This window comes from Pseudaeromonas sp. HNCC25DJ180 (genome assembly GCF_055413345.1).
This window is the reverse complement of the sequence record NZ_JBVAYF010000005.1, coordinates 1-56,355: the sequence shown is the minus strand read 5'-3', so window position 1 is coordinate 56,355 and position 56,355 is coordinate 1. Positions and strand designations below refer to the sequence as shown.

Genomic DNA, 56,355 nt, shown 5'->3' with positions numbered 1-56,355 from the left:
GTAGAGATCCTCAACACGGATGCGGAGGGGCGCCTGGTGTTGGCCGATGGTCTGCTCTGCGCCAGCGAGACGGGGGCCCAGCACATTCTGGATGCGGCCACCCTCACAGGGGCGGCCAAAGTGGCCTTGGGTCGGGACTATCATGCTATCCTGAGCCCGGATGAAAACCTCTCTTTGCAGCTATGTCGTTGGGCGCGCGAGGTCAATGAGAAGGCGTGGCCACTGCCCCTGGAGCCCTGGCATCTGGGCCTACTCAGCTCCAGCTTCGCCGAGCTGGGTAACGTGGCCTCGGCCGAGGGGTCGGCTGGGGCGACCACGGCGGCGGCTTTCCTCTCCCGCTTTGTTACCCCTGGGGTAAATTGGGTGCATATGGATTTGTCTGCCTCCTATCAGAAGAGCGGCAACGATCTCTGGGCGGCCGGCGCCAAGGGACATGGGGTGCGCACCATAGCCCACTGGCTACACGGCGTGGCCCGCTGATATGGCCACTACCTAGATGACCACATAGTCGGTCAGGCATGAAAAAGGGATGCATTAGCATCCCTTTGTTGTTTCTGTACGGCTAGGTTAGCGGGCGGTAAAGGAGGGGAGGTCATCCTCCGGATCCTCTTCATCCTTGACGCTCATCCTTGGCAGCAGCGGGCTCTTCCCTGCCTGCAGACCCGCCTCATGTTCACGGGCGATGAGGCTGGAGGGCGAGAGCTCCGGGATCAGCATCTCCTGCTCCGGGCTGCTCTCATCTTGGGCGCGGAAGGCGGGCTCTGGCTTAGCTGCACTGCCTGGCTGAAATTGGGCGCTGCGACCATAGGAGCTCAAGGGGGAGCGGCTTGCCGGTGGTGATGTGATGACCGGGGCTGCTGGCTGCGCGGCTAGCGGCATTTTCTGCTGCGCGTTGTAGGGCGCTGACCCCGGCTGGTGCGGGTGGGTTGGTGTCGGTCGGCTTGGCTCTGGTTGAGACTTGGCGGCGCTAAAGGCTGAGGAAGTTGGGCTCACTCCTCTGGGTTTATCGGTACGAATAAATCCGGTGCTGCTCTGGGTGATGCTCGCCTGGCTCGGTATGGGTTCGGGCCGTCCCTGGCGGCTGGCGGCGGCCAGGGGTTCGCTGGCTAGCGGGGCGCGCGCGCCCAATTCGGCCGGATGGGCAGATAGGGGACGCTGGCGCGGGTGTTCCTGTGGGCGTACCGGTTGTGACGCGGGCTCACTGGGGCGCAGGCTGGCTCGGGTGGGGTGGGTGCCCGGTATGGCCTTGGGTAGGGGGGCGCGCTGTACTTGAGGCGAGCGGGCAACCGGAGCGCGTTCATGGCTGAAGGCGCTCGAAGGCGTATTGCTAATGGGTTGAGATGGGCGTGCCTGAGGCGTGCTGGGTGCGTGATAGTTGCTACGGGGTGCTGGTGTCGACTGGGGCTGTGTTGATGCTGCCAGAGCGGGGGGGGGCAGCGGTGTGCTCTTGAGTGAGTCGGGTGTCGCCGGGAGTGGTTTACCCAGCGTCAGGCGTTGCCCAAGCCGGGCACTTTGCACTCCCAGCTCAATCAACTCCATTACCAGCGCCGCCTCTTCGGCTTTGACCGGAACCGGCGTACCGCGCTGGATAGCTTGCTGCATGCCGCGATAGAACTCCAGATAACAGCCCGGCTGATTGGTAATAGTCTGGATGCGTCGTTCCTCGCCTGCGACAGTGACCAGCTGACCTGGCTGCGGGTCTATGCCAAACCCTTCGTCAGTCGGTAGCCGCCCCTGCTTGAGCTGCTCTTCCTGGGTATCGAGACCGTACTTGTGATAGCTGCCCAGACGACCATGGAGAGTGAAACGGGGAGTATGGTGGGGAACCTGGGTACTGGCATGGAGGATCACCCGGCGTTCACCATATTGCAGCACGGCATGGAAGTAGTCGTCGGTCTGAGCTCCCGGCCGCTGCTGGGCCAGATCCAGCCAGAGGGTATCCGGTTTGCCAAACAGTTGCAGACTCTGATCCAACAGGTGAGCGCCTAAATCGTACCAAAGACCGCTACCGGCTACGGCCTGCTCACGCCAGCGATCACGGACCTCAGGTCGAAAGCGATCAAAATGGGATTCAAAGTGCAGAACTTCCCCCAATTCGCCTTTGGCCAGCAGTCGGCGCAGGGTCAAGAAGTCGGCGTCCCAACGGCGATTGTGAAAGATGCTCAGTTGCAGATCCTGGGCATGAGCCAGCGCGATAAGCTCCTTGGCTTCCTGGTGGCTTAGGGTGAAGGGTTTATCTACCACAACATGTTTGCCGGCTAACAGGGCTGCCTTGGCCAGGGAAAAGTGGGTGTCGTTAGGCGTGGCTATCACCACCAGATCGATATCTGGGGCGGCCAGCATGGCTTCTGGCGTGGGGTAGTGGCTGACGGCCGGCCAATCACGCTTGACCTTGTTGGCATCACGCGACGTGATGGCGTGGAGACGAATTCCCGGAGTGCTGTTGAGCAGGGGGGCGTGCAAGGTTTTGCCGGCATAGCCATAACCAATCAAGCCAGCATTGATAAATTCGAGCATGAATTCCTCCAGGGAACCGGAATTAAAAAGTACGCAAGATGAACACTTGGCAGGCGGCTACAGGGTAGCAAACTGGGGATGGGGACGAAAGTCGGCAAGCGGCTTTGCCTGAAGGTGAGCAGAGTGGCAACCACGGCGCGCCAGGCTTGCTTATTAAGTGAGAGAGAGGTAAAAGTTTTAACAAAAAATAAACCTGGTTCAGGTTCTAGGCCAAGCTTGCCATATACTCTGGCCTGACTGTTGATACTCATTTTCGTCTGAAGGATCTCTCATGGCTATAGAACGCACCTTTTCCATCATTAAACCCGATGCGGTAGGCCGTAATCTGATCGGCGACATTTATCACCGTTTTGAAAATGCAGGCTTGTGCATTCTCGCCGCCAAGATGCTGCACCTGACCCGTGAACAGGCCGAAGGCTTCTACGCCGAGCATCAGGGCAAGCCCTTTTTCGACCCCTTGATCAAGTTCATGACCTCAGGACCCATCATGGTTCAGGTACTGGAAGGCGAAGAGGCCATCCGCCGTCATCGTGAGGTCATTGGCGCCACCGATCCGAAAAAAGCTCAGGCCGGAACCATTCGTGCCGACTATGCGGCCTCTGTGCAGCAAAACGCGGTACATGGCTCTGACAGCATCCCCTCTTCAGAACGTGAAATCGCCTATTTCTTCACCGATGGTGAAATCTGCCCGCGTACCCGCTGAATTCGTTCGCGTGTGAATCTTATCCTCTGACAAGGGAGCCTAGGCTCCCTTTTTCATGGCCGTTGCGCCATGAAATAGCCGGATAAAGCGTAAGTGGAAAGCATCAGGTAATATTTGTACAATGCGCCCCCTTTCCCATGGTTTCCCCATGTGGCGTCGGGCCTTGCCCCCTTGCTCTGCTTCGGCAGCAAGCTGAGGCTGTGTCGATTGTTCAACCTGGTCATCCTGGAGCTTTATATGAGCGAGACTAAAATCAACCTGCTGGATCTGGATCGTAAGGCCATGCGCGCCTTGTTTGCCGATATGGGTGAGAAACCCTTTCGTGCCGATCAGATCATGAAGTGGATCTATCACTTCGGCTGTGATGATTTTTCCCAGATGACCAATGTGAACAAGGTGCTTAGAGAAAAACTCGGCCGTATCGCCGAAATCCGCGCGCCGGCGATCAGCCGCGAGCAACGTTCGACCGATGGCACCATCAAGTGGGCCATGCTGGTGGGCGATCAGGAAGTGGAAACTGTCTACATACCCGAAGAGGACAGGGCCACCCTGTGTATCTCATCCCAGGTGGGATGTGCTCTGGAGTGTAAGTTTTGCTCGACGGCACAGCAGGGCTTTAATCGTAATTTGCGAGTGTCTGAAATTATCGGCCAGGTCTGGCGGGCGGCCAGTGTCATCGGTTTTTGCAAAGAGACAGGCAAGCGCCCCATTACCAACGTGGTGCTGATGGGGATGGGCGAGCCGCTACTCAATCTGGCCAATGTGGTGCCAGCCATGGAGCTGATGCTCGATGATCTGGGCTTTGGCCTCTCCAAGCGTCGGGTGACCATCTCTACTTCAGGGGTCGTTCCGGCCCTGGACAAGCTGGGGGACCTCATCGATGTGGCGCTGGCCATCTCGTTGCATGCCCCCAATGACCAGTTGCGCTCGGAGATCATGCCGATCAACGATAAATACAATATTCAAGAGTTCCTGGCCGGGGTGCGCCGTTATCTGACCAAGTCCAATGCTAACCAGGGCAAGGTGACGGTGGAGTATGTGCTGCTGGATCATATCAATGATGATATGCAGCAGGCTCACGAGTTAGCGGAGCTGTTGAAAGATACCCCCAGCAAGATCAATCTTATTCCTTTTAACCCCTTTCCGGGCAATCCCTATGGCAAACCAAGCAATAGCCGGATCGATCGTTTCGCCAAGGTGCTGATGGAATACGGTTATGTGGTCATAGTGCGTAAGACCCGTGGCGATGACATTGATGCCGCCTGTGGTCAGTTGGTGGGTGATGTCATCGACAGAACCAAGCGAACCATGAAAAAACGGATGCAAGATGAGGCGATTTCCGTCAAAATGCTTTGAAATCCAGTCCGTTATTGCTGATTAAAATGAAAAAAAGCATCTTGATTGCATGGGCGCTGCTGATGGCTCTGCCCGGCTGTGTAACGGAAACGACCCTCGTTGGTAAGAATAGTGATCGCACCGAAGGGAAAATAGACACCCAGACGGCGGCGAAGACCCGACTGAATCTTGCTATGGGCTACCTGCGTAAGGGGGATATGGCTCAGGCCAAGTTTAATCTGGATAAAGCCTCCGAGTTTGATCCGACCAACCCTGATATATTGCTCACCAAGGCTTATTACTTCCAGACGGTGGGAGATAATGTTGATGCCGAACGTAGCTACAAAGAGGCGCTCTCCCAGTATCCTAACAACGCTGATGCCATGAACAATTTTGGGGTTTTCCTCTGTGCCAACAAGCGTTATGCCGAGGCCGATAGCCAGTTCATGAGGGCGGTGGAACAACCCGATTACATCCGCATGGAAGATACCTATGAAAATGCGGCTTCATGCGCAGCTCAGTCTGGAGATAAAGCCAAAGCGGCGCGTTACTTCGACGTTGCTTTGGGGTACAGTCCACTCAATGCCAAGTTATTGTTAGAAGCCGCCGAGTTGGCGCTCTCGACCAATAACCATACCAAGGCTGCCGAGTATATGCAGCGTTTTAGCCAGGGCGGCCATGATAGTGCCCAAAGTCTTTGGTTAAAATTGCAACTAGCACAGGCTCAGGGCGAGCTAGCGCAGCTGCATAAATATGGTAACGACCTGGTACAACAATTCCCCCAATCCGCGCAAGCCAAAAGATATTTGAATAATGACTATTGAACAACAAGACACGCCACGCAACGATCTTCCGAAGCTAGACGGTCCGGGTAGTTTATTGCGAGCAGGGCGTGAAGCTCGCGGCTTGAGTCAACAAGAGGTTGCCTCACGTCTTAATTTACGCCTCTCCTTGGTGCGCGACATAGAGCAGGATCGTTTCGATCAACGTACGGCCAGTACCTTCACTCGGGGTTATCTTAAGACTTACGCCAAGTTGGTTGGAATACCCGAGGAGCTGGTGGTTGCAGCTTATGAACGGCTGGGCTTTACCGAGGTCAAGTATGCTGAAATGCATAGTTTTTCGGGCCGGACTCGACTAGAGGCCAATGAAAATCGCTTTCGACTCTTCTCCTGGCTGCTATTTATCGGCTTGGGTGTCGGTATCCTCTACTTCATCTGGGCACAACCGGCGGAGAAACCAACGGTTGTGACCATGAGTGAACAGGGGGCGGTAGAACAAGAGGGGATAGCGCCCGAACAGGGCGATCCTCAGGTCGCGATCCAATCCACTCTCTCTATCGCCGATCCTAATCCAGCTGGTGCGGACGAGGATAGTAACGTTGACGAGGCGGGTGTAACGGCCTCCTCGGCTCAGAGCGTGGCACCTGTGGCAACAGCGGCTCAAGCCTCAGCTGCTGTTAGCAGCAGCCCGATAGCGGCTGTTTCTGCTGCCGAGAGTGTGGCAACTCCGGCGACGACCACAGAGACCACTGCTGCGGCGACTATCGCAGCACTGACCGGAGATCTGGTCCTCAATTTCACTGATGACTGTTGGCTGAAAGTGGCCGATGCGACCGGTAAGGTGTTGCTCGAAGGTGTGCGTAAACCGGGCCAGCAACAGGCTTTGAGTGGTAAAGCACCGTTTAAATTGACAGTGGGAGCGCCTAAGGCTGTTTCCATCACATTTCAGGGGCAACCGGTTAATATGCAAAATTTTCCGGTTGGCCGCGTAGCCCGTTTCGAGTTGCCGTTAAAGAATTGAGTCATTGAGTCTATGAGTCAGCACACCTCTCCTATCAAGCGTCGTCTCTCCAAACAAATCATGGTCGGTAATGTTCCTGTTGGCGGCAATGCGCCCATCACGGTGCAAACCATGACCAATACCCGGACTACCGATGTTGCCGCTACGGTTGCGCAAATCCAGGCGGTCGCGCGGGCTGGGGCCGACATAGTGCGGGTTTCGGTGCCGACTATGGAGGCAGCAGAAGCCTTCAAGCTCATCAAACAGCAAGTCTCTATTCCGGTTGTGGCCGACATTCACTTCGATTTTCGCATTGCCCTCAAAGTGGCGGAATATGGTGCCGATTGTTTGCGCATCAATCCGGGCAACATTGGCAAAGAAGATCGTGTGCGCTCCGTAGTGGATTGTGCTCGGGATCTGGGTATTCCGATCCGTATCGGTGTCAATGGCGGCTCTTTGGAAAAAGAGCTGATGGATAAGTATGGTGAGCCGACGGCTGAGGCGCTGGTCGAGTCAGCTATGCGCCATGTGGATATTCTGGATCGTCTCAACTTTGATCAGTTCAAGGTCAGCGTTAAGGCCTCGGATCTGTTTCTGGCAGTGGGCGCGTATCGCCTGCTGGCTCAGCAGATCGAGCAGCCCCTGCATCTGGGGATCACCGAGGCGGGTGGTTTTCGTGCTGGTGCAGTCAAGTCGTCGATTGGCTTGGGTATGCTGCTGATGGACGGTATTGGCGATACCTTGCGCATCTCTTTGGCCGCAGATCCGGTCGAAGAGGTCAAGGTGGGTTTTGATATTCTCAAGTCGTTACGTATCCGGGCGCGAGGTATCAACTTCATTGCATGTCCCTCCTGCTCCCGTCAGGAGTTCGATGTTATCGGTACCGTCAATGAGCTGGAGCAGCGCCTCGAGGACATAACCACACCCATGGATGTCTCCATCATAGGTTGTGTGGTCAATGGTCCGGGTGAGGCACTGATTTCCGATCTGGGTCTGGCGGGCGCTAACAAGAAGAGTGCATTCTACGAGCAGGGCGAACGGGTTGATCGCCTGGATAATGATACCCTGATTGATTCGCTGGAAGCGCGGATCCGGGCACGTGCTGCGCGCCTGGATGAACGAAATCGCATCCAGATCGATGAGGCGTGAGTTGAGGGCGACCCTAGGGTCGCCTTTTCGCCCTTTATTTTACCTGGCTGAGGAAAGTTCCTATAATGCGGCCAGTTTTCCCCTAGCATCCTAACGCATTCGAGATTAGACGTGGCTAAACAGATCCAAGCAATTCGCGGTATGAATGACTGCTTGCCGGAGCAGAGTCCCCTTTGGCAACTGGTTGAGTCCACCTTGCGCCAGGTTGTTGCGTCCTATGGTTACGCCGAGATGCGTATGCCTATCGTCGAGATGACCAACCTGTTTCAGCGCGCCATAGGTGAGGTGACTGATGTGGTTGAGAAGGAGATGTATACCTTCGACGACCGCAATGGTGATAGCCTGACTCTGCGCCCGGAAGGGACGGCCGGTTGCGTTCGTGCTTGTGTGGAGCATGGTCTGGTCTATAACCAGGAGCGCCGGGTATGGTATATCGGCCCCATGTTCCGTCATGAACGTCCCCAGAAGGGTCGTTATCGTCAGTTTCATCAATTCGGTGTCGAAGTCTTCGGCCTGCATGGCCCGGATGTCGATGCTGAACTCATCATGATGACCGCCAGATTGTGGAAGACCTTTGGCATCAGCGAACATCTGACCCTGCAGCTCAACACCTTGGGTTCGTCTGAGGAGCGTGTCTGCTACCGTGATGCGTTAGTCGCATTTTTGGAGCAGCACAAGGAGAAGCTGGATGAGGATTGCCAGCGGCGCATGTACACTAACCCGCTGCGTGTGCTCGACACCAAAGATCAGACCATCCAGGCTTTGTTGGCCGATGCGCCACGCATTGCCGACTACTTTGGCGAAGAGACCCGCCAGCACTTTGTCGGGTTACAGCAGATGTTGGATCAGGCTGGCATAGCGTACGAGGTGAATGATCGTCTGGTGCGTGGGCTTGATTACTACAACTACACGGTATTTGAGTGGGTCACCAGCAGCCTGGGCTCTCAGGGCACTGTCTGTGGTGGTGGTCGGTACGATGGCCTGGTGGAACAGTTGGGTGGTCAGGCGACGCCTGCCGTTGGTTTTGCCATGGGTCTGGAACGTCTGGTGTTGCTGCTGGAAACCCTGGGCTGTACCAACGGGGTTGCCCGTCAGGTTGATGTCTACCTCTGCATGGTAGGTGAAGGAACTCAGAGTGCCGGTATGCTGTTGGCAGAGCAGTTGCGCGATGCCTTGCCTACACTGCGTCTGATGACACACAGTGGCGGTGGCAATTTTAAGAAACAGATTAAACGTGCCGACAAGGTCGGGGCGGAAATAGCGCTGATTTTAGGGGAAGCCGAGCTGGCCAATGGCGAGATAGGCATCAAGTATTTGCGAGAACAAGGCGAGCAGCAGGCACTGAAGTTGGACCAAGTGATCCAGCGCCTGGCCGGCAAAGGAGAATAATAAATGGAAATCTATAACAGCGATGAACAGCAGGCCGAGGCGATCAAGGCTTGGTGGAAAGAGAATGGTAAGGCCATCTTGGTCGGAGCAACCCTGGGTCTGGTGGGGATGTTCGGCTGGCGTTACTACAACGAGTATCGCCAGGGGCAGATGGAGCAAGGTGCCATTGCCTATCAACAGGTGATCAAGCAGCTGACTGAGGGTAAGGATAAAGCCTTCCCAACGGTAGCAACTTTTGCCAAGGAGCATGCTGGTTCCAGCTATGGTGACCTGGCTGCACTGCAGTTGGCTGCTGCTGCGGTCAAGGCCGGCAAGCTGGATCTGGCCGCCGAGCAGTTACAACAGGTCGCTGAAAAGGGCAACAGCGATGCGGTTAAGCCGGTTGCCGCGGTACGCCTGGCACGAGTGCTGGGTGAACAGGGCAAATTTGCTGATGCGCAGAAGCGTCTGGATGGGGTGACTCTCGCTGCTTACAAGGCTACTGTGGCCGAAGTGCGCGGGGATCTTTACCTCAAGCAGGGGGATAAGGCCAAGGCCATGGCGGCCTATCAACAAGCTGCCGCGGCAGGGGGCGAGAAGAGCAGCCCTGAGTTGCGCATCAAGCTTGATGATATGGCGGTCCCCAAGTCTCCCGTAACAGAAGAGAAAACCAATGCATAACTGGTTAAAACATCTGGCGATGACGTTGGCTGCGGGAGCCGTATTGCAGGGCTGCTCGCTGTTCAACTCGGAGACGGATGTGGTGAAGATGGCGCCTGTACCCCAGGTGTCATCCCGCTTCGAGCCGGAGGTGTTGTGGAGTCGTTCGGTCGGCAGTGGTGTCGGCAAGTTCTACTCCCAGCTTAGCCCGGTCGTGGCCGATGAGAGCGTCTTCGCGGCCGCCCGGGATGGTGATGTCGAGGCCTTCGACAAGAAGAGTGGCGACCGTCTCTGGTCTATCGATTTGGGTGACCAACCGGAAAACGCCGAAAAACGGAGTGCTCGCCTCTCCGGTGGGCTCACGGCTTTCTATGGCAAGCTCTATCTGGGATCGGAAAATGGTTATGTGTATGCCATTGACCAGAAGGATGGCAAGCTGCTGTGGAGTCGGCGGGTGCCGGGTGAAGTCATCGCCGCGCCTGCTGCGGATGCCGGGCGTGTGGTGGTGGTTACCAGTTCAGGTAAGCTGCTAGCACTGGATGCCGAGAAGGGCGATATCCTGTGGAATACCGGTGATGACCAACCCAACCTGACATTGCGTGGGCAATCCGCCCCCATTATGGCGGCGGGCGGGGTTATCTACGGTCGCGCCGATGGCCGGGTGGGTGTCGTACTGCTGGAAAACGGTATGCTGGCCAATGTGTCGCGTGTCGCCTCTCCTCGTGGCTCCACCGAGTTGGAGCGGATGGTCGATGTCGATGCCCAGCCTGTGGTGCTTGGCGATGAGCTCTATGCCGTCGCTTACAACGGTCAGTTGGTCGCTCGTAAGCTGATGACGGGTGAAGAGATCTGGAAACGGAAGTACTCCTCCTATGAGAACATGGGAGTTGGCGTTCTGGAATTGGTGCTGACTGACGCCAAGAGTCATGTCTATGCCGTCGACCGAAGTAACGGCTCCGAGAAGTGGGTCAATACACTCCTCTCTTATCGCAATCTGACGGCTCCCTTAAGCTTTGGTGATTATGTGCTGGTGGGGGATAGCGAGGGCTATCTCTATTGGCTGGATGATGCCGATGGCAAGATAGTGGCCATGCAAGAGTTAGACAGCAAGGGGTTATATACGGCGCCAGTTGCCGATGGTGATGTGGTCTATGTCCAGACCCGCAGCGGTGATTTGGTGGCGCTCAAACGCCCCTGAGTCCAGTTCAACATGTTAGTTTATGGCTCCTGATCCAGGATCAGGGGCCTTTGTCATTTAAAAAACGAGGTCGTTTATGACTCCAGTTGTAGCCCTGGTGGGTCGCCCGAATGTGGGTAAGTCCACTCTGTTTAACCGCCTGACCCGTAGCCGGGACGCCTTGGTGGCCGATTTTCCCGGGCTGACCCGCGACCGTAAGTATGGTCAGGCCAAAGTGGGCGAAATGGAATTTATCGTCGTCGATACCGGTGGTATCGATGGCACCGAAGAGGGAATTGAGCTGAAGATGGCCGAGCAATCGTTGCTGGCCATTGAAGAAGCCGATGTGGTGTTGTTCATGGTGGATGCCCGTGCTGGCGTGACACCGGGCGATATCGTCATCGCCGGGCATCTGCGTCGTCAGCAGAAAAAGGTATTTCTGGTTGCCAACAAAACCGATGGCATAGATGCCGACCTGGTGGTGGGTGATTTCTATGAGCTGGGTTTTGGCGGTGAAATCCATCAAATTGCCGCGGCCCATGGCCGTGGCGTACATAGCCTGCTGGAAAATGCCCTGACCCCCTATCTGGAAGTGTTGCAACACAAGGACGGGGAAGAGGAAGAAGACGAGTGGGACGATGCGTGGGATGAGCCCGAGGTACTGGAGCTCGGCGCAGAAGATGATGAAGAAGAGGCGCAACCGTTTGCCGATCTGCCCATCAAGTTTGCCATTGTTGGTCGTCCCAACGTGGGCAAATCTACCCTGACCAACCGTCTGCTGGGTGAAGATCGGGTCATTGTATTCGACTTGCCGGGCACCACCCGTGACTCCATCTACATTCCCATGGAACGTGATGAGCAGCAGTACATCATCATAGACACGGCGGGTGTGCGGAAGAAGAAGAAGATCTACGAGACGGTAGAGAAGTTCTCCGTGGTCAAGACCCTGCAGGCCATCGAAGATGCCAACGTGGTGATCCTGGTGGTGGATGCGCGGGAAGGGATCTCGGATCAGGATCTGAGTCTACTGGGTTTTACCCTGCACTCAGGGCGTTCGATCGTGCTGGCCGTCAACAAGTGGGATGGTCTGGATCAGGATGTGAAGGAGGAGATCAAGGCTGAGCTGGATCGCCGTCTTGGCTTCATCGACTTTGCTCGTATCCACTTCATCTCGGCACTGCATGGCAGTGGCGTAGGCCACCTGTTTGAATCCATCCAGGAAGCCTATAAATCGGCTACTCGCCGCATCGGCACCTCCATGTTGACGCGTATCATGCACATGGCCCAGGATGATCACCAACCGCCTCTGGTGCGTGGTCGTCGGGTCAAGCTCAAGTATGCCCATGCCGGTGGTTATAACCCGCCTCGCATCATCATCCATGGTAACCAGGTCAAGGATCTGCCGGATTCCTACAAGCGTTACCTGATGAACTACTACCGCAAGTCACTGAAGATCATGGGTACACCTATCCATATCGAGTTCCAGGAGGGTGAAAACCCCTTCGAAGGTAAGAAAAATGTGCTGACCCAGAGCCAGGTTCGCAAGCGTCGTCGTCTGATGAAGCATGTGAAGAAGTAAGGCTAGCCGCAGCGGAGGATCAAGATGGCATTTATGCTCAAGTGCCCTGCGTGTGAGCAGGAGGGGGTGGATCCTCGACGCCAGGCAACCAGTTGCACCGCATGCGGTGCGGCTTTTACTCTGCACTCCTTTTGTCCTCAGTGTGACGCTGAGCTTGAACGGGTGCAGGCGTGCGGTGCGGTAGATTTTTTCTGCAACCACTGTAACAACCTGGTTTCCAAACGCAGCGCCCGCTTTGTGATCACTGCGGCTGGCTAAATAGGTCGCCACTCATGATCAAAAAAGCCCAGACAAAGTGTCTGGGCTTTTTTCTTGGTTTATATGGTGAAAACCGTAGGAGGAAGCGCTAACCCGGATAGTTACCAACATGAGGACGTCGGCTTGGACCGACTAGCAGGATATCGACCGGATTGAACGCTTTGATGGCCTCGAAGCAAAAATCGCCAACGGCTTGGTGTAAAGAGGCTGGCGCATGGTTGGTGATCAGAATGACACTCTTGGATAGATTGCGTCGACGCCTCAGTAGATGGCCTAGAAAACTGGATTGGCTCTCCAACAGTTTAGCTTTATTCGAACCAATCTCATCGAGGATTAACAGATCTACCTCTTCCAAGGCTCGACGATACCGATTGCGCTCTTCGGGATCCTCAATGACGCCAAAAAATAGCCGATCGACCACAGATGCCCACTGCTGGAAAATGACCGACTTCTGATGTTGGGCGATTAGCTCATGAGCGATAGCGCCAGCCAGTGTCGACTTGCCAGTGCCATAGCCACCGTAGATCAATACGCAACTGCCCCCATTCTGTTCCCAATGCTCAAAACCGCTGATGAAAGAGCGCGCCGTTTGAATCGCATACTCCAGGTTGGGATCTTGCTGATCCATGCGTTCGAATAGCCAAGCTGGATTCAAGTCGGCTTGCGCGATCAACCTATGTATCCGCTGCTGTCTGGCTTCCTGCTGCAGTTGGCGTACATCTTGGTTGGCCGCCAGCTCATACTCTTTGCGTAAGGTTTCGTAGTCCAGCGGCTGACTGCCTGCCGGTTGCTTTTGCAGGCGTTGGATCCGAGCCAATAACGAATCCATCTGCTTACGCAAGCTGGGATCGGGCGATTTGCTATCGGAGGACGATGGGGTTGCGCTGTGGCTGGCCTCATGCCATGGATCCGACTTATCAGATGATGTCATGCTCTTCTCCTTGCTGGTCGCGAATACGTTGGGCTTCGGCAATCATTTCCAGTGCCCGTTGGCTCGGCACCTGAGACTCCGGAGGCGGGGGCACGACTTGATAGCCAATGGGAGGGGAAAGGGCTGATTTACGCACATAACGCTTCGCCTTCAGTGCCTTGATAAACTTGAGCATCCACTGATGGGGTGTGGCAAAGACTTCCGGACGACCTAACCAGTAGGCGATAAATTCGCCAAGCTCATCCTCACCATAGGCACACTCCATGAGACCACATAACTGGGACAAACTGGCAAAGTGTGTATCAGGGCGCCACGCTGGCGTCATGGCGTGTGCGGTCTGGGGAATGGGCAGCATTGTGCCCAAGTTTAGCATCAGTGGCAGGCTGAACTTGGCACCATGAAAGTGTTCCTCCTGCGGTGCCTGCTCTAGCTGCAGCAGTCCGGCCTCAATCAGTTCATGAAACAGGCGGGTTAACTGGGAGGCGTTGACCTGAAAACTAAAACCGCTGGGTTGGCTGTGGCTCTCTACCGCCAAGGCTCGCCCCAATTCAGGGTAGTTTGCTTGTACATAGCCATTGTGCTGCTGTGCCTGTCGACGCAGATGCAAGATATAGAGCGTACGCGCGGCATGGCTCAGGCGCGGCAAATTAAGCTGTGTATATTCTGCTGGGGTCATAGTCGGCAGGCTGAGGTAGGGTGAAGAGATTATCTGCTATTCGCCTGGTGGCGGCCATTATTTTTGCATGCATGAGCACATGCGATCCCCTCGTATATCCATATCGATTTGACGGGTTAGGTGCCGATCCGCTCTCTCTACTCGAGAGGTGGCGACAAGTGAGAATCACTTGCGCCAACCCATTAGCAAAATAGTGTTAAAGTTGCTTTCCTCGCTGTTGTTCCGCAGTCATCTTGTCTACGCTCAGAGTGAGTAGTTGAAACGAGATTGCAGGCTCGATATGTCAGAATTAGGCCAACAGCGAAGAATATTGGTGATTGAGGACGAACCAGTGTTTCGCACTATGCTGGTGGCTCAATTACAGCAGAAGAACATGTTAGTCTTTGAGGCCGATAATGGCTCGGATGGGCTGGCTGCGGTTGCTATGTATCATCCTGATCTGGTGCTGTGCGATCTCAACATGCCTGGGTTGGATGGGCATCAGGTTATTCAGTGCATCAGTTTTCGTTTCCCGCAGATCCCGGTCATAGTCGTGTCAGGCAAGGCTAGTCTTGAAGATGTCACTCGCGCTTTGCGTGCAGGAGCCAAAGATTATCTGATCAAGCCGATCCTTAACTGGCCGGCGCTGTTTCAAGCCATTGATGAGTGCCTGGACTCTGTGGTGACGGAGCAGGAGTACCATGAGCTGGCTGCTCATCTTTCGCACTTTCACCGTGATGACATTGCCGCTACCCAGTTACTCCATGCCATGGCACCGCCCAATCAGGTGCGTCTGGCCCAATGGCAGGCTCGCTACCAGAGTACCAGTCCCATGTTGCTACCCGAGTTTTTTGAACTCAATGGTCAGTTGATGCTGGTCATCATGGAGCTTTCGATCGTGGGGGCTGATTCGGCCTTCATTGGTGCCATGGTCAAGTTCTTACTGCATGGTCCTTATCGGCAATATATGCAGGGTGAGAGTCGACTACTCGATTCTCCTGGTGCTGTCCTGGAATATTTAAATTGGCACCTATGTGAGTCTGGACTCAAGAGCAGCATCAACATGGCGGTGATCTTGCTCTCTCCCGGAGATGAAAATATCCGTTTTGCCAACGCTGGCTTGGCTTCGCCCTCCTGGCTACAGCACGCCAATGGCGTGCCTCTGGGGTTGATGCGCCAAGCCGATTATCCAACCTTCAGACGGGTCGAACCCAAGCCATTTGAGCTGCAGGTTCGTGCCGATGGCGGGGCGCAAATTTCTGTGCAATTAGAGCTGGCGTGAGTAGAGTCACCCTTAGCCTGACAGCAAAAAAGCCGCAATTGCGGCTTTTTTGCTGTCAGGCGAATTAGCATTTAATGAGTCGTGATGATCGGCTCATCCGTGGTTTCCTCAAGATCTGTGGTATCCCCTTTTGCGCCATGCATCCAGTAGATGAGCCTGTTGGCAAAGAGCAGTAGGATACCGGCGCTGAGTAAGGCGGTAAGAGAGATGCCGCCAAATATGGCTAACGCTCCCGATTCGCCAACGAAGGAGCCAATCATACCGGCGGCATAGTTGGCCAAGGCAACGAAGCCAAACCAGGCGCCCATCATCAAAGAGGCTAAGCGCAGTGGCGCCAGTTTGGTGACCATGGAAAGGCCTATGGGGGAGAGGCAAAGCTCACCCAGAGTATGAAAAAAGAAAGCCCCAATCAGCCAAAACATCGAGGTCTTGACGGTCACATCCCCTCCTTGCTCAAGCACGGCCCCTATCATGAACAGAAAGCCGACCGCTAGCAGTAGCAGGCCTATGGCAAATTTAATGGGTGAGCTGGGTTCGCGCTTACCTAGTTTGATCCAGATGGTTGCAACAACGGGAGCCAATGTGATGATGAAAAAGGGGTTAAGTGACTGAAACCAAGCCGCAGGGATTTCAAAACTCCCTAACATGCGATCAGTATAATTTTGGGTATAGAGATTCATCAGGCCTCCGGCTTGCTCAAAGCCTGCCCAGAAAATGATGGTAAATAGTCCCATCACCAGGATCACCTTGATACGGTCTAGCTCCTGTTTAGTTAGCGCCGCCTGAGGGGATGTGCGTTGGTTGGCAGCGCGTTTTTTGGCGGGTACTAGGCCAATAGTGCCGAGGTAACGCTGGGAGAGCAGTAATTGCAGCACCAAAGAGAGCAACATGCCGACACCTGCGGCCACGAACCCAGCCTGCCAGCCCCATTGGATAGTTACTGCACCCGCAATAAACCCGGCCAGTAGGGCTCCCAGGTTGATGCCCATGTAGAAGATGGTGAAGGCGCTATCCCGACGGTTGTCACCATTCGGATAGAGATCGCCGACCATGGTTGAAATATTGGGTTTGAACAGGCCATTGCCTGTAATGAGCAGAGCGAGCCCCAGGTAGAAAACAGCCGTGATGGCATCGGGAAAGAGGGCGTGTGGTAAGGCCAGGGTAAATTGACCTAGGGCCATCATGCAGGCACCAATGATGATGGCACGGCGCTGCCCCAAATAGGTGTCAGCTAACCAGCCCCCTATGAGTGGGGTGATATATACAAGCCCGGTATAGATACCATAGAGTTTCAAGGCATCCGCTTGATCCCAGCCTAAACCGCCCGCTGTGGTTTGGGCGGTGAGATAGAGGATCAACAGTGCACGCATGCCATAGTAGGAGAAACGCTCCCATAATTCGGTGCCAAATAGTAGATAGAGGCCCTTGGGATGGCCCCAGAGGGTGTCGCCAGAAGATGGCAGTGTGTTAGACATGAACTTCACCTTGAGTATTCTGTTATTGTGATTTTAATTTTGTTGGTTGGGACCTTATCTCCTCGCGTAAGTTAAAAAATACAAATAGAGTTAATATTTTAGAGCATAAAACTAATTTATTCTCTAAATGTAGATGCATGTAGCCTTTATGGCGTTTGACTAGGTTTGTAAGGTATCACAAGAAAGGCGGGGCTATCGATCTTCGATGCAAAAAAGGCGTCTTTCGACGCCCTCTGTCGTGCAAATAGAGTATCAGTCGAGCTGAGCCACCACCTCTTTTAGGTACTCTTTGAACTCCTTGCCAATGGCTTTATGCCGCAGGCCGTAGACGATATTGGCTTTCATATAGCCGAGTTTGCTACCGCAATCGTGGCTCTTGCCCTTCATGAAGTAGGCATTGACCGGCTCCTGCTCCATCAGCATGGCGATGGCATCGGTCAGCTGGATTTCGTCGCCTGCGCCAAGAGGCGTTTTTTCGAGCAACGGCCAGATGTGGCTGGAGAGCACATAACGACCCACTACGGCCAAGTTAGAGGGCGCTTCGTCAATGGGCGGCTTCTCTACTATGGCGGTCATCGGCAGAGAGTGGCCTGCTTCCAACTGTTCACCATTGATGTTGGCAATACCATAGTCGCTGACCAGCTCGCGGGGAACAGGTTCCACCATGATCTGGCTCACTTCGGTCTGACTGAACATTTTGACCATTTCTGCCAGGTTATCGGTGAGTGGGTCGCTTGCAATCTCATCGATCAGAACATCTGGCAACAGCACGGCAAACGGGCTATCGCCCACCAGGGGACGGGCGCAGAGAATGGCATGACCCAAGCCTTTGGCCTCTCCCTGACGTATATGCATGATGGTGACATCTTTAGGGCAGATGTTTTGTACTTCGGCTAGCAGCTGGCGCTTGACCCGTTTCTCCAGGGTCGCCTCCAACTCAAAGCTCTTGTCGAAGTGGTTTTCGATAGAGTTCTTACTAGAGTGAGTCACCAGGATGATCTCTTTGATCCCGGCGGCGATGGCTTCCTTGACCACATACTGGATCAAGGGCTTATCCACGACTGGTAACATCTCTTTCGGGATGGCTTTGGTGGCAGGCAACATACGAGTACCGAGGCCGGCAACAGGGATAACGGCCTTGCGGACAGCGGTATTATTCTTTTTCATCTTTCATCCTTGGCTATTGCAGCTATTCGCTCAACTCATCATAGCCGAGCTTATGAGTGGCTCCAATTGTATTAGAGCCTAAAGCGATGACAGATAAAAGAAGCATCTGTGGTTGAGGCCAGAACCATAATGCTTGCCTTGACGGGTTGCTGGCCTCAACGGCGTTTAGTTAATCGAGAGTTCAGCCTTATGCTCGGTCACAAACTTGTCGCTGATGCCGTTCACATCGGCCAACTGCTCTATGCTGGCAAAGCTGCCGTGCTCGGTGCGCCAGGCGATAATAGCCTCTGCCTTCTTCTTGCCAATCCCTTTGAGCTCCATCAATTGCTCGGCGGTGGCGGTGTTAATGTTCAAACGAACCTGTTCCACTTGAGTTGGCGCCGGGGTGGCGCTGGCCGCCCCCTCTTCTGCCGCCAGGGCCATGTTACCCACAAAAGGTTGTGCTGCCAGCAGCAGGGTGAAGAGGATTTTTCTCAATTGCATGTTCTACTCCTGATATAAATTGAGGGCGAATGCCCAGGCTTGTTGCGGGCTAAAGTATTGTTTGTGCGGTAAAAAAAGATTACTGACGTATCAAGCAGTTTACGCATCACCAGACTTCCTGCTGTGGATGCTGGCCGTGTGGTAAAACGAAATAACTCATTGATTTTTGATATAAGCCAACCTGGTTGGGGTGCGATAAGCTGTCAAAAGTAGCTAATGAGGGCAATTATGAAACTGAGTGATGAGCTGATTGAATCTGTGATCCGGGTGGCAGAGGAGGCGGGACGCGCGATTTTGGGGGTTTATGATGGCCCCATAGATGTGACAGTCAAGGCGGACGCCAGCCCGTTGACTCGAGCCGATCAATTGGCACATCAACTGATTGAATCAGCACTAGAGCAGCTTACTCCTGAGTGGCCAGTGGTTTCTGAAGAGTCTGATGAAGAGCATAAGGCGTGGCGTCTGAGCGCCTCCTGTTACTGGCTCATCGATCCTTTGGACGGCACCAAAGAGTTTATTCGACGCAACGGGGAATTCACCGTCAATATTGCATTGATCGAAGCGGGGCGGACCGTGTTCGGCGTGGTCCATGTTCCCGTCTCCGGTATGAGCTATTGGGGAGGCCTGGGCTTAGGAGCCTGGAGGAAAGAGGGGGAGAAGGTACAAACTATCCGGGTGAAGGCTGCTCAGGCCGATGAGATATTGAAGGTGGTGGGGAGTCGCTCCCACAGCAATGAGCAGACAGAAGCCTACCTGGCGCAACTGCCGGAGTATGAGTTGATTGGGGTGGGCAGTTCGCTGAAGTTCTGTCTGATAGCCGAAGGCCGAGCCCATCTCTACCCGCGCTTGGGGCCGACCTGTGAGTGGGACACCGCCGCGGCACAGGCGGTGCTGGAGGGGGCCGGTGGCCGAGTTGAAACCCTGTTGGGCACTCCGCTGGGTTACAGTAAGCCGGATATCCTTAACCCCTCTTTTGTCGCCAAGGCTTGAGTCCATCTCCATGACCGGCAGCGAACTGCCGGTCATGGCCTTGACTCATCATGCTAATTTAGCCCGCTCTGGGCTTTGACTTGCTCTGCCAGCTGCTGCAGATAGGCCGCGGACTCCTGCAGTTGAGCCCGCTCCTCTGGTGTCAGAGGGTATTCGAGGATTTGGGCGACACCACGGGCGTCCACCAGGGTGGGAACGCTCAGTACGCAGCCATCAATGCCATATTCGCCATGCAGCATGACACCCAGCGGCAAAATGGAACCCTCATTGAAGAGGATGGCTTGCACAATGCGATACAAACTGGCGGCTATGCCATGATTTGTGTTGTTCTTCCTCTGGAAAATCTCAAATCCCGCCTGTTTCACTTCCTGCAGTAGCGCCTCTTTATCGAGTCGGCTGTGCCCAACCATATCGCACCAGCTATCCAGGGCGAGGCCGCCAATGTTGGTGATGCTCCAGGGAATAAAGCTGGTCTTACCATGCTCTCCCAGCACATACCCCATCACATTCTTGGGGTCGAGCCCCACTTTGTCAGAGACTATTTTCATGAACCGGGCCGAGTCCAACACGCAGCCGGAGCTTAGCACTCGCTGGGCGGGATAGCGGGTATTCTGGATGACAAAGCGGCAGACCAGATCTACCGGATTGGTGGCAAACAGCAAGATGGCATCCGGGACCACCTTCTCCAGTTCGCGGGCGATATCGACCGAGATCTTGGCGCCAGCCGTGATGATCACCAGACGACTGCCGGCACAATCGGCATAGCTGCCCTGCTGCAGGTGAATATTGCGACTAAAGGTCAGGGCTGTGGTGTGGCCAAAATCGAGTATCTCACCCAAGGCTTTTTCTTGGTTGAGATCAACGAGCACCAGGTTGTCACAGGCGCCATTGAGTAGCAGATATTCACATACGGATATGCCGACGGCACCTGCACCTATCACTGAGACTTTCATGGGGCTTCCTCATAATATGCCATTCAAGAATGCTGCTATAGCCAGGATTTTGCCATAGATACGACTATAGAATTGCGCTTTACCCAGTTAAAAAATACCTATTCTGGAGAATATAATGCAGCCTGTATCAGTGTGGGCATGAGTGCTGAGCTGGTGGTGGCCCGCTGCTGCGGGCCTAGTGAGGTGAATCGTTACGTAAGCTGGCTTTAGAAGAAGGCGGTTTCTGGCTTGACGGTGATCTTCAAGGGTTTGACCGTCACCTTGGCATAGACACCGGCGGCGACATAAGGGTCGGCATCGGCCCAGCCCTGGGCGGCGGCCTGTGAGGCAAACTGCGCTATGACGGTACTGCCGGTAAAGCCAGCTTCGCCTGACTCTTCACTGTCTAGCGCCGGGTTGGGGCCAGCCAGCAGCAAACGCCCCTCATCGCGTAGGGCTTGCAGCCGAGCCAGATGGGCTGGGCGGGCTTGTTGGCGCAGGGGCAGGCTATTGGCGACATCTTCGGAATAGATCAAATACCACATGGGCTCTCCTTGGCTAAGGTGTGGGTCGGTGCACTACAGAAGGAAAGGGCCGCAAGCGGCCCCATGATTACTCTTGTTGTTCCGCGGGCAGATGGCGGTAGAGGTAGAGCACAGTACCCAGGGTGCAGAGCAGGGTCATACCCAGCAGACCAAACACCTTGAAGTTGACCCACACCTCTTGCGGCAGATTGAAGGCGATATAGGTGTTGAGCAGGGCGCAGATGAAAAAGAAGAGGGCCCAAACCAGGTTGACTCGCCCCCAGATGGCATCGGGTAGCTGCATCTCTTTACCCAGCATCTGCTTGATGAGCGGCTTCTTGAAGCCGAATTGGCTGATCAGCAGGGCAACCGAGAAGATGAGGTTGATAACCGTCACCTTCCACTTGATGAAGGTATCATCATGGAAAAACAGGGTGAAGCCGCCGAACACCAGCACCAGGGCCAAGGTGATTATATGCACCTTCTCCAGCTTGCGCAGGGTGAACCAGGTGATGGTCATCTGCAGCACAGTCACCACCATCAGGGCGGCGGTGGCAGCGTAGATGTCGAACATCTTATAGACGGCAAAGAAGACGATGAGTGGGATAAATTCAAAAAACTGTTTCATGGGGGGTACCTGGTGTGTCAGCACTGGGTTAAATATTGGGCACAGTCTAACGGGTGTGGGCGGGGAAAAAAAGTAAAAAGCCCGTCAGCGAAGTGACGGGCTAGGGGGAGCGGTCAAGGTTCCGTTTAGCAAGGCGCGATCAGTAGTGAGTGGCCGCCTTCATCTTGCTGACAAACTCCTGCAGCTTGACCAACATCTCAGCGGGTTGCGCCAACCCTTGCTCTATGATCTTCACCACGGCAGAGCCGGAAATGGCGCCAGCGGCTCCGGCCGCAATAGCCTCACGTACCTGCGCCGGTTCACTGATACCAAAGCCCAGCAGTGCCGGAGCGGCGTTAAAGGCTTTTAGGGTCTCGATGAGATGATCCACCGGCTTGCCAGCACGGGTCTCGGTACCGGTGACGCCAGCACGACTGAGCAGATAGGTGTAGCCAGAGCCCAGTTCGGCCACCTGTTGCAGGGTGGCGGCATCGCCATTGGGCGGTGCTATGAAGATAGAGGCAATGCCCACCTTATCGGCCGCCGCCTTGTAGGGGGCGCACATCTCCACCGGCACATCGGCCACCAGAACCGAATCGACGCCGGCGGCCAGCGCCTGTTCGTAGAAGCCATCAATCCCCTTGGCATAGACCAGGTTGGCGTAAAGCAGCAGGCCAATTGGCAGCTCAGGGTACTTGGCTCGGATCTGGCTCAGCATGGCAAAGCAGGTGTCGGGCGTAGTCCCGGCCTTCAGGGCGCGGGTGGTGGCATCCTGAATGGTCGGGCCGTCGGCCACCGGATCGGAGAAGGGGATCCCCAGCTCCAGCGCATCGGCGCCCCCGGCTACCAGCGCATCGACTATCTGCAAGGAGAGCTCGGGGCTCGGGTCACCCAGGGTGACGAAGGGGACGAAGGCGCCCTGCTTCTTCTCGGCCAGGTGGGCAAACAGTTCAGCATAACGACTCATCACAGGGCTCCTTGCTTTTCCAGAATGTCGGCCACGGTAAAGATATCCTTATCGCCACGACCCGAGAGATTGACTATCAACACTTGTTCTTTTTCCGGGTTTTCCCGAGCCATCTTCAGGCCGTGGGCCAGGGCATGGGAGGACTCCAGCGCCGGTATGATCCCCTCATGACGAGCCAGCTCCTGGAATGCATCCAGGGCCTCCTGATCTGTGATGGAGACATACTCGGCCCGGCCAATCGCGGCCAGATGAGCATGTTGCGGGCCGACCGAGGGGAAGTCCAGACCGGCAGAGATGGAGTAGGACTCCTCGATCTGACCATGCTTGTCCTGCATCAGGTAGGAGTGCATGCCGAAGAAGACCCCTTTGGTGCCGTGACCCAGGGGCGCGCCATGTTCGCCACTCTCGATGCCGTGACCACCGGGCTCGACGCCTATCAGGCGGACACTGGCTTCATCGATGAAATCGGCAAACATGCCGATGGCATTGGAGCCACCACCGACGCAGGCGATGACCGCATCGGGCAGGCGATGTTCGATCTGTTGCAGCTGCTCCTTGGCCTCCTCACCTATCATGCGCTGGAATTCACGCACTATGGTGGGGAAGGGGTGGGGGCCGGCGGCGGTGCCCAGCATGTAGTGGGTATCTTCGTAGTTGGCCGTCCAGTCGCGTAGCGCCTCGTTACAGGCATCCTTCAGGGTAGAGGAGCCGGCGTGAACCGGCACGACTTCAGCCCCCATCAGGCGCATACGGAAGACGTTGGGCTTCTGCCGCTCCATATCCACGGCACCCATGTAGACGCGACAGGGCAAGTTGAGCAGGGCGCAGGCCAGGGCGGTCGCGACCCCATGTTGACCGGCACCGGTCTCGGCAATGATACGGGTCTTGCCCATACGCTTGGCCAACAGCGCCTGCCCCAGCACCTGGTTGGTCTTGTGGGCGCCACCGTGCAGCAGATCTTCGCGCTTGAGATAGAGCTTGGTCTTGGTGCCCACTGTCAGATTGCGGCACAGGGTGAGCGGGGTCGGGCGCCCGGCATACTCGGTGAGCAGGGAACGAAACTCCTGATGAAAGAGCGGATCGGCCTGGGCGTCAACGAAGGCTTTTTCCAGTTGCAGCAGGGCCGGAACCAGGATCTGCGGCACGTACATGCCGCCGAATTCACCGAAGAAAGGGTTGAGCAGTGTCATGATAATTTCATTCCTTAAATTGTGTGGCGCATCAGTAGGCGCGCAGGGCAGCAAAGGCTTGGCGCAACTTGTCGGCATCCTTGATGCCAGGTGCCGCCTCTACCCCGGAATTTAGATCCAGCCCCAGGCAGCCAGCTTGGCTGGCTGCCTGGGCATTGTTCGGGCCTATGCCGCCAGCCAGCAGCAGTTTGCTCTTATCCAGAGGGGCGAGCAGTTGCCAGTCGAAGCTCTGGCCTGTGCCACCGCTCTGGTTACCCACCTTGCTGTCGAGCAGGATGCGATCCACCAGGGGGCCCACTCTGTCGATACTCTCTTGCGGTAGAGTCTGACTGATGGCGATGGCCTTCCAGATCTGGCAGTTGGCGGGCAGCTCGCTGCGCAGCGCTGCTATGTAGGCGTCATCCTCCTCACCATGCAACTGCACGGCGGCTAGCCCCAGCTTGCTGACGGTCAGCAGTATGGTTTCGGGTTTGGCGTTCTGGAACACGCCCACATAACGCAGCGGGGCGCCGGCCATCACGGCCTGGGCCATGGGCAGATCCACGTAGCGCGGGCTCTTGCCGACGAAGATGAGGCCGCCATAGACGGCTCCAGCCTGGTAGGCGGCTGCGGCGTCTTCAGCCCGGGTCAGGCCACACACCTTGTTTTGCCCCAGGATCAGCTGACGGCAGGCCAGCTCGATATCGTCCTGGCTCATCAGAGAGGATCCGACCAGGAAGCCGTTGGCATGGTGGCTCAGATCCTTGACCTGAGTGTGACTGTAGATACCGGACTCACTGATGACGATGCGATCCGCCGGTAACTGATGGGCCAGTTGTTTGGTGCGATTGAGATCGATGGAGAGATCCCGCAGGTCGCGGTTGTTGATCCCCACCACCTTGGCTCCCAGGGTTATGGCCCGCTCCAGCTCCTCCTCGTTACTCACCTCTGTGAGTATGCCCAGCTTCAGCTCCCGGGCTACCGCGGCTAACTGCTGGTAAGCACCATCGGTGAGGACCGAGAGCATCAGCAGTATGGCATCGGCCTGATAGTGGCGAGCCAGATAGATCTGGTAGGGGTCTATGATGAAGTCTTTGCACAATACTGGTACTTGCACCTGGGCCCGGACCTGGGGCAGAAACTCGAAATTGCCCTGAAAGTACTTCTCATCGGTGAGCACAGAGATGGCCGAGGCATGATGACCATAGATGCGAGCTATGGCGGCCGGGTCGAAATCATCACGGATCAACCCCTTGGAGGGGGAGGCTTTCTTGCACTCCAGGATGAAGGCGGTCTTGCCTTGCGAGAGGGCGGCCTCGAAGTCGCGGTCGCTGGGGGTCAAGCCGGATTGGAAACTGGCCAGCGGCTGACTCTCTTTGCGAGCGGCAATCCACAGCTGCTTGTCGGCCACTATCTTGCCCAACACAGTCTGATTGATCGACTCAAAATTGATGGATCCGGTATTGAGCATGGGTTACTCCTGTAAGTGGCTCAAGGCGGCAAGACGTCTGACTCGCTCCAGAGCCATACCACTCTTGAGGGTGGCGATGGCCAGTTCGGCCCCTTCTCTTAAGTTATCCACGCGACCGCCCATCCACAGCAGGGGCGCCAGGTTGATGGCGATGACGCTGTTTTGGGCATCTGTGCCCTGGCCTGCCAATATGGCTTCACTGATCTGGCGGTTTTCGGCGGGCTCACCGCCACGAATGGCCTCAAGGGAGTATTCCTGCAGACCAAAGTCAGCCGGAGTCAAACGACTGTGCTGGATAACGCCATTGCGCAGTTCGGCCACTTGCGTGGCGCCATGAATGGCGATCTCATCCAGACCTGAGCCATGGACCACCATGCCGCGGGTCAGACCCAACTGCAGCAGTGTCTCGGCGATCGGGGTGACCAGGGCTTCGTTGTAGACGCCCATCAGTTGATATGTGGGGCGCGCCGGGTTGATGAGCGGACCGAGCACATTGAAGATGGTGCGAGTTTTCAGGGTATTGCGTACCGGCATGGCATGGCGGAAACCGCTGTGATACTCGGGGGCGAAGATGAAGCAGACATTGAGTTCATCCAGGCAACGGCGCGCGACCACAGGGCTCATCTCCAGCTTGACCCCCAGCTGAGCCAGCAGGTCGGAAGAGCCGGTCTTGGAGGAGACACTGCGGTTACCATGCTTGGCGACCTTGATGCCACAGCAGGCGCCGGTCAGGGCCGCCAGAGTGGAGACATTGATGGTGTGCAGACCATCACCGCCTGTGCCCACTATGTCGCAGAAGGGGTAATCCGGGCGTGGAAAGGGCTTGGCGGCGGCCAGCAAGGCCGAGGCGGCGCCGGCAATCTCGCTGGGGGATTCGCCCTTTACCTTGAGCGCGGTCAGCAAGGAGGAGAGGATGATGGGGTCCATCTCACCGCGCAATAGCACCTCAAACAGCGCCTGGGTGGCCTCGCGGCTCAGGTTCTCACGCCGATAGAGTTTCTCTAGTGATTCATGCATGGCCGCTCTCCTTGGCGGTGACATAGGCCAGGCTTTGGGTCAGCAGACGAGCGCCATCTGTGGTCATGATGGACTCTGGATGGAACTGGAAGCCTAGCACCCGATCCTGGCGTTGCAGCACAGCCATCGGCATCTCCTTATAGTGGGCTATGACCTCCAGTTCATCCGGAACGAAGGTGGCGACCAAGGAGTGGTAGCGAGCAACCGACAGGGGGTTACTCAGACCGGCAAACATCTCCTTGCCGCAGTGATCGATGAGTGAACTCTTGCCATGGATGATTTCACCCGCCGAGCCCACGGTGCCGCCATAGTACTCGCAGATGGCCTGATGGCCCAGGCAAATCCCGATGATGGGCACCTTGCCACGGCACAGACCTATGAGTTCAATCATGCAGCCGGCCTCGTGTGGAGCGCCTGGCCCGGGGGAGAGCACCAGCACAGGATCATCAGCGCAGGCCTGGATCTGGGCAAAGATCTGCGTGGCGGGCAGATTGTTGCGGTAGATGCGAACCCCGTGGCCCAGGGTCCGGAACTGATCGACCAGGTTGTAGGTGAACGAGTCGAAGTTATCGAGCAGGAAAATGGTATTAGCCATGGGTCACCTCCGCGAGTGTCTTGCCGTGGGCCAGGGCGATAGCATTGAGCACGGCCGCTGCTTTACTGCGTGTTTCATCGGCTTCAGCCTGTGGGCGGGAGTCATAGACTACCCCGGCGCCAGCCTGGACATAGGCCATGCCATGTTTGACGAAGGCGGAGCGGATGACGATGCAGGTATCCATCTCCCCCGTGCCACTGAGATAACCCACGGCCCCGCCATAACTGCCACGGCGTTGCCCCTCGACCTCGCGGATCAGTTCCGAGGCGCGGATCTTGGGGGCGCCGGTCAGGGTGCCCATGTTCATGCAGGCCTGATAGGCATGCAAGGCATCCAGATCATGGCGCAGCGTGCCTACCACCTTGGAGACCAGGTGCATCACATGGCTGTAGCGATCCACCTTCAGCAGGTCGCGCACATAGCGGGTACCCGGCTCACTGATGCGGGCAATATCATTGCGTGCCAGATCCACCAGCATCAGGTGCTCGGCGGTCTCTTTGCTGTCCTGGCGCAGATCCAGCTCGATGCGGCCATCCAGATCCAGATTGATGCTGCCATCCGGGTTGAAGCCGCGACGGCGCGTCCCGGCTATGGGGTACATTTCCACCTGACGGTTGTGGGCCTCGAATTTGACGGCACTCTCGGGAGAGGCGCCAAACAGGGTGAACTCCCGATCATTCATGTAGAACATGTAGGGGCTGGGGTTGGTCTTCTTCAGCTGGCGGTAGGCCAGCAAAGGTTGTGGGCAGGGCAGGGCGAAGCTGCGAGAGGGCACCACCTGGAAGATGTCGCCCTTGCGGATATGGCCCTTCAGGCGCTCCACATCGGCACAGAAGGCCTTGTCGTCACGGTTGCTGGTGATCATGCCGTCCAAGGGCAGGGCCGTTGGCAGGACGGGGGCGACGAAGTGATCGCAACACTCGGCCAGTTTGCTCAAGCGAGCCTGCAGGCGGGCATATTCGGCAGCAAAGTGTTCACCACCAAAGGTCACGGCGCGCAGCTGGGTGCGCTGCTGGCGGTGATCAATATGGATCAGGGTCTCGGCCACATAGAAGCAGAAGTCCGGGCAGGAGTTATCACCCTCGGTGACTATGGGCAGAGTCTCGTAGTTGGCGATGAGGTCATAGGCGAAGATTCCTCCCAGGAAGATGGCTTCCTGGCCCTGGGCACAGTGCAGTTGGGTGAGCAGGGTGCGTAGGGTATCCAGTACCGAAAGCGCCTTGAGGCGGCTATCTTCATCCTGAATGTTGTCGATGAGCGGGAACTGCAAGGTCAGTTGCTTGCCGTGCCGGGTTTGTTGCACGTCGCTGGCGATGCCACTCTGCAGACGAGCCAGTACGGCCAGACCATTGTCGTTGAGTGCCTCGGCTTGCACCGTGAGCCCCTGGCAGGTCAGGCGCACACAGGCGTCGATCAGCAGCAGGCTCTGGGTTCCGGCTTTGGTGTCGATTTCGGCCGATTCGAGCAGCAGACTGTTGTCACCATTTTGAGTGAGATGGCTGAACAGGGCTAACGGATCGGCCACATAGTTGGCATCACGCAGCATGGCGTGCAGATGGTCAGGATGCAGCTCAGTCATGATGATGCCCCTCTAAGATGGCGGCCTGGTATTGGATGGCGCAGATAATTGGCATGGTGATATTCCTTATTAATGATGAGAAACAACAAGTTGTGTCGGTTGAACTCACCATCGCCAGGTCTGCTTGTTGTGTTTTTGTTTCATCTCGTCCCTGTTTCCCGGATAATAAAAAAAGCCCGCTATTCCTGGCGGGCTCTCTTTGGGTATTCTGTCTGCTTAACCGTTTTTTGACATAGCAAAAGTCCCACGCCCGCTTATTTGGGAGTGTGCCACCACCAACGAAAGGTTTGGCTGAATTGCTGAGTCATGAAAAACGTCCTTGGATGACTGTATCGATAAATCAGGCGTTGAGCCTGCTTGCGTGGCTACAGTAAAACGATAAAGCCGGAAGTTTGTCAAGTTTCTTTTGTATGGAACCACTAAATGCGCGTCGATTTGCATAGTCATTCAACCGCCTCCGATGGTCAGCTTGCCCCGGCCGAGCTGATGCGGCGTGCGGTCGCGCAGCGGGTCGATGTGCTGGCCCTGACCGATCATGATTCAGTTGGCGGCTTGGTCGAGGCCCAAGGGGTGATCGATGCCGAGCAGTTGCCCCTGCGGCTGATTTCGGGTATCGAAATCTCCACCAGCTGGGATGCGTTGGAAATTCATGTGGTGGGGTTGAATATTCAACCTGAGGCGGCAGCTCTGCTTGCGGCCATCCAGAGCCAGGCTCAGGCGCGTCAGGCGCGGGGTTTGGAGATAGGGCGACGCCTGGGCAAGCAACGCATCGAACAAGCCTATGAGGGCACGCTGGCCCTAGCGGGTGCCGCCAGCTTGACCCGGGCTCACTTTGCCCGTTATCTGGTGCAGGCTGGCTATTGCCAGAACCAGCAGAAGGCATTCGATCACTATCTGGGGCGCGGCGGCAAGGCCTATGTGCCCCATGACTGGATGAACATAGCGGCGGCCATCGAGGTGATCCATGCTGCCGGTGGTTTGGCTGTACTTGCCCATCCGGGTCGCTATAAACTTTCAGCCAAGTGGTTGAAACGTTTGCTGGGCCTGTTCAAGGAGGCGGGCGGTGATGCCATGGAGGTGAGTTTGCCCCAGCAGAGTCCGCAAGAGCGGGCTAATCTGGGAGCATGGTGTCGGGAGTATCAACTCCTTGCTTCGGTGGGCTCCGACTTCCATAGCCCAACGCCTTGGCAGGAGTTGGGACGCAATCTCTGGTTGCCCAAGGACGTAACGCCCGTATGGCAAACTTTTATTGACTCGGATGAGTCAGTTACATTCCGGGAGGAATTATGAGCCAGTTTTTTGTTATTCACCCTGAAAATCCCCAGGCGCGCCTGATAAGCCAGGCGGTGACCCACATTCGCGATGGGGGGGTGATCATCTATCCGACCGACTCAGGTTATGCGCTGGGTTGTCTGCTGGAGAACAAAACGGCGATGGAGCGCATCTGCCGTATCCGTAATCTGGATAGCAGCCACAACTTTACCCTGGTATGCCGGGATCTCTCCGAGCTCTCCCTCTATGCCCGGGTCGATAATCAGGCGTTTCGCCTAATCAAGAACAACACACCGGGTCCCTACACCTTCATACTGCAGGCCACTAAAGAGGTGCCGCGGCGGTTGATGAACGAGAAGAAGAAGAGCATAGGGATTCGGGTGCCGGCCAATCCCATAGCCCAGGCCCTGCTGGAAGAACTGGGGGAACCCCTGATGTCGACGACGCTGATCCTGCCGGGTTCGCTGGTGGCCGAAGCGGATCCCTACGAAATCCGGGATCGCTTGGAGCGGGTGGTGGATCTCATCATAGATGGCGGTTATCTGGGTGAGCAGCCCACCACGGTTGTCGATTTTTCTGCGGATACGCCCGAGGTGGTACGCCACGGCTCGGGTGACCCAACCCCCTTCCTGTAAAGGAATGGTATTTTGCATCGCCGTGAGGCGATGAGCCCTGGAGTGTAGACTCCCAGGTGGATGCAGACTTGCGGTGTCTGTGTCTGCCCTAAGTTAGAGATGAAGATCATGAGCGATAAGTTGCAGAGCGAGAAATTGCAAAAAGTATTGGCGCGCGCGGGTATTGGTTCGCGTCGGGAAATGGAAACCCTGATCACCGAAGGTCGGGTGAGTGTGGATGGCAAGGTGGCGATCCTGGGCGATCGAGTGGGGCCCAATGTGGCTATTCGTATTGACGGCCACTCCATCTCAGCCAAGCCGGCGGATGAGCAGATCTGCCGTGTGCTGGCTTACCATAAGCCGGATGGTGAGATGTGTACTCGTAAGGATCCGGAAGGGCGCCCAACCGTATTTGATCGCCTGCCACGCATTCAAGATGCGCGTTGGGTCGCAGTCGGACGTCTGGACGTTAACACCTCGGGTCTGCTGCTGTTCACCACAGATGGTGAGCTGGCCAATCGTCTGATGCATCCGCGCCATGAAGTGGAGCGGGAATACGCGGTACGGGTATTCGGTGATGTGGATGACAAGATGTTGAACCGTCTGCGTCTGGGTGTACAACTGGAAGATGGTCCGGCCAAGTTTGACAAGATCATGCGGGCCGGCGGTGAAGGGCTCAACAACTGGTTCAACGTTACCTTGAAAGAGGGGCGGAACCGGGAAGTGCGTCGTCTGTGGGAAACCCAGGAAGTCCAGATCAGCCGCCTGATCCGTGTGCGCTATGGCGACATCAAGCTGGAGAAGAGTATCCCGCGGGGAGGCTGGATGGAGCTGCCGCTGGATAAGGTGAACTATCTGCGCGAGTTGGTAGGCCTGCAGCCTGAGTCTCGCAGCAAGGTGCTGGTGGATGACAAGCGTAGCCAGTTCAAGCAGAGCGCTCAAATCCGTCGCGCGGTGCGCAAACACCGGGAGTTGCAGCATACCGACAATCGTCAGGCACATCCGGAGCGCAACTATGGTGGTGCGGCGCAACTGAACCCCCCGGCAGCCCCAGCCAAGGCGGCCAAGAAACCGACGCATTCCCAGGCTCAGCGTACCCGTGCGGGCTCCAGCGATGTGCCACAAGGCCAGGCGCGCCGTCCGGCCGCACGGAAACCGCGCGGTTAAGGAGGGCTGATGAGTTCACACTCCGGGACTCCTGTTGCTTCTCCGGCCAGCGTCAGCAAGGCGGTGGTGGTGTTCAGTGGCGGGCAAGACAGCACCACCTGCCTTATTCAGGCTCTGGCGCAGTATGATGAGGTACATGCCATCACCTTCAACTATGGTCAGCGCCATAGCCAGGAGATTGACGTGGCGCGAGCCATCGCCGGCGAACTGGGGGTTGTGGCCCATAAGGTGCTGGATCTCTCCCTGCTCAATGAGCTGGCCATCTCGTCTCTGACCCGGGATGCGATCCCGGTCAGTACGGCCTTGCAGGAAAATGGTCTGCCCAATACCTTTGTGCCGGGGCGCAATATTCTGTTTTTAACCCTGGCCTCTGTGTATGCCTACCAGGTGGGCGCCGAGGCGGTGATCACCGGGGTCTGCGAGACCGACTTTTCCGGTTATCCTGACTGTCGGGATGAATTCGTCAAGACATTGAATCAGGCGGTGCGGTTGGGGTTGGAGCAGCCGATTCGGTTTGTCACGCCGCTGATGTGGTTAAACAAGGCCCAGACCTGGGCGTTGGCGGATTATTATGGTCGTCTCGACTATGTTCGCGGGCGGACGCTGACCTGCTACAACGGCCTGGTCGGCGAGGGGTGTGGCAGCTGTCCTGCCTGCCAACTGCGCGCTCGTGGCCTGCATGATTACCTGGCGTCCAGGGAGCAGATCATGGCGCAACTGTTAGCAAAATTAGCTGACTGAGCCACTCTACTCTTGCTCATCTGCAACTGTCATATGGCCATCACTTGACCCGAAACACCGCGCCACATACTCTGGTGCGGTGTTTTTTCCTTATGAGGCCCCTATGAACAGCGACAGTAGTCACTCGTGCTACTCTATCCCCCTGATCCCTACCGATTTTCGGTCTCTTCTGCTCTGGCGTTCATTCTCTCCCCTATTGTTATAAATAGCCCGACAAGTCATGGCTAACTTAATGGTTTATGTTTCTTTTTCTATAGCGTCGGTGTGGAGTTTGTATGTTTGAGTTTGCCTGGATCATGGATCCAACTGCCTGGTTGGGCTTGTTGACCCTGGTGGTGCTGGAGATAGTGCTGGGGATTGACAACCTGCTGTTCATCGCCATCTTGGCGGAGAAGTTGCCACCTGAGCTGCGTGATCGGGCGCGACGTATGGGTTTGGGCTTGGCGTTGTTGATGCGCATGGTGTTGCTGGTGAGCATCTCCTGGTTGGCTTCGCTTACCACCCCCATGCTGACCCTGTTTAATCAGGCCTTCACCGGGCGGGATGTGATCATGCTGGTGGGGGGGCTGTTCCTGCTGTTCAAGGCGACCCGGGAGTTGCATGGGCGGCTTGAGGGGGAGATGGACGGCGAGGGGGGAAATAAGGTCTATGCCGCTTTTTGGACTGTGGTAGCGCAGATAGTGGTACTGGATGCGGTTTTCTCCCTGGATGCTGTGGTTACCGCCGTAGGCATGGCCGAGCACCTCTCGGTGATGATGTTGGCGGTCACCATCGCCATTGGCATCATGATGTGGGCCAGCAAGCCGCTCACTCTGTTCGTCAATCGCCACCCGACCCTGGTGATCCTCTGCCTGGGTTTCCTGCTGATGATAGGTTTCAGCCTGGTGGCCGAGGGCTTCGGTTTCCATATACCCAAGGGGTATCTCTACGCGGCCATCGGTTTCTCGATCCTCATCGAGATGTTCAATCAGATGGCGCGCTCTAACCAGACCAAGTTGCTGGAGGGCAAGTTGCGGCGGCGAGAGCGCACGGCCGAGCTGGTGATGCGTTTGCTGGGGGATAACAAGCAACCCGAGAACAGTGCCAGTTTTCAGGAGTCTCTGCTGCCCAGTGCCGATGAGACCATGTTTGCCGATGAAGAGAAGGAGATGATCTCCCGGGTATTGCAACTCTCCTCCCTGCCACTACGTGCCGTCATGACGGTGCGCCGGGATGTGGTGATGCTGGATCTGGCGGCCCCCGAAGAGCAGATCTTGCAGCAGTTAGCCGAGACGCCTCACTCCCGCTTGGTGGCGATACGTGATGGCAACAAAGATGCGCCTCTGGGCATAATACGCAAGCGTGATGTACTGGCGCGGCTTTTGAGCAAGCAAGAGCTCAATCTCGAAGCCTTGGTGCAGCAACCGCTCTGTCTGCCAGAGACCATCAATGTACTCAATGCATTAGAGCAATTTCGCCAAGCGAAGAATTATCTGGCTTTCGTCTTGGATGAATTTGGTAACTTCGAGGGGATCGCCTCTATTCGTGACATCATGGAGGAGATAGCCGGTAAGTTGCCGGAAACCGGTGAAGAGGATGATGATTTCGTAGTCCTGGGCCCGGATAGCTATCATGTTAGCGGCGATTGCCTGCTGCAGGATCTGCAACGGCGCATCGCGTTCCCCGCTCCGGCTACGGCTCACTACCACACGCTAGCAGGGTGGTTGATGGATTGGCTGCAACGTCTACCCGAGGTGGATGAGATACTCGAGTTAGAGGGCTGGCGTATCACTGTGGTGGCGGTACGATCTCATCGTATTGAAACCCTCTGGTTAACCCGGCAAGATAGCCGCCCAATAACAGTCGAGTAACAGAAGAGCCCCTTTCGGGGCTCTTTGTTTGTCATGATAAGACGAGGAATACGGATGAAGATCAGAGGGCAGGCCCTGGCTGCTTGGCTACTGGCGTGGGAGATGCGTCAGCAAGGTGCGGAAGAGAGCGGACAGTGGCGTTTAGTTTCGCTGCTGCTATGCGGCATGGCTTTGCTACTGGGTCTGCAGAACCCGTTGCTCTATGGGATGACTCCGGCGTTTGATGCCTCGTTGTTTGCCGCCATGGGCAAGATGTGGGCTGATGGGGATGTACTCTATCGTGACATGCTGGACATCAAAGGGCCGGTGATCTTCTTGCTGGATGCCGTTGGCTACAAGCTGGCTGGTTTCCCTGGTATCGCACTGTTTGAAACAGCCCTGCTGGCCTGGGGGCTCAATAACAGCTATCGGGCCCTAGCCCTGCTGCGCATTGCGCCTCTGGCCCGATTGGCCGCGCTACTCGGGGTCTTGAGCCTGTGCGGCTACCGTTACTACTATGGCAACATGACTGAGGATTATACTCTCTGCCTGGCGCTGATTGCTCAGTACCCCTTCATGCGGCTACTGGTTTCTGGGCGTTTCAGTTGGCGGGATGCCTGGTTACCAGCCTTGAGTTTTGGTCTCATCGTCATGATGCGGCTGAATAATGGCGCCTTCTGGGGGGCCTGGTATGCCGCCCTGTTTCTAGGCTGGGTATGGCAGGGGCGTTGGCGCGATGGTATAAGCCTGTTCTTCTCTGCGTTATTGGGGGGGGCTGTGGTGGCGGTACCTCTGCTGCTCTACTTCCACCAGCATGGCGTGCTGGAAAACTTCTGGTTCTACTCCTTTGCCATCTTCATGGGGCAGAGTTACGGCAGCGGTTTCTCACCTCTGGTGGGGAGTGTTGGCCTGGCCAGAACCGGGCTGATCCTGCTGTTGCCGGGAGCGCTAGCGATTTTGCATCTGTGGCAGCACAGGCCAATCCATGGTCAGCTTCGTCAACCGCGGATCTGGGCCTCTTTGGCGCTGGTCATGGTGCTAGGGGCTCTGTTTGGCGTGATAGCCAACTCGGTTTCTGGCCATATCTTCGATCACTACGATCAACTATTCCTGGCTTTTATGCCGTTGCCCCTGGCCCTGCTGGTGGAGTATGTGCGTCAGCAGTGGCAGCAACCCGATGCTGTGAGCAAACTGGGGTTCATGACCTTAGCTGGCTTGGCCATTTATCTGTGGTTGCCCCATAGCCTGTTTACCTGGACGCGCTTTGAGTGGCCCATGGCGCAGGTGGACAAGGTACTGGGGGTGAGTGGTGTTATTGCTCTGCTAGTGGCCTTGCCCCTGTGGTGGCTGCAAGGTGTCGCCCAGCTCCGAGCCTTACTCGGCAGGGTGGTGGCGCTACTGGCGTTGTTGGCGCCGCTGGGCTTGCTGGGCTATTCCCTCTGGATTGGAGTGCACACGGGTCGCCCCTTCAATCAGGAGACAGCCGAGCAGATAGCTCAGATCCGGGCCGAGAGCCGTCCCGATGAGCGCATCTGGGTGGATGGCACTATGCCGCAGTTTTATGTCTGGACAGATCGCAAGGCTGCCTCTGCCTATCTCTTCTTTGACAATGTGCATCCGCCCTTTGATGTGAAAGAGCGGGTATTGGCTGATATTCAGCGTAACCAACCGGTGTTCATCATCATCCGTAAGAAGCGCCTGGCGCAGGTAACGGCCCCAGATGCGCAGTTAACTCCCTCTGAGCAGGCATTTTATGCCTATGTATTTAGCCATTATCAGCAGGTGAAACCGGGCTTGTTCAAACGGTTGGCTGAGGTCGTTGCTGAGTAGCGGCTGTTGGATAATTCATTGAGGTAAATAAAAAAAGTCCGCCGGAGCGGACTTTTTTTATTGCTGCTGTGTATTGGTATTGCCACTTGGCGTTAGCCTAGGCTAAAGCTTGGGTTGGGAATACGCCGAAGTGCTCCATGGCATAGGCCACCCGCTCTTCAACACTCATCTGCACTTTGCCGAGCTTTTCAACTTGACGCAATCGGGGCAGTAGACCGGCCGCATTGGCGATCTGGATGGAAAGACCGGGCCGGGCGTTCAGTTCCAGCAGCATGGGGCCGCGGCGCTTATCCAGCACCATGTCGGTGCCAATATAGCCGAGGCCTGACATCTCATAGCAGGAGCTAGCCAGATTGAGTAGTTTGAGCCAGTGGGGGACCTGTAATTCAAACAGATCCTTGCCGGTATCCGGATGGTGACGCAGGGGTTGGTTATACTGAACCCCCCGGACGGCTCGACCTGTACGCAGGCAGATGCCGACACCGACCGCACCTTGGTGCAGGTTGGCTTTGCCATCGGAAGATGCGGTGGAGAGGCGCATCATAGACATGACGGGGAAGCCCTTGAATATGATGACGCGGGTATCCGGCACCCCTTCAAACGAGTAACCATCAAACACATTGTCGAAGTGAATGAGATCTTCAACCATCACAAAGTCAGGCTTGCCCCCCAGCGAGAAGAGACCGGCCAGGATATTGGAGATATGGCGTTCCAGATCGGCGACCGTCTCAGCCTTGCCATTCGGCTTATAGAAGAGGCCATCTTCCTGGCGCATGATCACCAAGATACCCTTGCCACCTGAGCCGCGAGCCGGTTTGATACAAAAGCCCTGCCAATCCTTGACCATTTCAGCGATCTTGTTGACCTCGTGCTGGTGCTGAATGGTGCCGATGAGTTTCGGCACCGTCACACCCGCCGCCACGGCGATATGCTTGGTCTTTAGCTTGTTGTCCACCAAGGGGTACAACTTGCGCGGGTTATAGCGGCCGATATAGTTCACATTGCGCTGGTTCATACCCATGATACCCAGGCTGGCCAGCTTGATCGGTGAGGTATAGCGTTCCCAGAACCACATATTACTTTTTCAACTCATCAGCCAGAGGTTTAAACCGCTTCAGCTCGGAGAGACGGTAGCCTGTGTAGTTACCCATCAGCAGCACTGTGGCCATGATGATCAGTTGTAGCCCCAAGAAGTTGAAGGTCAGATGCTGGATCAGGCTGTTATTCATCGCCAGGTAAGCGAGTACCGCGACCAGCAGTGAACCACCGCCCTGTTTGAGTACCTCCTTCGGACCCTCCTCTTCCCACAGGATAGACATCCGCTCTATGGTCCAGGCGAGGATGATCATCGGGAAGAAGGTGATCTTCATGCCTTGGGTCAGTCCTAACTTGTAGGTCAAAACAGAGAGGAAACCTATCAGGGCAATTACCGTAATGATCACAGTCGATATTCGCGCCACCAGCAGCAGGTTGAGCCGCGAGAGGTAGGAGCGGATCACCAGCCCCACGCCGACAATCGACAAGAAGCCCAACAGACCCACCACCAGATTGGTCTGGATGAAGGCCACGGCAATCAACACCGGCATAAAGGTACCGGAAGTCTTGAGCCCCACCAGTACGCGCAAGAAGACCACCACCAGCACGCCAATCGGCAGCAGCAGTATGCCCTTGAACAAAGCTTGCTCTTCCACCGGCATGGTATCGATGGAAAAATTCAGCATATTGGTGTGTTCAAACTTGGCACTCAGCGCTTTGGCGACGGCTACCTGCTTCTGAATTATGGAGTAGGTGACGCGAGAGTTGTTGCCACCGGTCACATCGATGAGCGGAACTGAGTTGTATTCCCACAACATCAACTTATCCGGACGGCCCTGCAGGCCGGAAACGGGATCGAACAGATCGTACTTGTCCCCCTGGAATACCTGGACATAGTCGATGAGCTGTTGTCGGCGGCGGCCATCTTCCAGCTTCAGGGCGCGAACCACACGGGCCGGGGTGTCAGCCTGGTTCAGCATTTCAACCAGCAGAGCGGCTCTATCTTTATATTTGCGCAACAGTTCGGCGTTCTGCTCCTGGTTTTGAAACTCCTTCATGATCTCACGGGTGAGGGTGAAGGCATCGGCAGAACGTTCCCGAGCTCGATCGAGAATTTGTGCCATGGCCGTGGCCATGGGCTCTTTCTCTATTTGTTTCTCGATAGCGGGTATCTCGCTAGGTGGCGCCTTAGCGTAAGGGTCGCTCATCATGTCGACACGGTAGTAGAGCTCCTGATGGCCCTTGGCACTGCGCACTGACCATTCGGCGCGAGTGACCCCCCCCTTATCGACAAACGAGAGCCCATAGCCAGGACTGGCTGCAGACTCATCAACTAGAGTGAAGCCTGGCTGGGTAGCGGGGGCCGCCAGCGAGGCGACGACAGGTTGCCCATCGGCATCAAACTCTACCTTGGCTTCTACCGACCATAGCTGACGATACTCGCCTGGTAACCAGGGAACATCAAATGCCACATGGCGGTAGATCATCAGGCCGAAGCCAAGCGTGAATAGCAGGGCTACAACAATATAGAAGGGGCGACGAGAGACCATGATTTACTGTTTATCCTGTGCCGGAGTCGCGGCTTTTGCCGGGGTAGCCTTGGTAGCCGGAGCTGCCTCGGTGGCGGTGGAGACAACAGGCTCAGGCTGCTTGGCTGACTCGCTCTGCTTCACCTCTTTCTTCTTGCTGCTGTCGCTCTTCTTGCTGACGGCTTTCTTGCTATCGTCTTTTTTGGTTTTAGCCTTGGTTTCGGCTTTGGGCTCCACAGCCGTCTTGCTCTTGGCGGTGACCAGGGTGGTGGCGTTGGGTTTAGGCTGGACAAACTCGCGCGCCACATCGACCACGGCCACGTCCTTGATAAACTCACGGCCCAGCAGCAAGGAGAAGTCCATCTCCGAGCGATCCTTCAAGCTGAACTCAGCCTTCTCAGTCAGTGAACCCAGTTGCATGGTCAGACGCACGACGGGACGACGATCGGTATCGTTAGCCGAGGCTTGCTTGATTTTGACATAGCGCACGAAAGGGGCCTCGATCTCCAGACTCTTGCCGTTTTCCAGTGGCATCTTGAATTTGACCCAGCGCTTACCTTCACGCTCGAACACTATGATGTCGGTGGCACTGATGGAAGAGGTAGCCGCACCGGTATCGACCCGGCTCTGGAAGGCACCGTTGGCTTCTTCTATGTAGACCCACTCTGATTCACCCAGGATCAGTTTGCCATCAGGAGTGGTCAGTCCCGGTTCAATGATGGGGCAGGAGGCGTTCTTGTCTGTGGACATGGCGTTACGAGTCACCTGTTGCATCTGCTTGGCGAGTTGTTGCTGCAACCCTTTGATGTCTTGAATACCTTGACGGGTCTTCTCTTGTTGGGCCTGCAGGATTTTCAATTCCGTGTCCAGTTTGTATCCATTGTCCAGCAGTTTTTGATTTCCTTGGGTGATGGTCTGTTGTAAGCGGCCTTCGCTGCCGGACAGTTCAGATTTGAGTTGTTCCGTGGTCAATTCGGCAAACGCGCTGCTTGAGAGAAAAAGCAGGGAGATCAGTGCACTGCTGGTTACTGTTTTATTAGTCATAGACGTCGTCTGTTTGGGTTAAACAAAATTGCACCAAGTGTATCTCAGGCAAGGAAGTTTGGACTAGCCTTCCGCGCACCGAGATGCAATCAAAACGGCCCTTTTCGGCGCCGGATAGCCTTCAATAGTAAGGCTTGGGTCCGTGGGGTCAAGAAATTCGGCCAGAGAATCGTTCCGCATCCAGGCGGTGCGGCGCTGTTCATCGGTGGAGGTGGTGGATTCGTCGACAATTCGTACGTTTTCGAAACCACACTTTTCCAGCCAACGGACCAGTGCCACGCCGGAGGGAATGAACCAGACATTACGCATCTGGGCATAACGCTCGCCGGGAACCAGCACCTCATTGGGGCCACCGTCCACAATCAGGGTTTCCAAGATTAGCTCGCCGCCATCGCGCAGCTGATCGCGCAACTGCAGCAGATGATCTATGGGTGAGCGACGGTGATAAAGCACCCCCATGGAGAAGACGGTGTCGAAGGCTTCCAGTTTGGGCAGCTGTTCAATGCCCAAGGGGAGAAAGTGGATCCGCTCATCATTACCAGCCAACTGCTTGATGGCGCTGAACTGACATAAGAAGAGCGGAGAGGGGTCGATGCCGACCACTAACCGAGCCTCTTCTCCGAGCATGCGCCACATGTGATAGCCGCTGCCACAGCCCACGTCCAATACCCTACGGCCCTGGAGTGGCGTGATATGGGGCAGTACCCGATCCCACTTCCAATCTGAGCGCCATTCGGTATCTATGTGAATGCCGAACAGGTGATAGGGGCCTTTGCGCCAGGGGTGTAGGTGCTGCAGCAAATTTTCCAGCTTGCGCTGTTCCCCTGCAGTGAGCTCGCTGGCTTGGCCTAGCGTCACCGAGGATTTCAACTCCCGATAGTGAGCGCAGTAGGGCTCCAGTTTGGCCAGCACCCGTTGCCAGCGCGGCAGATCCCCATGCAACTGCTCGTGTTGCCAGGTGTGGAGCTGAGCGGGGAGAACATTGAGCCAAGTACTCAGACGATCCTTGGCCAGCACTTGGTAAAAGGTGGCGAAGTCAATCATGCCGCAGACTCCTTGATGGCCACCAGCGAGCCGAAGTTGAAACATTGGAACCAGAGGTCAGCATGGGTAAATCCTGCCTGGTGCAAGCGCGTCTTGTGGCTGGCCACTGTGTCGGCGCGCAGGACATTTTCCAGCAGAGTGCGTTTTTGACTGATCTCCAGCTCGCTGTAACCATTGGCGCGTTTGAAATCCAAGTGCAGATCAATGATGAGATCGCTGACGGGCTCATCCTCGAACTTGAATTTTTCGCTCAGGATCAAGAGCCCACCGGGGCGCAGACCTTGGTAGATGCGGCGTAGCAGCGCCAGACGCTGGCTAGGGTCGATAAACTGCAGGGTAAAGTTGAGCACTACCACTGAGGCATCTTCGATCCTAATGTCACACACATCCCCCTCAATCAGCTCGACAGGCGTAGTCGATTTGAAAGCATTCAGGTGGCTGCGGCAGCGCTCGATCATGGCTGCCGAATTGTCGACGGCTATGATGCGGCAATCCTCGAAGCGGAGATGGCGGCGCATCATCAGGGTCGCCGCGCCCAAGGAGCAGCCCAAGTCATAGAGCCGGGAGCCGGGTTGGGCAAAACGCTCGGTCATCATGCCGATGGCGGAGAGAATATTGGAATAGCCGGGCACGGATCGCTGGATCATGTCCGGAAATACTTCAACCACCTGCTCATCAAAGCAGAAGTCCCCCAACTGGGCTAGGGGGGCGGCGAAGAGGTGATCTTTCTTGTGCATGGTAGGAGTAACCCGATGCTGGAGTGAAAGGCGAAGCCGGCGCAGGCCGACTGCAGACAGCGGGCGATATTTTAACAGAAAAGTGTTATGCCGCGCGTAAAAATGTGATGTTCCGCCGCCAAGGCGAGCTCTTTTAGAGTTGAGTCATGGCTCGGGTGTTATCAGCGCCGCAGATTTACCCTATAATGGCGGGCCTTTTTGGTTTGGTGATGCAGTTCATTCATTACAAGCGCGAAACACGCACTATGCCAATTTACGAATATCGATGCGAACAGTGTGGTCATCAGCTGGCAAAGCTGCAAAAGCTGGCTGATGCGCCCTTGACGGATTGTCCGGCCTGCCAGGCGCCGGCACTCGGGAAACTACTTTCGGTCCCAGGCTTACCCCTGAAGGGCGATAGCAGGTGTGGGACGGACTTCAAAGTGGGTACCAGGCAAAACTGGGGCACTTGTGAGTCTGCGCGCGGCTGCAAGGGCTGCCCAGCCAGCAAATAATCTATTTTTCAAAGGAATACTCCATGCGCACCATCTATTGCGGACAGGTTAATGCCAGCCATGTGGATCAGCAGGTTTCTCTGTGCGGCTGGGTCCATCGTCGTCGTGACCTTGGTGGTCTCATCTTCATCGATATGCGGGATCGGGAAGGGATAGTTCAGGTGTTTTTTGACCCGGATCGTCCCGAGGCTTATGCCCTGGCTCCTGAGCTGCGCAATGAATTTTGTATTCGTGTTACCGGTGCGGTGCGTGCACGCCCTGAGTCCCAGGTCAACCCAGATATGGCAACCGGTGCCATTGAAGTCTTTGCCCATGAGTTGGAGATCATCAACCGAGCCGATCCTCTGCCGCTGGACTTTAATCAGAACAACAGCGAAGAGCAGCGCTTGAAGTTCCGCTATCTGGATCTGCGGCGCCCGGAAATGGCTCAATCTCTCAAGACTCGAGCTCGTATCACCAGCATAGTGCGCCGCTTCATGGACCAGCATGGTTTCCTGGATATTGAAACCCCCATGCTGACCAAGGCCACGCCGGAAGGGGCCCGGGATTATCTGGTGCCGAGCCGGGTGCACAAGGGCAAGTTCTACGCCCTGCCGCAATCCCCCCAGCTGTTCAAACAGTTGCTGATGATGTCCGGTTTCGATCGTTACTATCAGATCGTCAAGTGCTTCCGGGATGAAGACTTGCGTGCCGATCGCCAGCCGGAATTTACCCAGATTGATGTTGAAACCTCCTTCATGAGTGCTGAACAGGTGCGTGAGGTGATGGAGGCATTGATCCGGGAACTGTGGCTGGAAGTCGCGGGTGCCGATCTCGGCCAATTCCCCATCATGACGTTCGATGAGGCCATGCGTCGCTACGGCTCTGACAAGCCGGATCTGCGCAACCCCATGGAGTTGGTGGATGTGGCCGATCTGCTCAAGAGCGTGGAGTTTGCCGTGTTTGCCGCGCCAGCAAATGATGCCAAGGGCCGAGTGGCGGCGCTGCGGGTGCCGGGAGGCGCGCAGATCTCCCGTAAACAGATTGATGAGTACACCCAGTTTGTGGCTATCTATGGCGCCAAGGGCCTGGCCTGGATGAAGGTCAACGAAGTTGCCAAGGGGTTCGATGGGGTACAATCACCGGTCGCCAAGTTCCTCAATGCCGAGATAGTGCAGGAGATACTGACTCGCACTGGCGCGACCGATGGTGACATTATCTTCTTTGGCGCGGATAAGGCCAAGGTGGTGTGTGATGCCATGGGGGCGCTGCGTTTGCGCCTGGCTCGGGATCTGGCGCTTGTCGAGTCGTGCTGGAAGCCGCTGTGGGTCATCGACTTCCCCATGTTCGAAGAAAATGGCGAAGGGGGGCTCACCGCTATGCATCACCCCTTTACCGCGCCCAAGGATATGAGCGCCGAGCAGTTGGCGCAGGATCCCTGTGCCGCCTACGCCAATGCCTATGACATGGTGATCAACGGTTACGAAGTAGGCGGTGGTTCGGTACGGATCCATCGTAACAACATGCAGCAGACAGTATTCCGGATCTTGGGTATTGAAGAGCAGGATCAGCAAGAGAAGTTCGGCTTCCTGCTGGACGCCCTAAAGTTTGGCACACCGCCACACGCGGGGCTGGCATTTGGCCTGGATCGTCTGGCCATGCTGTTGACCGGTACTGACAATATTCGTGATGTGATTGCCTTCCCGAAGACCACGGCGGCTGCCTGTCTGATGACAGATGCGCCCAGCTTCGGCAACCCGGCCGCGCTAGCTGAATTAGCCATTCAGAGCACGGTGCACAAGTCCTGATGGGCTGGAGCTTCATCTGATTTCAGCATGGTCGCCAGGTGGCGACCGTGTCATACAAACTGCGTATACGGAGAATTTTCTATGGCAGGTCATAGCAAATGGGCCAACATCAAACACCGCAAGGCGGCTCAGGATGCCAAACGGGGTAAGATTTTTACCAAGTTGATCCGTGAAATTACCACTGCGGCACGGGTCGGGGATGCCGATCCGGCTGCCAACCCGCGTCTGCGTGCGGCAGTGGCAGCGGCACTGTCCAATAACATGACTCGTGATACCGTCAACCGTGCTATTCAACGTGGTGCCGGAGGGGGCGACGGTGCCGAACTGGAAACCCTGATCTATGAAGGCTATGGCCCAGCCGGCACGGCCGTCATGGTTGAATGCATGACCGACAACCGTAACCGTACCGTATCCGAAGTACGCCATGCCTTCAGTAAGAGTGGCGGCAACCTGGGTACGGATGGCTCAGTCTCCTATCTCTTCAGTAAGAAAGGGGTGATCACGTTCGAAGGGGCGGATGAAGACGCACTGATGGACGCTGCTCTGGAAGCGGGTGCTGATGATGTGGTGAGTGAAGAGGGTGGGTTTGTTGAGGTTTATACCACCCCGGCCGATTTTGGTACTGTACTCGATGCCCTGGAAGCAGCCGGTTTTAAACCGGCCAATGCTTCGGTCACCATGATCGCCTCCACCGAGGCCGAGTTGGATGTTGAGAGCGCGCCCAAGCTGCTGCGTCTCATCGACATGCTCGAAGACCTGGATGATGTGCAGGAGGTGTACCATAACGGCTCCATCTCCGATGAAGTGGCTGACACTCTGTAATTGAGCCAGCCCTGTCTGGTGATAAGGGGAGCTGCGGCTCCCCTTTTGTTTGCTGCGCAATCGGTTATTTGTTCAAGGAGGGCAGAGTGAGCATTATTCTTGGCATAGATCCAGGTTCGCGTATTACCGGCTATGGGGTGGTTCGTCTGCAGGCTGGGCGTATGGAGTATCTGGGCTCTGGCTGCATTCGCACTAGCGGTGAGCTGTTGGCACCCAAACTCAAGCAGATCTATGACGGCGTCTGCGAGGTGATCCTGCAGTTTAAGCCGGAACTGTTTGCCATCGAGCAGGTTTTCATGGCTCGCAATCCCGACTCGGCCTTGAAACTGGGTCAAGCCCGAGGGGCCGCCATAGTTGCGGCGGCCAATGCCAGCCTGGTGGTGGCCGAGTATTCTGCCCGCCAGGTGAAACAATCTGTGGTGGGGCATGGGGGCGCCGACAAGGAACAGGTGCAGCACATGGTTTGTCAGTTGCTGAAGTTACCGGGGACGCCCCAGGCCGATGCGGCTGACGCCTTGGCGGTAGCCCTGTGTCATGGCCACACCCATCAGAGCCTGATCCGCATGGCCGGTCGAGGCTCAACCGTGCTAGGCACAGTGCGTGGGCGTTTGCGTTAACGCTCACGACCGCACTCATAGGCAGTAAAAGCTGGATGTCCATCCAGTTATTCATTATCCTGATGGCAACCAGAGTAAGGGAGCATACGACGTGATCGGGCGACTGCGAGGCATCATCATTGAAAAACAACCCCCGGAGATCTTGCTGGAGGTCGGCGGGGTCGGCTATGAATTGCAGTTACCCATGACCTGTTTCTACGAACTGCCGGCCCTGGGTGAAGAGGCCATCCTCTATACCCATTTTGTGGTGCGGGAGGATGCACAGTTACTTTATGCCTTTACCCAGAAACGTACCCGGGCACTGTTTCGTGAATTGCTTAAGGCCAACGGTGTCGGCCCTAAACTGGCCTTGGCGATCCTGTCGGGGATGTCGGCTGCCCAGTTCGTCAGTGCGGTGGAGCGAGAAGAGATTGGTATCCTGGTGAAGTTGCCAGGGGTAGGCAAAAAGACTGCCGAACGCTTAGTGGTCGAGATGAAGGACCGGCTCAAGGGGTGGAACGACGGCCCCCTGTTTACACCGCATACGGATGCGTTAACCTCCGCGCAGGCTAACAGTGATGCGCCTTCCAGCGTTGAAGGTGAAGCCATCTCTGCCTTGCTGGCCCTGGGTTACAAGCCACAGCAGGCGAGCCTGGTGGTAGGTAAGATCTACAAACCGGATATGCAGGTCGAAGCGGTGATCCGTGAAGCCTTGCGGGCCATGTTATGAGGAGCTTAAGCCATGATTGAAGCCGACCGTTTACTCGCGCCTAAAGAGCTGTATGAAGACGAGAGCATCGATCGCGCCATCCGGCCCAAGCTGCTTGCCGATTACCAAGGGCAAGATCATGTGCGCTCTCAGATGGAGATCTTCATCGAGGCGGCGCGTCGTCGTGCCGAGGCGTTGGACCACCTGCTGATCTTTGGCCCGCCCGGTCTGGGTAAGACCACATTGGCCAATATTGTGGCTAACGAGATGGGGGTGAATATCAAGACCACCTCTGGCCCGGTGTTGGAGAAGGCCGGCGACTTGGCGGCGTTATTGACCAACCTTGAGCCCAACGACGTGCTCTTCATCGATGAGATCCACCGCTTGAGTCCTGTGGTTGAGGAGATCCTCTATCCGGCCATGGAGGATTATCAGCTGGATATCATGATAGGTGAGGGTCCTGCTGCCCGTTCCATCAAGCTGGAGTTGCCGCCCTTTACCCTGATTGGTGCCACCACTAGAGCGGGCTCATTGACCTCGCCCTTGCGAGATCGGTTCGGCATAGTGCAGCGTCTGGAGTTTTATCAGGTAGCCGATCTGGCCGATATTGTTGCGCGCAGTGCCCGTTGTCTGGGTTTGTCCATGGCGGCTGAGGGAGCCTATGAGATAGCTTGCCGTGCTCGGGGTACGCCGCGTATCGCCAACCGGCTGCTGCGTCGGGTTCGGGATTTTGCCGAAATTCGTGCCGATGGCCATATCAGTGAACCCGTTGCCGCCCAAGCGCTGGATATGCTGGATGTAGACAAACAGGGGTTTGACTATATGGATCGCAAGCTGCTGTTGGCGGTGATCGACAAATTTATGGGGGGCCCGGTTGGTCTGGACAACTTGGCTGCGGCCATAGGGGAAGAAAAGGAGACCATAGAGGATGTGCTGGAGCCTTTTTTGATCCAGCAGGGTTTTTTGCAACGTACTCCCCGAGGTCGGATTGCCACTCAGCGAGCCTATCAACATTTCGGTTTACCGCCAAAACCCCTCTGAGCCTAAATTAAGCTAAGCTGAGTTAGGCATGATCTTCTGCCATTTTATTGGCCTATCTGAATTTGCGGAAGCAAAACCAACCAGCGCAACAGCGTTCGTTAGCCGCAGGTGTGAAACTGGAGCCGTGAAGTCAGGGGTGCAATAGGGTTGCCAGAGCCGGATCCACAGTCGAGGTTAACTCTTTGCGCCTAACCCCTTTCTTCACCAATATCGAAGGTGAGGGGGAAGTGCTCCTTTCCTTGGATAAGTTGGGGATGGCGTTCAACGGCGCACCCTAGTGATAAATAGGTGCTTAGCGTAGCTATGTAGCTATGTAGCTATGTAGCTATGTTGTAGAAGAGAGATGAGCCTAACCGCCGGTTTTTTGGGTGGGTTGACATTATCACTTACTTTTTTTACGTATATTAAAAGAGTCAGAACGTTAACAGTTTTAAGAGTTAAGGTTACCCTTTGTTGCCTCAGTTCGGGGCTAAGTGCTATAAAGCTCCGGAGAAAATACAGCTTTACAATCAGTTTGTTGCGTTTGTGTTGCATTTGTTTGTGTTTTGTTAAGTTGGCGCATATCCAGGCCATCAACCTGGTCTACGTAGCAAAAGATCATTCCAATGCAAGGAGTGGCATTCCCATGGGAAGGGCCGAAAGGGTGTTCATCGGTGAGGATATATCATGATCAATGAGACTGTGGTCGAACTGTCGCGGATCCAGTTTGCTGCGACAGCGCTCTATCACTTTTTATTTGTGCCATTAACCATCGGGATGACCTTCATCCTGGCGATAATGGAATCTGTCTATGTGATGACTAACAACCCCATCTACAAGGATATGACCAAGTTTTGGGGTAAGTTATTTGGCATCAACTTTGCGCTGGGGGTGACCACAGGCTTGACCATGGAGTTCCAATTCGGGACTAACTGGTCATATTACTCCCACTATGTTGGTGATATTTTCGGGGCGCCGCTGGCGATTGAAGGGCTGATGGCCTTCTTTCTCGAATCCACCTTTATTGGTATGTTTTTCTTTGGTTGGGATCGCTTGACCAAGACCCAGCATCTGGCGTCCACCTGGTTGATGGCTATTGGTACCAACCTTTCCGCCCTCTGGATCCTGATCGCCAATGGTTGGATGCAATTCCCCACGGGCGCCGAGTTCAACTTTGAAACCATGCGTATGGAAATGGTGAGTTTTGGCTCACTCATCTTCAACCCGGTGGCGCAGGTTAAATTCGTTCATACCGTGGCGGCAGGCTATACCACTGGGGCTATGTTTGTATTGGGTATCTCTTCCTACTACCTGCTGAAGGGGCGTGATGTGCCGTTTGCGCGTCGTTCCTTTGCCATCGCTGCGGCGTTCGGCATGGCCTCGATCCTCTCGGTGTTGATACTGGGGGATGAGTCTGGCTATGAGATCGGTGATCTGCAGAAGGTCAAGCTGGCGGCAATTGAAGCCGAATGGACTACCGAAGAAGCTCCAGCGGCGTTTACCGTGATTGGCTTGCCCAATCAGGCCGAGATGCGTACGGACTACGCCATCAAGATCCCCTATGCCATGGGGATCATCGCCACTCGCTCACTCGATAAACAGGTCACTGGCCTCAAGGATCTGGTCGCCGAGCATGAGCAGCGCATTCGCACCGGTATGCAGGCTTATGCCTTGCTGGGCAAGCTGCAGGCTGGTGATAAGTCTGAAGAGAACATCAGGCAGTTCAATGCACTGAAGCAGGATCTGGGTTACGGTCTGTTGCTCACTCGCTACACCGCGAATATTACCGATGCTACGGATGAGCAAATCAAACAGGCGGCCAAGGACAGCATTCCCAATGTGGCACCTGTATTCTTCGCCTTCCGTATCATGGTGGGGGCAGGTGTATTGATGCTGCTGCTGATTGGTATTGCCTTTTATGACAGCACTCGGCATCGCATCGGTGAGCGAAAGTGGTTACTGCATGCGTTGCTGTGGGGAATACCTCTGCCCTGGATTGCCATCGAGTGTGGTTGGTTGGTGGCTGAGTATGGCCGTCAACCTTGGACCATAGCCGAAGTGTTGCCCACTTTCATGTCGGCATCCACGCTGAGCGAAGGGGAGCTTTGGTTCTCATTGCTGGGTATTTGTGCCTTCTATACAGTTCTGCTGGTGGTGGAGATGTTCTTGATGTTTAAGTTCGCTCGCAAAGGTCCCAGCAGCCTGAAGACAGGCAAGTATCACTTTGAAACCCACGCAGCCTAAGAGGGAGAGCATTCATGTTGGATTATGAAGTGTTACGAGTGGTCTGGTGGGCGCTGGTGGGTGTCCTGTTGATCGGTTTCGCTGTCACTGACGGCTTCGATATGGGGGTGGGAGCCTTGTTGCCCATCCTCGGTAAGAGTGACACTGAGCGCCGTATCATGATCAATACCATTGCCCCCCATTGGGATGGCAATCAGGTGTGGTTGATTACGGCTGGGGGGGCAATCTTCGCGGCTTGGCCCATGGTGTATGCCACAGCGTTTTCCGGCTTCTATGTGGCTATGGTCTTGACCCTGATGGCGTTGTTTTTCCGTCCGGTCGGTTTTGACTATCGCTCCAAAATAGAGGATCCCCGCTGGCGTTCTACTTGGGATTGGTGCTTGTTCATCGGTGGCTTTGTTCCACCGGTCGTGTTCGGGGTGGCGTTTGGTAACTTGTTGCAAGGGGTACCCTTCAGCATGGATATCTACTTGCGATCCAGTTACGAAGGTAACTTCTTTGGTCTGCTCAACCCCTTTGGTTTGTTGGCCGGCTTCGTCAGTCTGTTCATGATCCTGACTCAGGGTGCGACCTGGCTGATGATGAAGACAGAAGGCGAGCTGTTGGCGCGGGCGCGGAACATGGCTACATTTGGCGGTCTCATCACGGGCACCCTGTTTATGGTGGCCGGCTACTGGGTTGCCACTGGCATAGATGGCTACGCCATTACCCAATTTATGGGGGTGGATGGGGTTTCCAATCCGTTGCACAAGACGGTTGCGGTGGAAGCGGGTTCCTGGATGCGTAATTACCAGACTTACCCTTGGATGATGAGTGCTCCGGCTATGGGTGTACTGATGGCGCTGATGACGGCGTTGATTGCACGCTGGGGGAAGGGCGGCTTAGCCTTCTTGACCTCATCTTTATCCATCACTGGTATCATCTTGACAGCGGGTTTTAGCATGTTCCCCTTCATCATGCCCTCTAGCCTGAATCCAGCTCATAGCCTGACGGTGTGGGATGCGACCTCGTCGCAGAATACCCTGTCGGTCATGTTGGTGGCGGCGATAATTTTTGTGCCCATAGTCTTGAGCTATACCATCTGGACTTATTTCAAGATGTTTGGTCGTATCAACAAACAGTACATTGATGCCAACAAGCACTCAGCATACTAAGGAGAAGACGTAATGTGGTATTTTACTTGGATCCTAGGGGTGTTATTGGCCTGTGCCTTCGGCGTCATCAATGCCCTGTGGCTTGAGCATAATGAGAATCTGGACCGCAAGCTGTAAGCGACCAGTAGTCACTTGTATAAGAGAAAGCCATCTGCGGATGGCTTTTTTCATGGTTAGGGTTCAGGTATGTTCCCTTTCTATGTGCCGCAAAGGGCCGTGAGTTGTCTCTTGGCTGACAACCCGTAAAACAAGTGACTCTGATCACCTTCTTTCCCTCTTTTAGCTGGGGTACACTAGGCGCAGTTTTTCAGCTATGGGGTTCATGGTCTGATGAGTGGACAAGAGTTTCTATTCCCCATTCGTATCTATTACGAAGATACGGATGCTGGGGGGATTGTCTACAACGCGAATTATTTGAAATTCCTCGAACGGGCACGTACCGAGTGGCTTAGCGAATTGGGTATAGAGCAAGATACCTGGTTGGTTCAGGGCATCGCTTTTGTGGTCCGCCATATCAATATCGATTTTCGTAGTGCTGCCAAATTCAATCAACGCTTACTGGTTCGCAGCCGGATCAGCGAAGTGAAGCGGGCCTCCATGATTTTCGATCAATCAATCGAAGATGAGAGTGGTCGGCTTATCGTTTCGGCCAACGTTACCATTGCCTGTGTCTTGTATCAGGTAATGAAACCAACAGCTTTTCCTGACGTCATCAAGGGAGTTTTTACCAGTGCAACCCACGGAACTGTCGTTTACTAACCTGCTTTTAGATGCCAGCCCTCTGGTACAAATTGTCATGCTGATCCTGCTTGGCATGTCTGTTGCCTCTTGGGCCATTATTTACCAGCGGACCCGTTTGCTGCGTGCAGCCAAAGCGGTATCCGATCAGTTTGAAGAGCGTTTCTGGTCCGGAATCGATCTGAATCGTCTCTATCAGGAGTGTTCTGCCCGCCGCGATGAGTTATCCGGTCTGGAACAGATTTTCTTCTCTGGCTTCAAGGAATTTGCTCGCCTGCATAATGGTGGGCCGCGTAGCCAGGAGATGGTGATGGATGGCACATATCGCGCCATGCGAGTTTCGCTATCTCGTGAAGTGGATGAGTTGGAAACTCATCTGCCAGTTTTGGCCACAGTGGGTTCCATCAGCCCCTATATCGGGTTGTTTGGTACGGTTTGGGGCATAATGCATGCCTTCGTCGCGCTGGCTGCGGTAAAGAATGCCTCCCTAGCCATGGTGGCCCCCCCGATTGCCGAGGCGCTGATCGCCACGGCCATGGGTCTGTTTGCCGCTATTCCGGCTGTGGTGGCATACAACCGTTTTACTACCAAGCTTGGACGGTTGGAGAATAGCTACATCAACTTCATGGATGAGTTTTCGACTATTCTCAACCGCCAATTGGTTGGCAAAGGTGATCGCTGATGCAAGTTCACCAACGCAGCAGAAAGCGGGCGGTGGCCGAGATCAATGTCGTGCCCTATATCGACGTGATGCTGGTATTGCTCATCATTTTCATGGCAACGGCACCCGTGATCATGCAAGGGGTAACAGTTGATCTTCCCCAGGCTGATTCTCAACCCTTGTCTGAAGAGATGAAGATCCCCGTGGTGGCTTCAGTAGATGCTACCGGACGCTATTTCCTGGATATTGGCGATAGCCATAAAGAGACCCTGGATCTGGTGGATTTAGCCGGCCAGGTGGCGCAGTACCTGCGTGTTCATCCTGATTCACCTGTCGTGGTGCAAGGTGATGCCAAGGTACCCTACGAGTCTGTTGTCCAGTTGATGGCGGCGCTCAAGGATGCGGGCGTACCAACCGTTGGTTTGATGACCGAGCCGACCGGTACCAAAAAATGATCAGGGGTATGCGTAGTGAAACGTAGTATGACTGGCCCGTTAGTGGTGTCGCTATTTTTGCACGCTCTGCTCATCTTGGCTTTTGTTCTCAAGTGGAATATTGATAAGCCCAAGCGACCAGGTGGTGGCGGGGGCGGCTCTGTGGTGCATGCAGTGGTAATAGACCAACTGCAGTTCAAGCAACACGCCGAGTTTGTGAAACAACAGAAGCAGCAGAAGCAGGCCGAAGAGCAGGAGCAAAAAGAAGAGGTGGAGGTGGTGCGCCAGCAGAAGGAGCGGGACACCATACGACTGCGCAAGGAGCAAGAGCAGAAGAAGGTCAAGAAAGAGGCGGAGCGCAAGAAAGAGGTTGAGCGTCAGCGTCTGGATGCAGAGAAGAAAATTGCCTTTGAGAAGAAAAAGAAAGAAGAGCTGAAGAAAAAAGAGTTGGAAAAGCAGCGTGATGAAGAGGAACGCAAGCGCAAACTCGATGAGCAGAAAGCTGAAGAGCTCAAGAAGCAAGAAGATCTAAAAAAGGCTCAAGAGCAGAAAAAGCTGGAAGAACAAAAGAAACTCGAAGAGCAGAAAAAGAAAGATGAATTAAAGAAAAAAGATGAACTGAAGAAAAAAGAAGTCGAGAAGAAGCAGGAGCTCGAACGCAAGAAGGCCGAGGAGGCCAAGCAGAAGGCGTTAGAGAAGAAGCAGGCTGATGCGGCTAAGAAGAAAAATGCTCAGGAAGCCAAGAAGCTAGAAGAGGATCTGTTCAGTGATTTGGAGAGCGATACTCCGGGCACTCCGGGTAACCAGGCTGGGCCAGGCGGCGGCAGTGGCGATGATGCTTATGGCGGCGTGGTGGCCTCGACTATCCAGCGCAATATGTTTATTGACCAGAATATGAAGGGCAAAACGGCGGTGCTGAAGGTCAAGATTGCACCGGATGGGCTGATTATCAGTATTGGCTCGTGCGAGGGCGATCAGGCTATCTGTTCAGCGGCAAAGGCGGCAATGAACAAGATTGGCTCGTTACCGAATCCCAAGTCCTACAATGTAACGGATTTCGATTTGTCGATTACTCTACAGCTGTAAACGCTCACTTCTCGTGGGCCTCTGGCTGGTTTTGCCGGGCTGAGGTTATGGCTGCTATGTAACTTGTCAATAGGTATTTTGCGGTAGATGTTTTTTTATACAATTTTTTTGATTGTCATTAAAAAATGGCGCAAACACGGGGGACTGGTCAGATGACTAAGTGATAGGGTGCTCAACAGTGCCCCGGACTGCCTACATTTCGTTCTCAGGGGTTTTCTTTGTGATGTCAGACTTGAAGGAAACAAAAAATGAAACGATTGATGATGAGCTGCACTTTGCTGACAATGGTGGCGTTTCCTGCCATGGCTAAGCAATCGACAGACTATGAGGCAGATCTGGTGCAGAGCATTCAGCAACATTGGCAAGGTGACAAGAGTCTGCACGGGCGTCAGTGTGCAGACCTGAGTGTCTCGATTGCGCCTAATGGGGCTGTGATTGCGATTGCTGGAGGGAAGGGCGATGCCAGAGTATGCCAGGCAGCTCGTCGCACTCTGGGTCATCTCAAACAGTTTCCTGTGCCAAGCGAGGCTCAGTATGAGCGCTATCAAACCATGTTATTGACGTTACAACCTGGAAGTAGGTGAAGATGAAGAAACTATTTGCTGTCGTGGTTGCCTGGCTGTTTATCAGTCAGTGCGCATTTGCCGAGTTACAGATCTTGGTAACGGGCGGGGTTGACAGTGGCCGCCCGGTGGCAGTGCCTCAGTTTAAGTGGGCAGGCGGCAGCACCTTGCCCGAGGACGTGGCCAATGTCATCAGCTCAGATCTCATGCGCAGTGGTAAATTTAGCCCGCTGAAGCGTACTGAAATGCCTCAGACACCCAACCATGCCGCGGAAATCAACTATCCGATTTGGTCCAATATGGGCATTGAAGCCATGGTGGTGGGTACCATAGAGCCAGCCGGTGGCGATCAGTATCGTGTCAGCTTCGAATTGGTGGACGTACTTAAGGGTAAGAGCAATGCTGCCGGTGGCATATTGGACAGCAGAGTGGCCACTGTTTCCGGCAAGCAGTTACGTCAATATGCCCACCGTATCTCCGATATCGTCTATGAGCGCCTGACTGGCGAGCGTGGAGCCTTCCTGACCCGCATTAGCTATATATCCTTTAATCATGGTGCGGCTTATCCCTATAAGCTGATGATTGCCGATTATGATGGTTACAATGAGAAGGCATTGATCAGCGCGAAAGAGCCGCTGATGTCGCCTGCTTGGTCTCCCGACGGCCGCAAGTTGGCCTATGTCAGTTTTGAAAAACGTCGTGCCTCCATCTTCGTCCAGGATATCTATAGCCAGGGACGTACCCTGGTCGCAGCTTACCCTGGCATCAATAGTGCGCCCAAGTGGTCTCCTGATGGCCGCAAGCTCGCATTGGTGCTCTCCAAGGATGGTCAACCGGATATTTATGTGCTGGATGTTGGTTCTCGGCAACTTACTCGTCTCACAGCAGATCGTGCTATAGATACCGAGCCTTCCTGGTCACCTGATGGCCGAAGCATAGTGTTTACCTCCGAGAGGGGTGGCAAACCACAAATTTATAGAGTAGATTTGGCCACGGGTGGAACGCAACGAGTGACCTGGGATGGTGACATGAATCTGGCCTCTTCCATGAGTCCGGATGGCAAATCTCTGGTCATGGTCAGTCGAGTTCAGGGTCAATACCGTATAGCCCGACAAGACCTGGAGTCTGGCGCCGTGTATGTGCTGTCGCAATCATCATTGGACAAGTCTCCTAGTGTCGCACCAAACGGCAGTATGATTATTTATAGCACCGTCTACCAAGGAAGACAGGGGCTTGCTTTGGTTTCTGCTGATGGCAGATTCAAGGCAAATCTACCGTCTACTACAGGCGAGGTGCGTGCGCCGGCCTGGTCGCCGTTTTTGAACTAACCCTCAATAATAGAATATCCAAGGAACAGTGATGCAAATTAATAACCTGCTGAAAAGCTTGATGATCGCCCTGCCTATGTTCACTCTGGCAGCCTGTAGCTCCAGCAACGATTCTGATGCTGCAGCACAAGAAGGTGCAGCCCAGGAAACAATGGGTGCAGCTGATCAAGGTCTGTCTGCTGACGAGCAAATGCGCCAGAAGTACGAAGCCCTGCGTCAAGACAACACCATTTACTTTGGTTTTGACCAAGATGCCATCGAAGGCCAATACGCCGATCTGCTGCAGGCCCATGCTAACTTCCTGCGGGAACATAATGCCACCAAGGTTCTGGTCGAAGGCCATACCGACGAGCGCGGTACTCCTGAGTACAACATCGCTTTGGGCGAGCGTCGTGCCAAGGCTGTTGCCAAGTACCTGCAGAACTTGGGTGTAGATGCTTCTCAACTCTCTGTTGTGAGTTATGGTGAAGAGAAGCCAGCCGATCCAGGTCACGCCGAGGATGCTTTCGCCAAGAACCGTCGTGCCGTTCTGGTTTACTAAGGTTTAGCGGTTGATGAATACCGTATCGATGAAAGCGGCCATTTTTATGGCCGCTCTTTTTTCTTCCGGGGCTTGGGTTTCAGTCGTGCATGCAGAGGACCTGTCGGTCGAAGAGCGTGTCGACAAGCTTGAGCGTATGGTCAATTCACGGAATCTGGTTCAGATTGAGATGCAGCAGCAGGTCGATGCGTTGAGCAACGAAGTGCGTGATTTGCGTGGCAGTCTGGAAGAGGCCAATTACAAGCTCCAGCAGGCAACGGAACGCCAGAAGGCTCTCTATCAGGAGCTGGATAAGGTCAAGTCTAGTGCCACTGCGTCACCGGCTACGACTGCCGCACCTGCCACCACGGCAGTGGTAGGCGCGACCACGGCTGCTGCCCCCCAGGCCACTCCTGGTGCGGCTGCGACCGTGCCGGCAACGGCAGAGGAGAGCAAGGCCTATGAGGCTGCGGTTAACCTGGTAATGAAAGATAAGAGCTATGATAAGGCTATCCCGGCTTTTGAGGCTTTTATCAAACAGCATCCGCAGTCTAGCTTGGTACCGAATGCTCATTATTGGTTAGGCCAGCTGCAATATAATCAGGGTGATAAAGAGAGCGCCAAGGCGAATTTTCTCACTGTGGCGCAAAAGTTCAAAGATTCTCCCAAGCGAGCAGATGCACTGCTGAAGTTGGGTATGATTACTTTGAGTGAAGGGGATAAGGAAAAAGCGGGCAAGTTCTTCCAGCTTGTCATCAAGCAGTATCCCGATTCTCCTTCGGCACAGTTGGCCCAAAAAGCCCTGAACACCAAGTAAAACAGCTAATATTTGAACTAAAATCAAATGGGTTGGATGAAGCCTGAGCAAACGAATAGAAATCTCGATTTTTCTGTTGCGTCAGGCATCTAAATCCGTATTATAGGCCGCCGTTGGCGCCTGGAAGCGAAAGCCTAGGTGGCGACAAAAAGAGTGGGTCGTTAGCTC

The 56,355-nt window shown here is 55.3% G+C and carries 56 protein-coding genes (1 of these 56 only partly in view); 36 read left to right on the top strand and 20 right to left on the bottom strand.

What is annotated here, in order from left to right; all coding sequences use genetic code 11:
• A protein-coding gene (gene pepB, locus ACZYTD_RS05795; protein WP_463890212.1) for an aminopeptidase PepB crosses the window boundary here: on the top strand, positions 1-480 show its 3' portion. The gene continues 816 nt to the left of window position 1, outside the view; the window shows 480 of its 1,296 coding nt (coding positions 817-1,296); its start codon lies off the left edge, out of view; the stop codon is at positions 478-480.
• Between the two features lie 87 nt (positions 481-567).
• Here the strand turns inward: pepB and ACZYTD_RS05790 are convergent, their stop codons facing one another.
• Positions 568-2,517 carry an oxidoreductase gene (locus ACZYTD_RS05790; protein WP_463890210.1) on the bottom strand — a complete coding sequence of 650 codons (1,950 nt, stop codon included), beginning with the start codon at positions 2,515-2,517 and terminating at the stop codon, positions 568-570.
• A 271-nt stretch (positions 2,518-2,788) separates the two neighbouring features.
• Between ACZYTD_RS05790 and ndk the strand changes: the two genes are divergently transcribed.
• The 10 genes from ndk (at position 2,789) to ACZYTD_RS05740 (ending at position 12,528) form a co-directional block, all read left to right on the top strand.
• Positions 2,789-3,220, top strand: coding sequence for a nucleoside-diphosphate kinase (gene ndk, locus ACZYTD_RS05785; protein ID WP_463890208.1), 432 nt, complete (start codon positions 2,789-2,791; stop codon positions 3,218-3,220).
• Positions 3,221-3,457: 237 nt separating this feature from the next.
• On the top strand, positions 3,458-4,576 hold the full coding sequence (gene rlmN, locus ACZYTD_RS05780) for a dual-specificity RNA methyltransferase RlmN (RefSeq protein ID WP_463890206.1): 1,119 nt from the start codon (positions 3,458-3,460) through the stop codon (positions 4,574-4,576).
• Positions 4,573-5,379, top strand: coding sequence for a type IV pilus biogenesis/stability protein PilW (pilW, locus tag ACZYTD_RS05775; RefSeq protein ID WP_463890204.1), 807 nt, complete (start codon positions 4,573-4,575; stop codon positions 5,377-5,379). The genes rlmN and pilW overlap by 4 nt, the downstream gene beginning before the upstream one ends.
• Positions 5,369-6,358 carry a cytoskeleton protein RodZ gene (gene rodZ / locus ACZYTD_RS05770; RefSeq protein ID WP_463890202.1) on the top strand — a complete coding sequence of 330 codons (990 nt, stop codon included), beginning with the start codon at positions 5,369-5,371 and terminating at the stop codon, positions 6,356-6,358. Before pilW ends, rodZ begins: the two co-directional genes overlap by 11 nt.
• A 12-nt stretch (positions 6,359-6,370) precedes the next feature.
• Complete coding sequence (gene ispG, locus ACZYTD_RS05765; protein WP_463890200.1) at positions 6,371-7,486, top strand: flavodoxin-dependent (E)-4-hydroxy-3-methylbut-2-enyl-diphosphate synthase; 1,116 nt, start codon at positions 6,371-6,373, stop codon at positions 7,484-7,486.
• 111 nt (positions 7,487-7,597) lie between these two features.
• Positions 7,598-8,875 carry a histidine--tRNA ligase gene (gene hisS, locus ACZYTD_RS05760; protein ID WP_463890198.1) on the top strand — a complete coding sequence of 426 codons (1,278 nt, stop codon included), beginning with the start codon at positions 7,598-7,600 and terminating at the stop codon, positions 8,873-8,875.
• A gap of 3 nt (positions 8,876-8,878) precedes the next feature.
• Complete coding sequence (locus ACZYTD_RS05755; protein WP_463890196.1) at positions 8,879-9,535, top strand: YfgM family protein; 657 nt, start codon at positions 8,879-8,881, stop codon at positions 9,533-9,535.
• Complete coding sequence (gene bamB, locus ACZYTD_RS05750) at positions 9,528-10,712, top strand: outer membrane protein assembly factor BamB (protein ID WP_463890194.1); 1,185 nt, start codon at positions 9,528-9,530, stop codon at positions 10,710-10,712. The genes ACZYTD_RS05755 and bamB overlap by 8 nt, the downstream gene beginning before the upstream one ends.
• A 76-nt stretch (positions 10,713-10,788) precedes the next feature.
• Positions 10,789-12,270, top strand: a complete 1,482-nt coding sequence (gene der / locus ACZYTD_RS05745; RefSeq protein WP_463890192.1) for a ribosome biogenesis GTPase Der — start codon at positions 10,789-10,791, stop codon at positions 12,268-12,270.
• A 24-nt stretch (positions 12,271-12,294) separates the two neighbouring features.
• Positions 12,295-12,528: a zinc ribbon domain-containing protein gene (locus ACZYTD_RS05740; RefSeq protein WP_463890190.1), complete on the top strand. Its 234-nt coding sequence runs from the start codon at positions 12,295-12,297 to the stop codon at positions 12,526-12,528.
• Between the two features lie 88 nt (positions 12,529-12,616).
• Here the strand turns inward: ACZYTD_RS05740 and ACZYTD_RS05735 are convergent, their stop codons facing one another.
• The gene (locus tag ACZYTD_RS05735; protein ID WP_463890188.1) at positions 12,617-13,459 is read right to left on the bottom strand and encodes an ATP-binding protein; all 843 of its coding nucleotides are present in this window, start codon (positions 13,457-13,459) and stop codon (positions 12,617-12,619) included.
• A complete protein-coding gene (locus ACZYTD_RS05730) occupies positions 13,446-14,135 on the bottom strand; it encodes a DnaT-like ssDNA-binding domain-containing protein (RefSeq protein ID WP_463890186.1) in 690 nt (229 codons plus the stop codon). The genes ACZYTD_RS05735 and ACZYTD_RS05730 overlap by 14 nt, the downstream gene beginning before the upstream one ends.
• A 280-nt stretch (positions 14,136-14,415) precedes the next feature.
• Here ACZYTD_RS05730 and ACZYTD_RS05725 point away from each other — a divergent pair, with 280 nt between their 5' ends.
• The gene (locus ACZYTD_RS05725) at positions 14,416-15,396 is read left to right on the top strand and encodes a response regulator (RefSeq protein ID WP_463890184.1); all 981 of its coding nucleotides are present in this window, start codon (positions 14,416-14,418) and stop codon (positions 15,394-15,396) included.
• A gap of 71 nt (positions 15,397-15,467) precedes the next feature.
• On the opposite strand, the gene ACZYTD_RS05720 is transcribed toward ACZYTD_RS05725, so the two are convergent.
• The 3 genes from ACZYTD_RS05720 to ACZYTD_RS05710 all read right to left on the bottom strand — a co-directional run bounded on the left by ACZYTD_RS05720 (position 15,468) and on the right by ACZYTD_RS05710 (position 18,521).
• Positions 15,468-16,871 carry a peptide MFS transporter gene (locus ACZYTD_RS05720; protein ID WP_463890182.1) on the bottom strand — a complete coding sequence of 468 codons (1,404 nt, stop codon included), beginning with the start codon at positions 16,869-16,871 and terminating at the stop codon, positions 15,468-15,470.
• 252 nt (positions 16,872-17,123) lie between these two features.
• Positions 17,124-18,038 (bottom strand): UTP--glucose-1-phosphate uridylyltransferase GalU, encoded by a 915-nt coding sequence (galU, locus tag ACZYTD_RS05715; protein WP_463890180.1) that lies wholly within the window; start codon positions 18,036-18,038, stop codon positions 17,124-17,126.
• Between the two features lie 165 nt (positions 18,039-18,203).
• Positions 18,204-18,521, bottom strand: a complete 318-nt coding sequence (locus tag ACZYTD_RS05710) for a ComEA family DNA-binding protein (RefSeq protein WP_463890178.1) — start codon at positions 18,519-18,521, stop codon at positions 18,204-18,206.
• Between the two features lie 228 nt (positions 18,522-18,749).
• Between ACZYTD_RS05710 and cysQ the strand changes: the two genes are divergently transcribed.
• Complete coding sequence (cysQ, locus tag ACZYTD_RS05705) at positions 18,750-19,511, top strand: 3'(2'),5'-bisphosphate nucleotidase CysQ (protein WP_463890176.1); 762 nt, start codon at positions 18,750-18,752, stop codon at positions 19,509-19,511.
• Between the two features lie 53 nt (positions 19,512-19,564).
• Here the strand turns inward: cysQ and ACZYTD_RS05700 are convergent, their stop codons facing one another.
• From ACZYTD_RS05700 to ACZYTD_RS05660, 9 genes are all read right to left on the bottom strand, one after another.
• Entirely contained in the window at positions 19,565-20,464 is a 900-nt protein-coding gene (locus tag ACZYTD_RS05700; protein ID WP_463890174.1) for a lactate/malate family dehydrogenase, read from the bottom strand.
• A gap of 206 nt (positions 20,465-20,670) precedes the next feature.
• Positions 20,671-20,988 (bottom strand): YciI family protein, encoded by a 318-nt coding sequence (locus ACZYTD_RS05695; RefSeq protein WP_463890172.1) that lies wholly within the window; start codon positions 20,986-20,988, stop codon positions 20,671-20,673.
• Positions 20,989-21,055: 67 nt separating this feature from the next.
• Entirely contained in the window at positions 21,056-21,595 is a 540-nt protein-coding gene (locus ACZYTD_RS05690) for a septation protein A (protein ID WP_463890170.1), read from the bottom strand.
• Between the two features lie 139 nt (positions 21,596-21,734).
• A complete protein-coding gene (gene trpA, locus ACZYTD_RS05685) occupies positions 21,735-22,541 on the bottom strand; it encodes a tryptophan synthase subunit alpha (RefSeq protein ID WP_463890168.1) in 807 nt (268 codons plus the stop codon).
• Entirely contained in the window at positions 22,541-23,731 is a 1,191-nt protein-coding gene (gene trpB / locus ACZYTD_RS05680) for a tryptophan synthase subunit beta (RefSeq protein ID WP_463890166.1), read from the bottom strand. The genes trpA and trpB overlap by 1 nt, the downstream gene beginning before the upstream one ends.
• Positions 23,732-23,762: 31 nt before the next feature.
• Positions 23,763-25,181: a bifunctional indole-3-glycerol-phosphate synthase TrpC/phosphoribosylanthranilate isomerase TrpF gene (gene trpCF, locus ACZYTD_RS05675; RefSeq protein WP_463890164.1), complete on the bottom strand. Its 1,419-nt coding sequence runs from the start codon at positions 25,179-25,181 to the stop codon at positions 23,763-23,765.
• A gap of 3 nt (positions 25,182-25,184) precedes the next feature.
• On the bottom strand, positions 25,185-26,198 hold the full coding sequence (trpD, locus tag ACZYTD_RS05670; protein ID WP_463890162.1) for an anthranilate phosphoribosyltransferase: 1,014 nt from the start codon (positions 26,196-26,198) through the stop codon (positions 25,185-25,187).
• Positions 26,191-26,793: an aminodeoxychorismate/anthranilate synthase component II gene (locus ACZYTD_RS05665; protein WP_463890160.1), complete on the bottom strand. Its 603-nt coding sequence runs from the start codon at positions 26,791-26,793 to the stop codon at positions 26,191-26,193. Before ACZYTD_RS05665 ends, trpD begins: the two co-directional genes overlap by 8 nt.
• Complete coding sequence (locus tag ACZYTD_RS05660) at positions 26,786-28,372, bottom strand: anthranilate synthase component 1 (protein ID WP_463890159.1); 1,587 nt, start codon at positions 28,370-28,372, stop codon at positions 26,786-26,788. The genes ACZYTD_RS05665 and ACZYTD_RS05660 overlap by 8 nt, the downstream gene beginning before the upstream one ends.
• 423 nt (positions 28,373-28,795) lie before the next feature.
• On the opposite strand from ACZYTD_RS05660, the gene rnm reads away from it, so the two are divergent.
• The 6 genes from rnm to ACZYTD_RS05630 all read left to right on the top strand — a co-directional run bounded on the left by rnm (position 28,796) and on the right by ACZYTD_RS05630 (position 35,825).
• Positions 28,796-29,662, top strand: coding sequence for an RNase RNM (gene rnm / locus ACZYTD_RS05655; RefSeq protein ID WP_463890157.1), 867 nt, complete (start codon positions 28,796-28,798; stop codon positions 29,660-29,662).
• Positions 29,659-30,279 carry an L-threonylcarbamoyladenylate synthase gene (locus ACZYTD_RS05650; protein WP_463890156.1) on the top strand — a complete coding sequence of 207 codons (621 nt, stop codon included), beginning with the start codon at positions 29,659-29,661 and terminating at the stop codon, positions 30,277-30,279. Before rnm ends, ACZYTD_RS05650 begins: the two co-directional genes overlap by 4 nt.
• 108 nt (positions 30,280-30,387) lie before the next feature.
• Positions 30,388-31,425 carry a 23S rRNA pseudouridine(2605) synthase RluB gene (rluB, locus tag ACZYTD_RS05645; RefSeq protein ID WP_463890155.1) on the top strand — a complete coding sequence of 346 codons (1,038 nt, stop codon included), beginning with the start codon at positions 30,388-30,390 and terminating at the stop codon, positions 31,423-31,425.
• A gap of 9 nt (positions 31,426-31,434) precedes the next feature.
• A complete protein-coding gene (gene queC, locus ACZYTD_RS05640; RefSeq protein ID WP_463890154.1) occupies positions 31,435-32,166 on the top strand; it encodes a 7-cyano-7-deazaguanine synthase QueC in 732 nt (243 codons plus the stop codon).
• A gap of 275 nt (positions 32,167-32,441) precedes the next feature.
• Complete coding sequence (locus tag ACZYTD_RS05635; protein WP_463890153.1) at positions 32,442-34,016, top strand: TerC family protein; 1,575 nt, start codon at positions 32,442-32,444, stop codon at positions 34,014-34,016.
• A gap of 54 nt (positions 34,017-34,070) precedes the next feature.
• Positions 34,071-35,825 (top strand): hypothetical protein, encoded by a 1,755-nt coding sequence (locus ACZYTD_RS05630; RefSeq protein ID WP_463890152.1) that lies wholly within the window; start codon positions 34,071-34,073, stop codon positions 35,823-35,825.
• 97 nt (positions 35,826-35,922) lie between these two features.
• On the opposite strand, the gene ACZYTD_RS05625 is transcribed toward ACZYTD_RS05630, so the two are convergent.
• From ACZYTD_RS05625 to cmoA, 5 genes are all read right to left on the bottom strand, one after another.
• Positions 35,923-36,900 carry an alpha-L-glutamate ligase-like protein gene (locus ACZYTD_RS05625; protein WP_463890151.1) on the bottom strand — a complete coding sequence of 326 codons (978 nt, stop codon included), beginning with the start codon at positions 36,898-36,900 and terminating at the stop codon, positions 35,923-35,925.
• 1 nt (position 36,901) lies between these two features.
• Entirely contained in the window at positions 36,902-38,410 is a 1,509-nt protein-coding gene (locus ACZYTD_RS05620) for an inactive transglutaminase family protein (RefSeq protein ID WP_463890150.1), read from the bottom strand.
• Between the two features lie 3 nt (positions 38,411-38,413).
• Positions 38,414-39,433: an ATP-dependent zinc protease family protein gene (locus tag ACZYTD_RS05615; protein WP_463890149.1), complete on the bottom strand. Its 1,020-nt coding sequence runs from the start codon at positions 39,431-39,433 to the stop codon at positions 38,414-38,416.
• 63 nt (positions 39,434-39,496) lie between these two features.
• Positions 39,497-40,477 (bottom strand): tRNA 5-methoxyuridine(34)/uridine 5-oxyacetic acid(34) synthase CmoB, encoded by a 981-nt coding sequence (cmoB, locus tag ACZYTD_RS05610; protein WP_463890148.1) that lies wholly within the window; start codon positions 40,475-40,477, stop codon positions 39,497-39,499.
• Positions 40,474-41,214, bottom strand: coding sequence for a carboxy-S-adenosyl-L-methionine synthase CmoA (gene cmoA / locus ACZYTD_RS05605; RefSeq protein ID WP_463890147.1), 741 nt, complete (start codon positions 41,212-41,214; stop codon positions 40,474-40,476). Before cmoA ends, cmoB begins: the two co-directional genes overlap by 4 nt.
• Before the next feature lie 146 nt (positions 41,215-41,360).
• On the opposite strand from cmoA, the gene ACZYTD_RS05600 reads away from it, so the two are divergent.
• From ACZYTD_RS05600 to ybgF, 17 genes are all read left to right on the top strand, one after another.
• Positions 41,361-41,708 (top strand): FmdB family zinc ribbon protein, encoded by a 348-nt coding sequence (locus tag ACZYTD_RS05600; protein ID WP_463890146.1) that lies wholly within the window; start codon positions 41,361-41,363, stop codon positions 41,706-41,708.
• 23 nt (positions 41,709-41,731) lie between these two features.
• The gene (gene aspS / locus ACZYTD_RS05595; RefSeq protein WP_463890145.1) at positions 41,732-43,495 is read left to right on the top strand and encodes an aspartate--tRNA ligase; all 1,764 of its coding nucleotides are present in this window, start codon (positions 41,732-41,734) and stop codon (positions 43,493-43,495) included.
• Between the two features lie 81 nt (positions 43,496-43,576).
• Positions 43,577-44,317 (top strand): YebC/PmpR family DNA-binding transcriptional regulator, encoded by a 741-nt coding sequence (locus tag ACZYTD_RS05590; protein ID WP_463890144.1) that lies wholly within the window; start codon positions 43,577-43,579, stop codon positions 44,315-44,317.
• Positions 44,318-44,403: 86 nt separating this feature from the next.
• On the top strand, positions 44,404-44,934 hold the full coding sequence (gene ruvC / locus ACZYTD_RS05585; protein ID WP_463890143.1) for a crossover junction endodeoxyribonuclease RuvC: 531 nt from the start codon (positions 44,404-44,406) through the stop codon (positions 44,932-44,934).
• Between the two features lie 91 nt (positions 44,935-45,025).
• A complete protein-coding gene (ruvA, locus tag ACZYTD_RS05580) occupies positions 45,026-45,643 on the top strand; it encodes a Holliday junction branch migration protein RuvA (RefSeq protein ID WP_463890141.1) in 618 nt (205 codons plus the stop codon).
• Between the two features lie 12 nt (positions 45,644-45,655).
• Entirely contained in the window at positions 45,656-46,663 is a 1,008-nt protein-coding gene (gene ruvB / locus ACZYTD_RS05575) for a Holliday junction branch migration DNA helicase RuvB (RefSeq protein ID WP_463890139.1), read from the top strand.
• A 666-nt stretch (positions 46,664-47,329) separates the two neighbouring features.
• Positions 47,330-48,886 (top strand): cytochrome ubiquinol oxidase subunit I, encoded by a 1,557-nt coding sequence (locus ACZYTD_RS05570; RefSeq protein ID WP_463890137.1) that lies wholly within the window; start codon positions 47,330-47,332, stop codon positions 48,884-48,886.
• Between the two features lie 14 nt (positions 48,887-48,900).
• On the top strand, positions 48,901-50,040 hold the full coding sequence (gene cydB / locus ACZYTD_RS05565) for a cytochrome d ubiquinol oxidase subunit II (protein WP_463890136.1): 1,140 nt from the start codon (positions 48,901-48,903) through the stop codon (positions 50,038-50,040).
• A 12-nt stretch (positions 50,041-50,052) separates the two neighbouring features.
• On the top strand, positions 50,053-50,157 hold the full coding sequence (gene cydX, locus ACZYTD_RS05560; RefSeq protein WP_463890134.1) for a cytochrome bd-I oxidase subunit CydX: 105 nt from the start codon (positions 50,053-50,055) through the stop codon (positions 50,155-50,157).
• Positions 50,158-50,370: 213 nt separating this feature from the next.
• Positions 50,371-50,799, top strand: a complete 429-nt coding sequence (gene ybgC, locus ACZYTD_RS05555) for a tol-pal system-associated acyl-CoA thioesterase (protein WP_463890133.1) — start codon at positions 50,371-50,373, stop codon at positions 50,797-50,799.
• A gap of 37 nt (positions 50,800-50,836) precedes the next feature.
• The gene (gene tolQ, locus ACZYTD_RS05550) at positions 50,837-51,460 is read left to right on the top strand and encodes a protein TolQ (RefSeq protein ID WP_463890131.1); all 624 of its coding nucleotides are present in this window, start codon (positions 50,837-50,839) and stop codon (positions 51,458-51,460) included.
• Positions 51,460-51,894 (top strand): protein TolR, encoded by a 435-nt coding sequence (tolR, locus tag ACZYTD_RS05545; RefSeq protein ID WP_463890130.1) that lies wholly within the window; start codon positions 51,460-51,462, stop codon positions 51,892-51,894. Before tolQ ends, tolR begins: the two co-directional genes overlap by 1 nt.
• 27 nt (positions 51,895-51,921) lie before the next feature.
• Positions 51,922-52,959 carry a cell envelope integrity protein TolA gene (gene tolA, locus ACZYTD_RS05540; protein ID WP_463890128.1) on the top strand — a complete coding sequence of 346 codons (1,038 nt, stop codon included), beginning with the start codon at positions 51,922-51,924 and terminating at the stop codon, positions 52,957-52,959.
• A 248-nt stretch (positions 52,960-53,207) separates the two neighbouring features.
• A complete protein-coding gene (locus ACZYTD_RS05535; protein ID WP_463890127.1) occupies positions 53,208-53,543 on the top strand; it encodes a cell envelope integrity TolA C-terminal domain-containing protein in 336 nt (111 codons plus the stop codon).
• Between the two features lie 2 nt (positions 53,544-53,545).
• On the top strand, positions 53,546-54,850 hold the full coding sequence (gene tolB, locus ACZYTD_RS05530; RefSeq protein ID WP_463890125.1) for a Tol-Pal system beta propeller repeat protein TolB: 1,305 nt from the start codon (positions 53,546-53,548) through the stop codon (positions 54,848-54,850).
• Positions 54,851-54,881: 31 nt separating this feature from the next.
• Positions 54,882-55,391, top strand: a complete 510-nt coding sequence (gene pal / locus ACZYTD_RS05525; protein ID WP_463890123.1) for a peptidoglycan-associated lipoprotein Pal — start codon at positions 54,882-54,884, stop codon at positions 55,389-55,391.
• A gap of 13 nt (positions 55,392-55,404) precedes the next feature.
• A complete protein-coding gene (gene ybgF, locus ACZYTD_RS05520) occupies positions 55,405-56,187 on the top strand; it encodes a tol-pal system protein YbgF (RefSeq protein WP_463890121.1) in 783 nt (260 codons plus the stop codon).
• The last annotated feature ends 168 nt before the right edge of the window (positions 56,188-56,355 follow it).

Excerpts from the sequence above, each read along its gene's own strand:
- queC (WP_463890154.1), top strand. The coding sequence starts at position 31,435 with ATGAGTTCACACTCCGGGACTCCTGTTGCTTCTCCGGCCAGCGTCAGC.
- ruvB (WP_463890139.1), top strand. The coding sequence starts at position 45,656 with ATGATTGAAGCCGACCGTTTACTCGCGCCTAAAGAGCTGTATGAAGAC.
- ACZYTD_RS05735 (WP_463890188.1), bottom strand. The coding sequence starts at position 13,459 with ATGACATCATCTGATAAGTCGGATCCATGGCATGAGGCCAGCCACAGC.
- ACZYTD_RS05695 (WP_463890172.1), bottom strand. The coding sequence starts at position 20,988 with ATGTGGTATTTGATCTATTCCGAAGATGTCGCCAATAGCCTGCCCCTG.
- cysQ (WP_463890176.1), top strand. The coding sequence starts at position 18,750 with ATGAAACTGAGTGATGAGCTGATTGAATCTGTGATCCGGGTGGCAGAG.
- ACZYTD_RS05710 (WP_463890178.1), bottom strand. The coding sequence starts at position 18,521 with ATGCAATTGAGAAAAATCCTCTTCACCCTGCTGCTGGCAGCACAACCT.
- ybgC (WP_463890133.1), top strand. The coding sequence starts at position 50,371 with ATGAGTGGACAAGAGTTTCTATTCCCCATTCGTATCTATTACGAAGAT.
- tolQ (WP_463890131.1), top strand. The coding sequence starts at position 50,837 with ATGCTGATCCTGCTTGGCATGTCTGTTGCCTCTTGGGCCATTATTTAC.
- ACZYTD_RS05790 (WP_463890210.1), bottom strand. The coding sequence starts at position 2,517 with ATGCTCGAATTTATCAATGCTGGCTTGATTGGTTATGGCTATGCCGGC.
- ACZYTD_RS05700 (WP_463890174.1), bottom strand. The coding sequence starts at position 20,464 with ATGAAAGTCTCAGTGATAGGTGCAGGTGCCGTCGGCATATCCGTATGT.
- ACZYTD_RS05590 (WP_463890144.1), top strand. The coding sequence starts at position 43,577 with ATGGCAGGTCATAGCAAATGGGCCAACATCAAACACCGCAAGGCGGCT.
- ACZYTD_RS05730 (WP_463890186.1), bottom strand. The coding sequence starts at position 14,135 with ATGACCCCAGCAGAATATACACAGCTTAATTTGCCGCGCCTGAGCCAT.
- ACZYTD_RS05570 (WP_463890137.1), top strand. The coding sequence starts at position 47,330 with ATGATCAATGAGACTGTGGTCGAACTGTCGCGGATCCAGTTTGCTGCG.
- tolA (WP_463890128.1), top strand. The coding sequence starts at position 51,922 with ATGACTGGCCCGTTAGTGGTGTCGCTATTTTTGCACGCTCTGCTCATC.
- cydX (WP_463890134.1), top strand. The coding sequence starts at position 50,053 with ATGTGGTATTTTACTTGGATCCTAGGGGTGTTATTGGCCTGTGCCTTC.
- ACZYTD_RS05665 (WP_463890160.1), bottom strand. The coding sequence starts at position 26,793 with ATGGCTAATACCATTTTCCTGCTCGATAACTTCGACTCGTTCACCTAC.
- ACZYTD_RS05615 (WP_463890149.1), bottom strand. The coding sequence starts at position 39,433 with ATGACTAATAAAACAGTAACCAGCAGTGCACTGATCTCCCTGCTTTTT.
- ACZYTD_RS05625 (WP_463890151.1), bottom strand. The coding sequence starts at position 36,900 with ATGTGGTTCTGGGAACGCTATACCTCACCGATCAAGCTGGCCAGCCTG.
- ACZYTD_RS05620 (WP_463890150.1), bottom strand. The coding sequence starts at position 38,410 with ATGGTCTCTCGTCGCCCCTTCTATATTGTTGTAGCCCTGCTATTCACG.
- cydB (WP_463890136.1), top strand. The coding sequence starts at position 48,901 with ATGTTGGATTATGAAGTGTTACGAGTGGTCTGGTGGGCGCTGGTGGGT.
- ACZYTD_RS05635 (WP_463890153.1), top strand. The coding sequence starts at position 32,442 with ATGTTTGAGTTTGCCTGGATCATGGATCCAACTGCCTGGTTGGGCTTG.
- ACZYTD_RS05755 (WP_463890196.1), top strand. The coding sequence starts at position 8,879 with ATGGAAATCTATAACAGCGATGAACAGCAGGCCGAGGCGATCAAGGCT.
- trpCF (WP_463890164.1), bottom strand. The coding sequence starts at position 25,181 with ATGCTCAATACCGGATCCATCAATTTTGAGTCGATCAATCAGACTGTG.
- cmoB (WP_463890148.1), bottom strand. The coding sequence starts at position 40,477 with ATGATTGACTTCGCCACCTTTTACCAAGTGCTGGCCAAGGATCGTCTG.
- aspS (WP_463890145.1), top strand. The coding sequence starts at position 41,732 with ATGCGCACCATCTATTGCGGACAGGTTAATGCCAGCCATGTGGATCAG.
- ACZYTD_RS05690 (WP_463890170.1), bottom strand. The coding sequence starts at position 21,595 with ATGAAACAGTTTTTTGAATTTATCCCACTCATCGTCTTCTTTGCCGTC.
- ispG (WP_463890200.1), top strand. The coding sequence starts at position 6,371 with ATGAGTCAGCACACCTCTCCTATCAAGCGTCGTCTCTCCAAACAAATC.
- ACZYTD_RS05650 (WP_463890156.1), top strand. The coding sequence starts at position 29,659 with ATGAGCCAGTTTTTTGTTATTCACCCTGAAAATCCCCAGGCGCGCCTG.
- rnm (WP_463890157.1), top strand. The coding sequence starts at position 28,796 with ATGCGCGTCGATTTGCATAGTCATTCAACCGCCTCCGATGGTCAGCTT.
- ndk (WP_463890208.1), top strand. The coding sequence starts at position 2,789 with ATGGCTATAGAACGCACCTTTTCCATCATTAAACCCGATGCGGTAGGC.
- galU (WP_463890180.1), bottom strand. The coding sequence starts at position 18,038 with ATGAAAAAGAATAATACCGCTGTCCGCAAGGCCGTTATCCCTGTTGCC.
- cmoA (WP_463890147.1), bottom strand. The coding sequence starts at position 41,214 with ATGCACAAGAAAGATCACCTCTTCGCCGCCCCCCTAGCCCAGTTGGGG.
- ACZYTD_RS05740 (WP_463890190.1), top strand. The coding sequence starts at position 12,295 with ATGGCATTTATGCTCAAGTGCCCTGCGTGTGAGCAGGAGGGGGTGGAT.
- ACZYTD_RS05720 (WP_463890182.1), bottom strand. The coding sequence starts at position 16,871 with ATGTCTAACACACTGCCATCTTCTGGCGACACCCTCTGGGGCCATCCC.
- ACZYTD_RS05630 (WP_463890152.1), top strand. The coding sequence starts at position 34,071 with ATGAAGATCAGAGGGCAGGCCCTGGCTGCTTGGCTACTGGCGTGGGAG.
- ACZYTD_RS05535 (WP_463890127.1), top strand. The coding sequence starts at position 53,208 with ATGAAACGATTGATGATGAGCTGCACTTTGCTGACAATGGTGGCGTTT.
- tolB (WP_463890125.1), top strand. The coding sequence starts at position 53,546 with ATGAAGAAACTATTTGCTGTCGTGGTTGCCTGGCTGTTTATCAGTCAG.
- ACZYTD_RS05725 (WP_463890184.1), top strand. The coding sequence starts at position 14,416 with ATGTCAGAATTAGGCCAACAGCGAAGAATATTGGTGATTGAGGACGAA.
- rodZ (WP_463890202.1), top strand. The coding sequence starts at position 5,369 with ATGACTATTGAACAACAAGACACGCCACGCAACGATCTTCCGAAGCTA.
- der (WP_463890192.1), top strand. The coding sequence starts at position 10,789 with ATGACTCCAGTTGTAGCCCTGGTGGGTCGCCCGAATGTGGGTAAGTCC.
- ACZYTD_RS05660 (WP_463890159.1), bottom strand. The coding sequence starts at position 28,372 with ATGACTGAGCTGCATCCTGACCATCTGCACGCCATGCTGCGTGATGCC.
- trpD (WP_463890162.1), bottom strand. The coding sequence starts at position 26,198 with ATGCATGAATCACTAGAGAAACTCTATCGGCGTGAGAACCTGAGCCGC.
- tolR (WP_463890130.1), top strand. The coding sequence starts at position 51,460 with ATGCAAGTTCACCAACGCAGCAGAAAGCGGGCGGTGGCCGAGATCAAT.
- ACZYTD_RS05600 (WP_463890146.1), top strand. The coding sequence starts at position 41,361 with ATGGCTCGGGTGTTATCAGCGCCGCAGATTTACCCTATAATGGCGGGC.
- rlmN (WP_463890206.1), top strand. The coding sequence starts at position 3,458 with ATGAGCGAGACTAAAATCAACCTGCTGGATCTGGATCGTAAGGCCATG.
- trpB (WP_463890166.1), bottom strand. The coding sequence starts at position 23,731 with ATGACACTGCTCAACCCTTTCTTCGGTGAATTCGGCGGCATGTACGTG.
- ybgF (WP_463890121.1), top strand. The coding sequence starts at position 55,405 with ATGAATACCGTATCGATGAAAGCGGCCATTTTTATGGCCGCTCTTTTT.
- rluB (WP_463890155.1), top strand. The coding sequence starts at position 30,388 with ATGAGCGATAAGTTGCAGAGCGAGAAATTGCAAAAAGTATTGGCGCGC.
- pal (WP_463890123.1), top strand. The coding sequence starts at position 54,882 with ATGCAAATTAATAACCTGCTGAAAAGCTTGATGATCGCCCTGCCTATG.
- bamB (WP_463890194.1), top strand. The coding sequence starts at position 9,528 with ATGCATAACTGGTTAAAACATCTGGCGATGACGTTGGCTGCGGGAGCC.
- trpA (WP_463890168.1), bottom strand. The coding sequence starts at position 22,541 with ATGAGTCGTTATGCTGAACTGTTTGCCCACCTGGCCGAGAAGAAGCAG.